The organism is Micromonospora sp. WMMA1949, from assembly GCF_027460145.1.
Classification (GTDB): domain Bacteria; phylum Actinomycetota; class Actinomycetes; order Mycobacteriales; family Micromonosporaceae; genus Micromonospora.
Genome location: NZ_JAPZBG010000001.1, coordinates 4,055,172 through 4,110,555 on the forward strand (window position 1 = coordinate 4,055,172; position 55,384 = coordinate 4,110,555).

Annotated in this window: 57 protein-coding genes and 1 riboswitch (2 of these 58 only partly in view); of the genes, 37 read left to right on the forward strand and 20 right to left on the reverse strand. The window is 73.0% G+C overall.

What is annotated here, in order from left to right; all coding sequences use genetic code 11:
- Together O7607_RS19185 and O7607_RS19190 are read left to right on the forward strand one after the other, a co-directional pair.
- Positions 1 to 741, forward strand: the 3' portion of a protein-coding gene (locus O7607_RS19185; RefSeq protein ID WP_269704580.1) for a carbohydrate ABC transporter permease. 246 nt of this gene lie to the left of the window's left edge; only the last 741 of its 987 coding nucleotides appear in the window; its start codon lies off the left edge, out of view; the stop codon is at positions 739 to 741.
- The gene (locus tag O7607_RS19190) at positions 738 to 1,571 is read left to right on the forward strand and encodes a carbohydrate ABC transporter permease (protein WP_128136489.1); all 834 of its coding nucleotides are present in this window, start codon (positions 738 to 740) and stop codon (positions 1,569 to 1,571) included. The genes O7607_RS19185 and O7607_RS19190 overlap by 4 nt, the downstream gene beginning before the upstream one ends.
- A gap of 12 nt (positions 1,572 to 1,583) precedes the next feature.
- Here O7607_RS19190 and O7607_RS19195 read toward each other — a convergent pair whose 3' ends face one another.
- Together O7607_RS19195 and O7607_RS19200 are read right to left on the reverse strand one after the other, a co-directional pair.
- Positions 1,584 to 2,444, reverse strand: a complete 861-nt coding sequence (locus O7607_RS19195; RefSeq protein WP_269704581.1) for a hypothetical protein — start codon at positions 2,442 to 2,444, stop codon at positions 1,584 to 1,586.
- A 111-nt stretch (positions 2,445 to 2,555) separates the two neighbouring features.
- Positions 2,556 to 3,341, reverse strand: a complete 786-nt coding sequence (locus O7607_RS19200) for an enoyl-CoA hydratase-related protein (RefSeq protein ID WP_269704582.1) — start codon at positions 3,339 to 3,341, stop codon at positions 2,556 to 2,558.
- Between the two features lie 19 nt (positions 3,342 to 3,360).
- Here O7607_RS19200 and hemW point away from each other — a divergent pair, with 19 nt between their 5' ends.
- Positions 3,361 to 4,584, forward strand: coding sequence for a radical SAM family heme chaperone HemW (gene hemW, locus O7607_RS19205; RefSeq protein WP_269704583.1), 1,224 nt, complete (start codon positions 3,361 to 3,363; stop codon positions 4,582 to 4,584).
- Positions 4,585 to 4,623: 39 nt separating this feature from the next.
- Here the strand turns inward: hemW and O7607_RS19210 are convergent, their stop codons facing one another.
- A complete protein-coding gene (locus tag O7607_RS19210) occupies positions 4,624 to 5,271 on the reverse strand; it encodes a DUF4870 domain-containing protein (protein ID WP_269704584.1) in 648 nt (215 codons plus the stop codon).
- A 232-nt stretch (positions 5,272 to 5,503) separates the two neighbouring features.
- Here O7607_RS19210 and hrcA point away from each other — a divergent pair, with 232 nt between their 5' ends.
- From hrcA to O7607_RS19225, 3 genes are all read left to right on the forward strand, one after another.
- Positions 5,504 to 6,526 carry a heat-inducible transcriptional repressor HrcA gene (hrcA, locus tag O7607_RS19215; RefSeq protein WP_135241584.1) on the forward strand — a complete coding sequence of 341 codons (1,023 nt, stop codon included), beginning with the start codon at positions 5,504 to 5,506 and terminating at the stop codon, positions 6,524 to 6,526.
- Between the two features lie 73 nt (positions 6,527 to 6,599).
- On the forward strand, positions 6,600 to 7,745 hold the full coding sequence (gene dnaJ, locus O7607_RS19220) for a molecular chaperone DnaJ (protein ID WP_269704585.1): 1,146 nt from the start codon (positions 6,600 to 6,602) through the stop codon (positions 7,743 to 7,745).
- A gap of 1 nt (position 7,746) precedes the next feature.
- Positions 7,747 to 8,481 carry a 16S rRNA (uracil(1498)-N(3))-methyltransferase gene (locus tag O7607_RS19225; protein ID WP_269704586.1) on the forward strand — a complete coding sequence of 245 codons (735 nt, stop codon included), beginning with the start codon at positions 7,747 to 7,749 and terminating at the stop codon, positions 8,479 to 8,481.
- A gap of 149 nt (positions 8,482 to 8,630) precedes the next feature.
- Here the strand turns inward: O7607_RS19225 and O7607_RS19230 are convergent, their stop codons facing one another.
- On the reverse strand, positions 8,631 to 9,392 hold the full coding sequence (locus O7607_RS19230) for an SDR family NAD(P)-dependent oxidoreductase (protein WP_269704587.1): 762 nt from the start codon (positions 9,390 to 9,392) through the stop codon (positions 8,631 to 8,633).
- Positions 9,393 to 9,485: 93 nt separating this feature from the next.
- Between O7607_RS19230 and O7607_RS19235 the strand changes: the two genes are divergently transcribed.
- The 8 genes from O7607_RS19235 (at position 9,486) to O7607_RS19270 (ending at position 16,886) form a co-directional block, all read left to right on the forward strand.
- Positions 9,486 to 9,830, forward strand: coding sequence for a histidine triad nucleotide-binding protein (locus O7607_RS19235; RefSeq protein ID WP_013475524.1), 345 nt, complete (start codon positions 9,486 to 9,488; stop codon positions 9,828 to 9,830).
- Positions 9,827 to 11,203 (forward strand): serine hydrolase domain-containing protein, encoded by a 1,377-nt coding sequence (locus O7607_RS19240; protein WP_269704588.1) that lies wholly within the window; start codon positions 9,827 to 9,829, stop codon positions 11,201 to 11,203. The genes O7607_RS19235 and O7607_RS19240 overlap by 4 nt, the downstream gene beginning before the upstream one ends.
- Positions 11,204 to 11,334: 131 nt before the next feature.
- The gene (locus O7607_RS19245; protein WP_269704589.1) at positions 11,335 to 12,393 is read left to right on the forward strand and encodes a PhoH family protein; all 1,059 of its coding nucleotides are present in this window, start codon (positions 11,335 to 11,337) and stop codon (positions 12,391 to 12,393) included.
- 39 nt (positions 12,394 to 12,432) lie between these two features.
- Positions 12,433 to 12,906, forward strand: coding sequence for an rRNA maturation RNase YbeY (ybeY, locus tag O7607_RS19250; protein WP_269704590.1), 474 nt, complete (start codon positions 12,433 to 12,435; stop codon positions 12,904 to 12,906).
- Positions 12,882 to 14,291 (forward strand): hemolysin family protein, encoded by a 1,410-nt coding sequence (locus O7607_RS19255; RefSeq protein ID WP_269707029.1) that lies wholly within the window; start codon positions 12,882 to 12,884, stop codon positions 14,289 to 14,291. The genes ybeY and O7607_RS19255 overlap by 25 nt, the downstream gene beginning before the upstream one ends.
- Positions 14,284 to 14,670 carry a cytidine deaminase gene (locus O7607_RS19260; RefSeq protein WP_194802347.1) on the forward strand — a complete coding sequence of 129 codons (387 nt, stop codon included), beginning with the start codon at positions 14,284 to 14,286 and terminating at the stop codon, positions 14,668 to 14,670. The genes O7607_RS19255 and O7607_RS19260 overlap by 8 nt, the downstream gene beginning before the upstream one ends.
- A complete protein-coding gene (gene era / locus O7607_RS19265; protein WP_216928739.1) occupies positions 14,667 to 15,563 on the forward strand; it encodes a GTPase Era in 897 nt (298 codons plus the stop codon). The genes O7607_RS19260 and era overlap by 4 nt, the downstream gene beginning before the upstream one ends.
- A 150-nt stretch (positions 15,564 to 15,713) precedes the next feature.
- Positions 15,714 to 16,886 carry an acyltransferase family protein gene (locus O7607_RS19270; protein ID WP_269704591.1) on the forward strand — a complete coding sequence of 391 codons (1,173 nt, stop codon included), beginning with the start codon at positions 15,714 to 15,716 and terminating at the stop codon, positions 16,884 to 16,886.
- Between the two features lie 42 nt (positions 16,887 to 16,928).
- Here O7607_RS19270 and O7607_RS19275 read toward each other — a convergent pair whose 3' ends face one another.
- On the reverse strand, positions 16,929 to 17,726 hold the full coding sequence (locus O7607_RS19275) for a DUF4097 family beta strand repeat-containing protein (protein WP_269704592.1): 798 nt from the start codon (positions 17,724 to 17,726) through the stop codon (positions 16,929 to 16,931).
- 102 nt (positions 17,727 to 17,828) lie between these two features.
- Between O7607_RS19275 and recO the strand changes: the two genes are divergently transcribed.
- From recO to O7607_RS19295, 4 genes are all read left to right on the forward strand, one after another.
- Positions 17,829 to 18,680 carry a DNA repair protein RecO gene (recO, locus tag O7607_RS19280; RefSeq protein WP_269704593.1) on the forward strand — a complete coding sequence of 284 codons (852 nt, stop codon included), beginning with the start codon at positions 17,829 to 17,831 and terminating at the stop codon, positions 18,678 to 18,680.
- A 52-nt stretch (positions 18,681 to 18,732) separates the two neighbouring features.
- The gene (locus O7607_RS19285; protein ID WP_269707030.1) at positions 18,733 to 19,509 is read left to right on the forward strand and encodes an isoprenyl transferase; all 777 of its coding nucleotides are present in this window, start codon (positions 18,733 to 18,735) and stop codon (positions 19,507 to 19,509) included.
- A 68-nt stretch (positions 19,510 to 19,577) separates the two neighbouring features.
- Positions 19,578 to 19,763 carry a hypothetical protein gene (locus O7607_RS19290; RefSeq protein WP_194802342.1) on the forward strand — a complete coding sequence of 62 codons (186 nt, stop codon included), beginning with the start codon at positions 19,578 to 19,580 and terminating at the stop codon, positions 19,761 to 19,763.
- Positions 19,764 to 19,911: 148 nt separating this feature from the next.
- Complete coding sequence (locus tag O7607_RS19295) at positions 19,912 to 20,136, forward strand: thioredoxin reductase (protein ID WP_269704594.1); 225 nt, start codon at positions 19,912 to 19,914, stop codon at positions 20,134 to 20,136.
- 15 nt (positions 20,137 to 20,151) lie between these two features.
- Here O7607_RS19295 and gndA read toward each other — a convergent pair whose 3' ends face one another.
- Positions 20,152 to 21,594 (reverse strand): NADP-dependent phosphogluconate dehydrogenase, encoded by a 1,443-nt coding sequence (gene gndA, locus O7607_RS19300; protein WP_269704595.1) that lies wholly within the window; start codon positions 21,592 to 21,594, stop codon positions 20,152 to 20,154.
- 376 nt (positions 21,595 to 21,970) lie between these two features.
- Here gndA and O7607_RS19305 point away from each other — a divergent pair, with 376 nt between their 5' ends.
- Positions 21,971 to 22,336 carry a hypothetical protein gene (locus O7607_RS19305; RefSeq protein WP_269704596.1) on the forward strand — a complete coding sequence of 122 codons (366 nt, stop codon included), beginning with the start codon at positions 21,971 to 21,973 and terminating at the stop codon, positions 22,334 to 22,336.
- A gap of 188 nt (positions 22,337 to 22,524) precedes the next feature.
- Here O7607_RS19305 and O7607_RS19310 read toward each other — a convergent pair whose 3' ends face one another.
- From O7607_RS19310 to O7607_RS19320, 3 genes are all read right to left on the reverse strand, one after another.
- On the reverse strand, positions 22,525 to 23,325 hold the full coding sequence (locus O7607_RS19310) for an energy-coupling factor transporter transmembrane component T family protein (RefSeq protein WP_269704597.1): 801 nt from the start codon (positions 23,323 to 23,325) through the stop codon (positions 22,525 to 22,527).
- The gene (locus O7607_RS19315; protein ID WP_269704598.1) at positions 23,322 to 24,755 is read right to left on the reverse strand and encodes an ABC transporter ATP-binding protein; all 1,434 of its coding nucleotides are present in this window, start codon (positions 24,753 to 24,755) and stop codon (positions 23,322 to 23,324) included. Before O7607_RS19315 ends, O7607_RS19310 begins: the two co-directional genes overlap by 4 nt.
- A 111-nt stretch (positions 24,756 to 24,866) precedes the next feature.
- Positions 24,867 to 25,457, reverse strand: coding sequence for an ECF transporter S component (locus O7607_RS19320; RefSeq protein ID WP_269704599.1), 591 nt, complete (start codon positions 25,455 to 25,457; stop codon positions 24,867 to 24,869).
- 75 nt (positions 25,458 to 25,532) lie between these two features.
- A riboswitch (TPP riboswitch) is annotated at positions 25,533 to 25,639 on the reverse strand.
- A 76-nt stretch (positions 25,640 to 25,715) separates the two neighbouring features.
- Here O7607_RS19320 and O7607_RS19325 point away from each other — a divergent pair.
- The 4 genes from O7607_RS19325 to O7607_RS19340 all read left to right on the forward strand — a co-directional run bounded on the left by O7607_RS19325 (position 25,716) and on the right by O7607_RS19340 (position 29,972).
- The gene (locus tag O7607_RS19325) at positions 25,716 to 26,552 is read left to right on the forward strand and encodes an alpha/beta fold hydrolase (protein WP_269704600.1); all 837 of its coding nucleotides are present in this window, start codon (positions 25,716 to 25,718) and stop codon (positions 26,550 to 26,552) included.
- A complete protein-coding gene (locus tag O7607_RS19330; protein WP_269704601.1) occupies positions 26,549 to 27,298 on the forward strand; it encodes an SIS domain-containing protein in 750 nt (249 codons plus the stop codon). Before O7607_RS19325 ends, O7607_RS19330 begins: the two co-directional genes overlap by 4 nt.
- A gap of 91 nt (positions 27,299 to 27,389) precedes the next feature.
- A complete protein-coding gene (locus O7607_RS19335; protein ID WP_269704602.1) occupies positions 27,390 to 27,890 on the forward strand; it encodes a DUF6328 family protein in 501 nt (166 codons plus the stop codon).
- Positions 27,891 to 27,998: 108 nt separating this feature from the next.
- Entirely contained in the window at positions 27,999 to 29,972 is a 1,974-nt protein-coding gene (locus tag O7607_RS19340; protein WP_269704603.1) for an acyl-CoA dehydrogenase family protein, read from the forward strand.
- A gap of 10 nt (positions 29,973 to 29,982) precedes the next feature.
- On the opposite strand, the gene O7607_RS19345 is transcribed toward O7607_RS19340, so the two are convergent.
- From O7607_RS19345 to O7607_RS19370, 6 genes are all read right to left on the reverse strand, one after another.
- Positions 29,983 to 30,588 (reverse strand): hypothetical protein, encoded by a 606-nt coding sequence (locus O7607_RS19345; protein ID WP_269704604.1) that lies wholly within the window; start codon positions 30,586 to 30,588, stop codon positions 29,983 to 29,985.
- Between the two features lie 52 nt (positions 30,589 to 30,640).
- Complete coding sequence (locus O7607_RS19350; protein WP_013287947.1) at positions 30,641 to 30,943, reverse strand: ArsR/SmtB family transcription factor; 303 nt, start codon at positions 30,941 to 30,943, stop codon at positions 30,641 to 30,643.
- A gap of 43 nt (positions 30,944 to 30,986) precedes the next feature.
- The gene (locus O7607_RS19355; protein ID WP_269704605.1) at positions 30,987 to 31,862 is read right to left on the reverse strand and encodes a metal ABC transporter permease; all 876 of its coding nucleotides are present in this window, start codon (positions 31,860 to 31,862) and stop codon (positions 30,987 to 30,989) included.
- Between the two features lies 1 nt (position 31,863).
- Positions 31,864 to 32,628, reverse strand: coding sequence for a metal ABC transporter ATP-binding protein (locus tag O7607_RS19360; protein ID WP_269704606.1), 765 nt, complete (start codon positions 32,626 to 32,628; stop codon positions 31,864 to 31,866).
- A complete protein-coding gene (locus O7607_RS19365) occupies positions 32,625 to 33,572 on the reverse strand; it encodes a metal ABC transporter substrate-binding protein (protein ID WP_269704607.1) in 948 nt (315 codons plus the stop codon). The genes O7607_RS19360 and O7607_RS19365 overlap by 4 nt, the downstream gene beginning before the upstream one ends.
- 88 nt (positions 33,573 to 33,660) lie before the next feature.
- On the reverse strand, positions 33,661 to 33,924 hold the full coding sequence (locus O7607_RS19370; protein ID WP_269704608.1) for a DUF6703 family protein: 264 nt from the start codon (positions 33,922 to 33,924) through the stop codon (positions 33,661 to 33,663).
- 27 nt (positions 33,925 to 33,951) lie between these two features.
- On the opposite strand from O7607_RS19370, the gene O7607_RS19375 reads away from it, so the two are divergent.
- The 3 genes from O7607_RS19375 (at position 33,952) to O7607_RS19385 (ending at position 36,354) form a co-directional block, all read left to right on the forward strand.
- Positions 33,952 to 34,293: an antibiotic biosynthesis monooxygenase family protein gene (locus O7607_RS19375; protein ID WP_269704609.1), complete on the forward strand. Its 342-nt coding sequence runs from the start codon at positions 33,952 to 33,954 to the stop codon at positions 34,291 to 34,293.
- 94 nt (positions 34,294 to 34,387) lie between these two features.
- Complete coding sequence (locus O7607_RS19380; RefSeq protein ID WP_269707031.1) at positions 34,388 to 34,861, forward strand: hypothetical protein; 474 nt, start codon at positions 34,388 to 34,390, stop codon at positions 34,859 to 34,861.
- Positions 34,862 to 34,974: 113 nt separating this feature from the next.
- Positions 34,975 to 36,354: a glycine--tRNA ligase gene (locus O7607_RS19385; protein WP_194802327.1), complete on the forward strand. Its 1,380-nt coding sequence runs from the start codon at positions 34,975 to 34,977 to the stop codon at positions 36,352 to 36,354.
- Positions 36,355 to 36,415: 61 nt separating this feature from the next.
- Here the strand turns inward: O7607_RS19385 and O7607_RS19390 are convergent, their stop codons facing one another.
- The gene (locus O7607_RS19390) at positions 36,416 to 37,378 is read right to left on the reverse strand and encodes a type IV toxin-antitoxin system AbiEi family antitoxin domain-containing protein (RefSeq protein ID WP_269704610.1); all 963 of its coding nucleotides are present in this window, start codon (positions 37,376 to 37,378) and stop codon (positions 36,416 to 36,418) included.
- A gap of 179 nt (positions 37,379 to 37,557) precedes the next feature.
- Here O7607_RS19390 and dusB point away from each other — a divergent pair, with 179 nt between their 5' ends.
- Entirely contained in the window at positions 37,558 to 38,721 is a 1,164-nt protein-coding gene (dusB, locus tag O7607_RS19395) for a tRNA dihydrouridine synthase DusB (protein WP_269704611.1), read from the forward strand.
- Positions 38,722 to 38,777: 56 nt separating this feature from the next.
- On the opposite strand, the gene O7607_RS19400 is transcribed toward dusB, so the two are convergent.
- Together O7607_RS19400 and O7607_RS19405 are read right to left on the reverse strand one after the other, a co-directional pair.
- The gene (locus O7607_RS19400; protein WP_269704612.1) at positions 38,778 to 39,434 is read right to left on the reverse strand and encodes a C39 family peptidase; all 657 of its coding nucleotides are present in this window, start codon (positions 39,432 to 39,434) and stop codon (positions 38,778 to 38,780) included.
- 985 nt (positions 39,435 to 40,419) lie between these two features.
- Positions 40,420 to 42,330 (reverse strand): family 20 glycosylhydrolase, encoded by a 1,911-nt coding sequence (locus O7607_RS19405; protein WP_442929532.1) that lies wholly within the window; start codon positions 42,328 to 42,330, stop codon positions 40,420 to 40,422.
- Between the two features lie 386 nt (positions 42,331 to 42,716).
- Between O7607_RS19405 and ppdK the strand changes: the two genes are divergently transcribed.
- From ppdK to O7607_RS19455, 10 genes are all read left to right on the forward strand, one after another.
- The gene (gene ppdK, locus O7607_RS19410) at positions 42,717 to 45,425 is read left to right on the forward strand and encodes a pyruvate, phosphate dikinase (RefSeq protein ID WP_269704614.1); all 2,709 of its coding nucleotides are present in this window, start codon (positions 42,717 to 42,719) and stop codon (positions 45,423 to 45,425) included.
- A gap of 116 nt (positions 45,426 to 45,541) precedes the next feature.
- Positions 45,542 to 45,895, forward strand: a complete 354-nt coding sequence (locus O7607_RS19415) for a VOC family protein (RefSeq protein WP_269704615.1) — start codon at positions 45,542 to 45,544, stop codon at positions 45,893 to 45,895.
- A gap of 49 nt (positions 45,896 to 45,944) precedes the next feature.
- Positions 45,945 to 47,174, forward strand: a complete 1,230-nt coding sequence (locus tag O7607_RS19420) for a deoxyguanosinetriphosphate triphosphohydrolase (RefSeq protein ID WP_269704616.1) — start codon at positions 45,945 to 45,947, stop codon at positions 47,172 to 47,174.
- Between the two features lie 39 nt (positions 47,175 to 47,213).
- A complete protein-coding gene (locus tag O7607_RS19425) occupies positions 47,214 to 48,050 on the forward strand; it encodes a siderophore-interacting protein (RefSeq protein WP_269704617.1) in 837 nt (278 codons plus the stop codon).
- 164 nt (positions 48,051 to 48,214) lie between these two features.
- On the forward strand, positions 48,215 to 49,834 hold the full coding sequence (locus tag O7607_RS19430; RefSeq protein WP_269704618.1) for a BCCT family transporter: 1,620 nt from the start codon (positions 48,215 to 48,217) through the stop codon (positions 49,832 to 49,834).
- Between the two features lie 44 nt (positions 49,835 to 49,878).
- On the forward strand, positions 49,879 to 50,853 hold the full coding sequence (locus O7607_RS19435) for an ABC transporter ATP-binding protein (RefSeq protein WP_269704619.1): 975 nt from the start codon (positions 49,879 to 49,881) through the stop codon (positions 50,851 to 50,853).
- Positions 50,850 to 51,701 (forward strand): ABC transporter permease, encoded by an 852-nt coding sequence (locus tag O7607_RS19440; RefSeq protein WP_269704620.1) that lies wholly within the window; start codon positions 50,850 to 50,852, stop codon positions 51,699 to 51,701. Before O7607_RS19435 ends, O7607_RS19440 begins: the two co-directional genes overlap by 4 nt.
- Before the next feature lie 10 nt (positions 51,702 to 51,711).
- A complete protein-coding gene (locus tag O7607_RS19445) occupies positions 51,712 to 51,957 on the forward strand; it encodes a helix-turn-helix transcriptional regulator (protein WP_018787373.1) in 246 nt (81 codons plus the stop codon).
- Positions 51,958 to 52,030: 73 nt separating this feature from the next.
- Entirely contained in the window at positions 52,031 to 53,926 is a 1,896-nt protein-coding gene (gene dnaG, locus O7607_RS19450; protein ID WP_269704621.1) for a DNA primase, read from the forward strand.
- Positions 53,926 to 54,468, forward strand: coding sequence for a hypothetical protein (locus O7607_RS19455; RefSeq protein WP_269704622.1), 543 nt, complete (start codon positions 53,926 to 53,928; stop codon positions 54,466 to 54,468). Before dnaG ends, O7607_RS19455 begins: the two co-directional genes overlap by 1 nt.
- A 29-nt stretch (positions 54,469 to 54,497) precedes the next feature.
- On the opposite strand, the gene O7607_RS19460 is transcribed toward O7607_RS19455, so the two are convergent.
- Both O7607_RS19460 and O7607_RS19465 read right to left on the reverse strand, forming a co-directional pair.
- Positions 54,498 to 55,055 (reverse strand): TetR/AcrR family transcriptional regulator, encoded by a 558-nt coding sequence (locus O7607_RS19460; protein ID WP_269704623.1) that lies wholly within the window; start codon positions 55,053 to 55,055, stop codon positions 54,498 to 54,500.
- Positions 55,052 to 55,384, reverse strand: partial view of an ABC transporter permease gene (locus O7607_RS19465; RefSeq protein WP_269704624.1) — the end only. The gene runs 459 nt beyond the window's last position; 333 of the gene's 792 nt are visible here — the last part of the coding sequence; its start codon lies beyond the right edge, outside the window; the stop codon is at positions 55,052 to 55,054. Before O7607_RS19465 ends, O7607_RS19460 begins: the two co-directional genes overlap by 4 nt.

Sequence of the window (55,384 nt, forward strand, 5' to 3'; positions counted from 1 at the left end):
CTCGGCGACCCGTTCTTCCGTACGGTGCTGCGCAACACCGTGCTGTTCGCGATCGCCAACGTGGCGCTCACGATGATCCTCGGCACCCTGGTCGGGCTGCTGCTCAACCGCCTGGGCAAGAAGATGGCCACGTTTGTGGCGAGCTGCGTGATGCTCGCCTGGGCCACCCCGGCGCTGACCGGCACGATCGTCTGGAAGTGGATCTTCGACGACACGAGCGGTCTGGTCACGTGGTTGTTCAACAAGCTCCCGGACGGGCTCTCCACGGCCCTGTTCGGGCGCAGCGACTGGACCGGCTACGGCTGGTTCAACGACCCGCTGCTGTTCTTCGCCGTCCTGACGCTCGTGGTGGTCTGGCACTCGTTCCCGTTCATCGCGGTGAGCGTGCTGGCCGGGCTCAAGAGCGTGCCGACCGAGCTGCAGGAGGCGGCCCGGGTCGACGGCGCCGGGCCGTGGAAGGTGTTCTGGTCGGTCACGTTCCCGGTCCTGCGGCCGGTCTTCGGCATCCTCGTGGTCCTCTCCACGATCTGGGACTTCAAGGTCTTCACCCAGCAGTTCGTGCTGGCCGGCGGCACCCAGGACCGGTCCACGTTCATGCTGTCCATCTACTCGTACGCGGAGGCGTTCTCGCCGCCGCCCAAGTACGGCCTCGGCTCCGCCATCGCGGTCATCCTCACCGTGATCCTGCTCGTGGTGACCGCCCTGTACGTCCGCATGGTGCTGCGGCAGGAGGACGAATGACGAAGAAGATCGCCCTCAACGGCGCGGGCCTGCTGGTCGCGCTCTTCGCCGCGTTCCCGGTCTACTGGATGGTGGCGACCTCGCTGAAGCCCAACCGGGAGATCTTCTCGTCCACGCCCCGGCCGGTGCCGGCGGAGCCGACGCTGGAGCACTACCGGGAGATCCTCACCGGCAACCTGATCCCGGGCGTGACGTTCGCCGACTTCTTCCTCAACAGCGCGCTGGTCGCGCTGGCGACGGTGCTGCTGAGCGGGCTGGTCGCGCTGCTCGCCGCGACCGCCGTGGCCCGGTTCCGGTTCAAGCTGCGCACCACGTTCCTGATCATGCTGCTGGTGGTGCAGATGATCCCGCTGGAGGCGCTGGTCATCCCGCTGTTCCTGATGATCCAGCGGCTCGGCCTCTACAACACGCTGCCCAGCCTGATCCTCACGTACCTCGGTTTCTCGCTGCCGTTCGCGGTCTGGATGCTGCGCGGCTTCGTCGCCGCGGTGCCCAAGGAACTGGAGGAGGCCGCCGCCATCGACGGCGCCAGCCGGGCCCAGACGTTCCGCAAGGTGCTGTTCCCGCTCGTCGCGCCCGGCCTGGTCGCCACCAGCATCTTCTCGTTCATCACCGCGTGGAACGAGCTGATCTTCGCGCTGACCTTCATCAACGACCAGCAGAAGTACACGCTGCCGGTGGCGATGACGTTCTTCTTCGGCCGGGACGACACCGCCTGGGGTTCGGTGATGGCGGCGTCCACGCTGTTCACCCTGCCGGTGATCGTCTTCTTCCTGCTGGTGCAGCGCCGGATGGTCTCCGGCCTGGTGGCGGGAGCGGTGAAGGGCTGACCCGGCGGGCCGTCAGGCCGCGGCGAACACCTCGGCCCGTACCTCGGTGGCCGGGTCGCCCTTCACCCGGGCCCAGGAGCCCTGCTCGGCGGTCCACTCCAGGTTGCCGAAGCGGACCTTCTTCACGCCGTGGTCGTCGGCGTGCGAGACCAGCCAGTGCGCGTACCGCCAGCCGTTGCGGTCGCCGCCGGCCGGCACGGTGAGCTCGGTCAGGTCGGTCGCGGTGGCCAGCCGGGGAAGCCCCCAGTCCAGGGACAGGCTCTCCAGCACGGCGCTGGCCGCGGCCGGGCCGCGCATCGTCGGCGGCGAGGAGACGGTGCAGGCCACCGCGCCGGTCGCGTGGCCGAGCAGCGCCCGGGTCAGGACCTCCGACTCGTCCGCCCACTTCTCGTACGCCTCGGGGAACGCCGACCGCTGCACCCGCTGGGCGGCGTCGGTGACCCGCATCCGCTCCCAGCCCTTGACCTTCTTCAGCGCGGCGTAGAACTTGTTCGCCGCGTACCGCGGGTCCTGGACCTGCTCCGGGGTGCCCCAGCCCTGGCTCGGGCGCTGCTGGAACAGGCCGAGCGAGTCGCGGTCGCCGTGGGCGATGTTGCGCAGGTGCGACTCCTGGTACGCGGTCGCCAGCGCCACCACCACCGCCCGCTCGGGCATCCGGCGCTGCATCCCGATGGCCGCGATGGTGGCCGCGTTCGCCATCTGGTCGGCACCGAGCACCACCTCGCCGTCGGCCTTCACCGTGCACGTCCGGCTGGACAGGGGGAGCCGCAGGTGCTCACCGAACTGCTTGGTCACGACGTAGACCGCGAGCAGTGCCAGCACGCACACCGCCACCCCAGATGCCACGATCGCCGCTCGCGTCCGCACCCGCACCCCCAGTCCCGACAGTCCGACAAGCGTACGTCCCACCCGCACCGGCGTGTCTCGGCCGACCGGCGGGCCCCACCACGGCCGCAATGGCTCCCGGGGGGCCCGCCGCGCACCTCAGTCCCCGGCGGGCACCCAGGCGGCGGGACGCTTCTCCCGGAACGCCATCACGCCCTCGCGCCCTTCGTCGGAGAGGAAGTACCCGGTCGACAGCGCGGCCAACTCGGCGATCTCGGCCCGCAGATCGGCCCCGGCCGGCCGGCGCAGCAGTTCCTTCGCCCCGGCCAGCGCCCCCGGCGCGCCCTTGACCAGCGAGTCGCAGTAGCGCCCGACGGCGGCGTCCAGCTCGTCGGCCGGCACCGCGGCGGTGACCAGGCCGATCTCGGCGGCGCGGCGGCCGTCGAACGTGTCGCCGGTCAGGTACAGCTCGGCGGCGGCCCGCTGGCCCAGCCGGGGCAGCACGGTCGCCGAGATCACCGCCGGGATCACCCCGATCCGCACCTCGGTGAACGCGAACGTCGCCTCCTGCGCGCAGACCGCCAGGTCGGCGGCGGCGATCAGGCCCAGCCCACCGGCCCGGGCCGGCCCGGCGACCTTCGCCACCACCGGCTTCGGGCACTCCCGCACCGCGACGAGCACGTCGCCGAGCATCCCGGCGGGCACGGTGCCGCTGGCGTACGCGGCGGCGGTTTCCTTCAGGTCGGCGCCGGAGCAGAAGACCGGGCCGGTGTGGTCGAGCACGATCGCGCGTACCGCGTCGTCGGCCACCGCGTCGGCCAGCCCGGCCAGCAGCTGGGTCATCAGGGGCGTGGAGAGCGCGTTGCGATTGTGCGGGCTGTCCAGGGTGAGGGTGGTCACCCCACGGGCCGTGGCGACTCGCACGAGAGCGTCCGGAGAGGTCATGCCGGGCACACTAGTGGCCATGCCCGGCGTCCTTCCAGAAGGCGAACCCGTCCCGCGCGACGGATCGCTGCCCGCCACCGCCCGCCGCGACGTCGGCGCGCGCGGTTTCGGCGTGTACGTCCACGTGCCGTTCTGTGCCAGCCGGTGCGGTTACTGCGACTTCAACACGTACACCGCCGCCGAGCTGGGCGGCGGGGCGAGCCGGGAGACGTACGCCGACTCGGTGCTGGCCGAGCTGGCGCTGGCCGCGCGGGTGCTGGGCGACTCGCCGCCGCCCCGGGTCGACACCGTCTTCGTCGGCGGCGGCACGCCCACCCTGCTGCCCGCCGACGACCTGGCCCGGATCCTCGACGGCATCGACCGCGTCTGGGGGCTGGCCGCCGACGCCGAGGTGACCACCGAGGCCAATCCCGAGTCGGTGAGCCCGGAGTCGCTCAAGACGCTGCGGGCCGCCGGGTACACCCGGATCTCGCTCGGCATGCAGTCCGCCGCGCCGGGGGTGCTGGCGGTGCTGGACCGGCGGCACAGCGCGGGCCGGGCCACCGCCGCCGCGCTGGAGGCGCGCGACGCGGGATTCGAGCACGTGAACCTGGACCTGATCTACGGCACGCCGGGCGAGACCGCCGACGACTTCGCCGCCTCGCTGGCCCAGGTGGTCGACGCCGGGGTCGACCACGTCAGCGCGTACGCCCTGATCGTGGAGGACGGCACCCGGCTGGCCGCGCGGATGCGGCGCGGCGAGCTGCCGTACCCCTCCGACGACGTGGCGGCGGACCGCTACCTGGCCGCGGAGGCCGCGCTCGGCGAGGCCGGATTCTCCTGGTACGAGGTGTCGAACTGGGCCCGCTCGTCGGCGGCGGCGTGCCGGCACAACCTGCTCTACTGGACCGGCGCCGACTGGTGGGGCCTGGGCCCGGGGGCGCACAGCCACGTCGGCGGCGTGCGCTGGTGGAACGTCAAGCACCCGAGCGCGTACGCGGCACGGCTGGCCGAGGGCGCCTCGCCCGCGCTGGCCCGGGAGCGGCTCACTCCGGACGAGCAGCACATGGAGGACGTGATGCTGCGGGTGCGGCTCGCCTCCGGGCTGCCGCTGGACGTGCTGGACGAGCCCGGCCGGGCGGGCGCCGAGCGGGCCCGGGACGCCGGGCTGCTCGACGCCGGGGCGTACGCGCGAGGGCTCGTGGTGCTGACGCTGCGCGGCCGGCTGCTGGCCGACGCGGTGGTACGCGACCTGCTGCCGTGACCGGCACCGGCCGGCCGCCCCCTCGGCCGGCCGGCGGTGTCACTTGATGAAGTTGTAGGTCATCGGGTAGCGGTAGAGCACACCCTCGTTGGCCTTGATCCCGCCGATGATCCCGAAGATCAGCGGCACCAGCCAGACCAGCATCGGGACGAAGAACAGGATCCCGCAGGAGATCACCGTGATCACCCAGGCGAGCACGCTGGCGATGGTCCAGGTGATCTGGAAGTTCAACGCCGCGACCGCGTGGGCGCGGACCGTCGGCGACTGCTGACCGCGGGTCATCATCGCGATCAGCGGGGCGACCCAGCCGAGCAGGCCGCCGCCGACGATGACACCCGCGGCGCCACCGAAGTGCGCCACCAGGGCCCACGTCTTCTCGTCGTTGTTGGCGTACGAGGCCGGGCCGTACCCGCCACCGGCGGGGTAACCGGCGCCGTAGCCGGGCGCTCCGCCCGGCGGGGGGTAACCACCGGGGGGCGGGTAGCCGCCCGGCGGAGGCTGGCCACCCGGCGGCGGGTAGCCGCCCGGAGGCGGATAGTCACCGGGCGGGGGATAGCCGCCGGCGCCCGGGGCCCCGGACAGTGGAGCGGTGGGCGGTTCGCTGCCCGGCGACGAGCCGTAGGGCGCCGACGGGTCGGGCTGGGGGCCGGAGTCCCCTGCCCCGGGTGGGCGAGGAGGTTCAGTCATGGTCGCCACGGTAGGGGCACCGGGCAACTGGCACCAGAGCGACACAGACCGACGATGACCGGCTGTTCGGCCCTGGTGGGCCGGGTTGTGTGGCGGGCCGCACCCCAGGTCCGTCAGGCGATCATCGCGTCGGCGGGGGTGCCGACGTAGACTGGCACTCGCTACAGTCGAGTGCCAGCCGCCCGGCGGATGTCGCGTGCCGGCCCGGCCGAGGTGCGTCAGGAGGTGGGGAATGGGTCTCGACGACCGCAAACTCGCCGTGCTGCGCGCGATCGTCGAGGACTACGTCGCCACGCAGGAGCCGGTCGGCAGCAAGGCTCTGGTCGAGCGGCACCAGCTCGGCGTCTCGCCGGCCACCGTTCGCAACGACATGGCGGTGCTGGAGGAGGAGGGCTACATCCGGCAGCCGCACACCAGTGCCGGCCGGGTGCCCACCGACCGCGGCTACCGCCTCTTCGTCGACCGCCTGTCCCGGGTCAAGCCGCTCAGCCCGGCCGAGCGCCGGGCGATCGAACGCTTCCTGGTCGGCGCCGTCGACCTGGACGACGTGGTGCACCGTACGGTCCGGCTGCTCGCCCAGCTCACCCGGCAGGTCGCCGTGGTGCAGTACCCGAGCCTGGCCCGCTCCAAGGTGCGCCACCTGGAGCTGGTGCCGATCTCCACCACCCGGCTGATGGTCGTCATGATCGCCGACACCGGCCGGGTCGAGCAGCGGCTGGTCGAGCTGCCCGCCCCGGTGCCCGCCGACGACGTGACCGACCTGCGCCGGCTGGTGAACGAGAAGCTCGTCGGCAGCCAGCTCGCCGAGACGCCACCGCTGGTGCAGGCGCTCGTCGACGAGTCGGCGCCGCACCTGCGCCCGGCCATGACCACGCTGTCCACCGTGCTGCTCGAGACGCTGGTGGAGCGGCACGAGGAGCGCCTCGCGCTGGCCGGCCAGGCCAACCTCACCCGGGGCGGCCTGCTCGACTTCCAGGGCTCGCTGCGTCCCATCCTGGAGGCGCTCGAAGAAGAGGTCGTGCTGCTCAAGCTGATCGGCGAGACCGAGCCGAGCACCACCCGGGTGCTCATCGGTGACGAGAACGAATTCGACAACCTGCGGGCCGCCTCGGTGGTCAGCACCGGCTACGGACCGGGCAGCACGATCGTCGGTGGACTCGGCGTGCTCGGGCCGACCCGGATGGACTACCCCGGCAATATCGCCATGGTGAGGGCCGTGGCACGCTACGTGGGCGAACTGCTGGCCCAGAACTGACCAGTCAGGGCCGACGGCCGGTTCCGGCCGACGACCGGAGCGACGCGAGACGAACATGAGGACACCTAACGCAGTGGCCAGGGACTACTACGGCATTCTCGGCGTGAGCCGGGACGCCTCCGACGACGAGATCAAGCGCGCCTACCGCAAGCTGGCGCGGCAGTTCCACCCGGACGTCAATCCGGACCCGGAGGCCCAGGAGAAGTTCAAGGACATCAACGCCGCGTACGAGGTCCTCTCGGACGACCGGAAGCGGCAGATCGTCGACCTGGGCGGCGACCCGCTCGCCCCGGGCGGCGGTGGCATGGGCGGCCCGGGCGGGCCCGGCGGCGCCGGTCCGTTCGTCGGCTTCCAGGACATCATGGACGCGTTCTTCGGCGGCGCCGCGGGCGGCAGCCGGGGCCCGCGGCCGCGTACCCGCCCCGGCGCGGACGCGATCCTGCGCCTGGAGCTGGACCTCAACGAGACCGCGTTCGGCGTCGAGGCGCCGATCACCGTCGACACCGCAGTGCTCTGCACCACCTGCTCCGGCGCCGGCACCGCCGCCGGCACCCACCTGGCCACCTGCGAGGCGTGCGGCGGCCGGGGCGAGGTGCAGTCGGTGCAGCGGACGTTCCTCGGTCAGGTCGTCTCCGCCCGGCCGTGCACCGTCTGCCAGGGCTACGGCACCACCATCCCGCACCCCTGCCCGACCTGCGCCGGTGACGGCCGGGTGCGCACCCGCCGCTCGCTCACCGTCAAGATCCCCGCCGGGGTCGAGGACGGCATGCGGATCCGCCTGGCCCAGCAGGGCGAGGTCGGCCCGGGTGGCGGCACCGCCGGTGACCTCTACGTGGAGATCCACGAGCGGCCGCATGACGTGTACTCCCGCAAGGGCGACGACCTGCACTGCCGGGTGACCGTGCCGATGACCGCCGCCGCGCTCGGCACCCGGCTGACCATCAAGACGCTGGACAGCGAGGAAGCTGTCGACGTCAAGCCCGGCACCCAGCCCGGCAGCACGCTGCGGCTGCGCGCCCGGGGCGTACCGCACCTGCGCGGCACCGGCCGGGGTGACCTCTATGTGCACCTGGACGTGCGTACCCCGACCAAGCTCGACGCCGACCAGGAGCGGATGCTGCGCGACTTCGCCAAGACCCGCGGCGAGGAGGTCGCCGAGCTGACCAAGCAGGGCGGCTTCTTCTCCCGGATGCGCGACGCGTTCAACGGGCACGCCTGAGGTGTCCGCGCCGCTGTTCCTGGTCGAGGCGCTGCCCACCGGTGACACGCTGACGCTGGACGGCCCGGAGGGCCACCACGCGGCCACCGTGCAGCGGTTGCGCGCCGGCGAGGAGCTGCTGCTCGCCGACGGCCGGGGCGGCACCGCCGCCGCGGTGGTCACCGCCGTCGGCCGTGGCACGCTCGACCTGCGGGTCACCAGCCGGGGGTACGCGGACGCGCCGGTACCCCGGCTCGTCGTGGTGCAGGGCATCGCCAAGGGCGACCGGGGTGAACTCGCCGTGCAGGCGATGACCGAGGTCGGGGTGGACGAGATCGTGCCCTGGGCGGCGTCCCGCTCGGTGGCGCAGTGGCGCGGCGAGCGGGGCGAACGGGCCCGGCAGAAGTGGGTCGCCACCGCCCGGGAGGCGGCCAAGCAGGCCCGCCGCCCGTGGCTGCCGGTGGTGGCCGGCGCCCCGGACGAGTCCACCGCGACGGTGGCCCGCCGGATCGCGGGCGCGGCCGGCGCGTACGTGCTGCACGAGGGCGCGCAGGACCGGCTGACCACAGTCGACCTGCCGGCCGCCGGGGAGATCGTGCTGGTGGTCGGCCCGGAGGGCGGCATCGCCGACCACGAGCTGGCCACCTTCGCCGAGGCGGGCGCCCGCACGGTCCGCCTGGGCCCGTCGGTCCTGCGCACGTCCACAGCAGGCGTGGCAGCCCTGACAGTCCTGGCCACCCGCCTGACCCACTGGTAACCCGCGCCCGCGTTCTCTCCCCGCGCGCCCTCCGCGCTCTCCCCGCGCTCTCCCCGCGTGCGTCGATCTTGCGGTTTCGGCCCGTGCTGCGCCCTTTTTGTGGTGCTTCGTCAGGGCCGAAAGCGCAAGATCGCGGGGGAGGGGCGGGGTCAGGAGCGGAGGTAGGAGGCGCCGTTCAGGTCGATGATTGTTCCCGCGGCCCACTCGGCCTCGGGGCTCGCCAGCCAGTGCACCGCCGCCGCGATCTCCTCCGGCCGGGCCACCCGGTGGAACGGGGACTGGGCGCGTACCGCCTCGCCCCGCTCGCTCTTGAGGTGCTCGTTCGTCATGTCGGTCTCGACGAAGCCGGGCGCCACGCAGGCCACCCCGATGCCGTACGGCGCCAGGGCCACCGCCAGCGACTGGGCCATCGCGTTCATCCCGGCCTTGCTCGCCCCGTACGCCGGGTTGGCCGGCTCGCCCCGGAACGCGCCCCGGGACGACACGTTCACGATCCGGCCCCCGCGTTCGCGCATGTGCTGCGCGGCGCACCAGGCCGCGTTCGCGGCGCCGACCAGGTTGGTGTCCAGCACCTCCCGCCACCGCGCCCGCCACTGCTCGTAGCTGCTCTCGAAGACCGGGTGCGGGGGATCGGCCGGCCCGAACACGCCCGCGTTGTTCACCAGCACGTCGAGGCCGCCGAGCCGCTGGGCCGCCTCGTCCACCATGGCGCGTACCGCGTCGGGGTCGGCCAGGTCGGCGCGTACCACCACGTGCCCGTCGCCGGGCAGTTCGGCGCGCAGCCGCTCGGCCAGGTCGGCCGAGTCCCGGTGATGGATCGCCACCCGGTCCCCACCCGCGGCGAACGCCCGCGCCACCGCCCGCCCGATGCCCCGCGAGGCCCCCGTCACCAGCACCGATCGTCCCGACATGGCGGCCATCCTGCCGCACCGGGCCGAGGCGTTAAGAAGGGACCCTTCCCCTACCGGAGGCGTTAAGAAGGGGCCCTTCCTTACACTGCTGCGATGGACTGCCTCTTCTGCCGGATCGTCGCCGGGGAGATTCCCGCCACCATCGTCCGCGAGACCGCCACCACCCTGGCCTTCCGGGATATCGACCCGAAGGCGCCCACCCACGTGCTGGTGATCCCGAAGGAGCACTACGCGGACGTGGCCACGCTGGCCCAGGGCGCGCCCGAACTGGCCGGCGAGGTGCTCCAGACCGCCGCCGTGGTCGCGGAGGAGGAGGGCCTGACCGTGGACGGGTTCCGGCTGATGTTCAACACCGGCCCGTACGGCGGCCAGGAGGTCTTCCACGTGCACGCGCACCTGCTCGGCGGCGCGCCGCTTGGCCCGATGCTCTGCCGATGACTGACGTCTCCGACCGGCTCGCCCGGATGGTGCGCCAGGCGCAGGCCACCGGGCGGATCCCGGCGGTGTCGGCCGCCCTGCACCGGGCCGACCGGCCGCTCTGGACCTGCACCGTGGGCGACACGGGCAACGACAGCCCGCTCGGGCCGGAGACGGTTTTCCGGATCGGCTCGGTCACCAAGACCTTCACCGCGGTGCTCGTCATGCAGTGCCGCGACGACGGCCTGCTCGACCTGGACGACCCGATCGGGCGGCACCTCGACCTGCCCGCGCACGGCGACGCGACGGTACGCCGGCTGCTGTCGCACACGGCCGGCATGCAGCGCGAGCCGCACGGCGACGTGTGGGACAGCCTGCGCGCCCCGGCCGTCGACGAGATGCTGGCGGACCTGGCCCGGGTCGAGCGGGTGCTGCCCACCGGCCGGCGCTTCCACTACTCCAACCTCGGTCTGGCGCTGCTCGGCGAGGCGGTCGCCCGGCTGCGCGGCGGCACCTGGGCCGAGGTGCTGGCCGACCGGGTGCTCGGCCCGCTCGGGCTGACCGCCACCGGCCCGCACCCGACCGAGCGCGCCGCGACCGGGTTCCTGGTCGACGCGTACTCCGACGAGGCCCACCCGGAACCGCCCGCCGACTTCGGCGCGGTGGCCCCCGCCGCGCAGCTCTGGAGCACCGCGACGGACATGGCCCGCTGGGCCGCGTTCCTGGCCGACCCGGCGGCGGTGGACCCGGACGGCGCGGTGCTCGCCGCGACGACGGTCGAGGAGATGCGCTGGCCGCTCACGCCCACCGACGAGTCGGTCTGGTCGGCGGGCTTCGGGCTGGGCCTGATCCTGATCCCGCAGCCGGAGCGGGTGACACACGTGGGCCACGACGGCGCGATGCCCGGCTTCCTCGCCGCCGTGTACGGGCGGCGCGGCGGGCAGGGCACCGCCGGGGCGACGGGCGCCGCCGTGCTCGGCTCGTCCGGCACCGGCGCGGAGGTGTTCGACCTGGTACACCGGCTGCTGGCCGCCGCCGCCGAGCACGACCCCGCGGAGATCGAGCCGTGGCGTCCCGGCCCGCCCGCGCCGGACCATCTGCGCGGCGTGCTGGGCCGCTGGTGGGGCGAGGGTTTCGAGTACGTCTTCTCCTGGCACGACGGGACGCTGCGGGCGCGTGGCGCGGACGACCCGGCCGGGAAGCCGCCCGCCGTTTTCGCGCCGCTGCCGGACCGGCCGGACGTGTTCCGCACGGTCTCCGGCCGCGAGGCGGGGGAGTTGCTGCGGCTGACCCGCGACGAGCGCGGCGTGGTGGTCCGGATGCACTGGGCGACCTACCGTTTCACCCGCACCCAGGAGACCTTCGACGGGTACGACTTCCGCGCCGGCGGCTGACCGCCGGCCACCCGAAATGGGCGCGGTGCGTACGGTGCCGACCCGATACGATGGAGGGGTACGCCGCGCCAGCAGGGCCCGGCGCCCGAGAAGCGGAGAGCAGGTGGCGCAGGGCCCGACGGGCCCGACCTATGACCGGCACCCCACCTCCCGGCACGCCGCGTGTGCAGACCAGGATCACGGTCGGAGACCAGAAGATCATGGTGAACCTGCTCGGCGCGGGCGACGAGATCCTGCGGCTCGTCGAGCGCTCGATCGACAGTGACGTCCACGTCCGCGGCAACGAGATCACCATCACCGGCGCCCCCGCCGACAACGCCCTCGCCGAGCGCCTCTTCAGCGAGCTGCTCGAACTGATCGAGAAAGGCGAGACCCTGACCACAGACGCGGTACGGCGTACCGTCGGCATGCTCGAGCAGGGCGGCAGCGAGCGGCCCGCCGAGGTGCTGACCCTCAACATCCTCTCCCGGCGCGGCCGCACCATCCGTCCCAAGACGCTGGGGCAGAAGAAGTACGTCGACGCGATCGACGCCCACACCATCGTCTTCGGCATCGGCCCGGCGGGTACCGGCAAGACGTACCTGGCGATGGCGAAGGCCGTCCAGGCGCTCCAGGCCAAGCAGGTCAACCGGATCATCCTGACCCGGCCGGCGGTCGAGGCGGGCGAGCGGCTGGGCTTCCTGCCCGGCACCCTGAACGAGAAGATCGACCCCTACCTGCGCCCGCTCTACGACGCGCTGCACGACATGCTCGACCCGGAGACCATCCCGAAGCTGATGGCCGCCGGGACGATCGAGGTCGCGCCGCTGGCATACATGCGCGGAAGAACCCTTAATGACGCGTTCATCATCCTGGACGAGGCGCAGAACACCACGCCCGAGCAGATGAAGATGTTCCTCACCCGGCTCGGCTTCGGCTCCAAGATCGTCGTCACCGGTGACGTCACCCAGGTGGACCTTCCCGGCGGGACGACGAGCGGCCTGCGAGTGGTCCGGGAGATCCTGAACAACGTCGAGGACGTGCACTTCGCCCAGCTCTCCAGCTCCGACGTGGTGCGTCACAAGCTGGTGGGCGAGATCGTCGACGCGTACGCCCGCTGGGACGCCGAGCGGGAGAACCAGCAGGCGCAGAGCGTGCACGCCGTACCGGGGCGGACCGCCCAGGGCGGCCGGGCCGGCCGGCGCCGCTGACCGGCCGGCGGAAGCCGTCACATCATCAGAGGAAGACAGTTGTCCATCGAGATCGCCAACGAGTCGGGTGTCGACGTCGACACCGACGCCGTGCTCGCCGTCGCGCGGCACGCTCTCGACGAGATGGGGGTCAACCCCCTCGCCGAGTTGTCAGTGCTGCTCGTCGACATCGAATACATGTCGGAGCTGAACCACCGCTGGATGGGTGGCGACGGCCCGACCGACGTGCTCGCCTTCCCCATGGACGAGGGCAGCGTCGACCACGGTCCGGGGGAGAGCGCCCCGGCCGGCGGTGAGCCGGCCCTGCTGGGCGACATCGTGCTCTGCCCGGAGGTGGCGTCCAAGCAGGCCGCCGCGGCCGGGCACTCGGCCGCCGACGAGCTGCACCTGCTCACCGTGCACGGCGTGCTGCACCTGCTGGGCTACGACCACGCGGAGCCCGAGGAGGAGCGGGAGATGTTCGGTCTCCAGGCCCGGCTGCTGGCCAGCTGGCGGTCGACGCGGTCGCGGTGATGGACATCGTGGCGGCGGTCCGCACCCCCGCCGGTCTGCCTGATCTTCAACTCCTGGTCTTCGCCGCCGGGCTGGTGGTGCTCGCCGGCCTGATCGCGATGACCGAGGCGGCGCTCGCAGCGGTCTCGCCGGCCCGCGCCGCGGAGCTGACCCGGGACGGGGCCCGCGGCGGGCGCGCCCTCCAGGTGGTCGCCGGTGACGTGGTCCGCCATCTGAACCTGCTGCTCCTGCTGCGCCTGCTGGCCGAGCTGACGGCCACCACGCTCGTCGCGCTGGTGGCTGTCGACACGTTCGGCGCGGGCTGGCGGGCGGCGCTGGTGACCGCGGGCGCGATGACTGTGGTGAGCTTCGTGGTGGTGGGCGTCGGCCCGCGCACGATCGGCCGCCAGCACGCGTACGCGGTCGGCCGTGCCGTCGCGCCGCTGGTGCGCTGGCTCGGCCGCGCGCTCAACCCGCTGGCGTCGCTGCTGATCCTGATCGGCAACGCGGTGACCCCCGGGAAGGGCTTCCGCGAGGGGCCGTTCGCGACCCAGGTGGAGCTGCGGGAACTGGTCGACCTGGCCGAGCAGCGCGGCGTGGTGGAGCACGGCGAGCGCCAGATGATCCACTCGGTCTTCGCACTCGGCGACACCATCGCCCGCGAGGTGATGGTGCCGCGTACCGAGATGGTGTGGATCGAGGAGCGCAAGACACTCGCGCAGGCGCTGGCGCTGTTCCTGCGCTCCGGGTTCTCCCGCATCCCGGTGATCGGCGAGAACGTCGACGACGTGCTCGGTGTGCTCTACCTCAAGGACCTGATCCGGCGGGTGCAGGGCGACCAGGCCGCCCGGCAGATGCCGGTGGCCGAGCTGATGCGCCCGGCCACGTTCGTGCCGGAGTCCAAGCCGGTGGACGACCTGCTCTCCGAGATGCAGGCGGCCCGTAACCACCTGGTCATCGTGGTCGACGAGTACGGCGGCACCGGCGGGCTGGTCACCATCGAGGACATCCTGGAGGAGATCGTCGGGGAGATCACCGACGAGTACGATGTCGAGCGCCCGCCGGTCGAGCACCTGCCCGACGGGGCCGTGCGGGTGACCGCGCGGCTGCCGGTGGAGAATCTGGGCGAGCTGTTCGACACCGAGCTGCCCACCGACGAGGTGGAGACGGTCGGTGGCCTGCTCGCCCAGGCGCTCGGCCGGGTGCCCATCCCGGGCGCCGAGGCCGAGGTGGCCGGCCTGCGGCTGATGGCCGAGGGCACCACCGGCCGGCGCAACCGGATCGACACGGTTCTGGTGAGCCGGGTCGACCGGGGCGACGCGCCGGAGGGCACGAACCGACACGACCCGCCCGATTCCCGTGGCGACAACAACCGTTCCGAGGAGAGGCAATCCGCCGATGCCTGAGTCACCCGCCGTACCGGCCGCCCTGCCCACCCCCGCCGACCCGGCCGAGCTGAGCGCGGAGGACGCCAAGCTCGTGATCCTGGCCCGGGGCGCGCGGAGCCGGGTGGCGGCAGTGGAGGGCGCCGCGGTCCGCGACCAGGACGGCCGGACGTACGCGGCGGCGAGCGTGGCGCTGCCGTCGCTGACCCTGACCGCGCTTCAGCTCGCGGTGGCCTCGGCGGTGGCGGCGGGCGCGAGCCGGCTGGAGGCCGCGGTGGTGGTGACCGAGGCGTCGACGCTGGACGGCTCCGGGCACGCCGCCGTGCGTGACCTGTCCGCCGACGCGCCGGTGCACGTGGCCGCGCCGGACGGCACCGTCCTCGGCACGGTGGTCGAGTGACCACGCCCGAGGCGCGTCCCTACCGGGCCGGGTTCGCCTGTTTCGTCGGTCGGCCGAACGCCGGCAAGTCGACGCTGACGAACGCGATCGTCGGCACGAAGATCGCGATCACCTCGAACAAGCCGCAGACCACACGGCACATCATCCGGGCGGTGCTGCACCGGCCGGACTCGCAACTCGTGCTGGTCGACACCCCGGGTCTGCACCGGCCCCGCACGCTGCTCGGCGAGCGCCTCAACGACCTGGTCCGGGAGACCTGGAGCGAGGTGGACGTGATCGGCCTGTGCGTACCGGCGAACGAGCCGATCGGCCGGGGCGACCGCTTCATCACCGGCGAGCTGGCCAGCCTCAAGGCAACGGTGCTGGCGGTGGTCACCAAGACCGACCTGGTCGACAAGAAGCGGCTGGCCGAGCAGTTGCTCGCGGTCAGCGAGCTGGGCGAGTTCGCCGACGTGGTGCCGGTCAGCGCGGTTTCCGGCCACCAGGTGGACACGCTCGTCGACGTGATGACCGGTTACCTGCCTGAGTCGCCGCAGCTCTACCCGGACGACATGCTCACCGACGACCCGGAGCAGGTGCTCGTGGCGGAGCTGGTCCGCGAGGCGGCGCTGGAGGGCGTACGCGACGAGCTGCCGCACTCGATCGCCGTGGTGGTCGAGGAGATGATCCCGGAGGGCAACCTCACCAAGATCTACGCCGACGTGTACGTGGAGCGGCCGAGCCAGAAGGCCATCGTCATCGGCCATCGGGGCAGCCGGCTCAAGCACGTGGGCACCACCGCGCGGCGGCAGATCGAGGAGCTGCTCGGTACCCGGGTCTACCTCGACCTGCACGTACGCGTGGCGAAGGACTGGCAGCGCGACCCGAAGCAGTTGCGCAAGCTCGGCTTCTGACCGGCGGCCGGGGCAGGCCCGGCGAGACGTGATCAGGATCAGCCAGACCTATGGGACATCTCACTTTCCATAGGTGTTCTTGGCTGTTTCACAGCGCCCCGGAGCAGGGTAGGGACCATTGTCTCTGCCCCCGGACCCCGCCGTGAGCTGATGCGAAACCGCTATCTGGACCTGCTCCGCTTCCTGGCCATCCTGCGCGTCGTCACCTACCACGTCACCGGTTACGCCACCCTCACGCTGGTGTTCCCGGCGATGTCGGTGATGTTCGCCCTGGCCGGGTCGCTGATGGCGGCATCGCTCGACCGCAGCGGGGTACGCGCGGTCGGGCGACGCCTGCGTCGCCTGCTGCCGTCGCTGTGGGTGCTCGCCGCGGTCTTCGTGCCGGCCATGCTGCTCACCGGGCTGGCGTTCGGCCCGAGGGTGCTGCTCTGGCTGTTCCCGATCAGCGACCCGCCGGCCAACTACTGGGGCGGGCTGGCGCTCAGCCCGATCTGGTACCTGCGGGACTACCTGTGGTTCGTGCTCGCGTCGCCGCTGGTGCTCTGGCTGTTCCGCCGGGCGCCGCTGCCCACGCTCGCCGCCCCGTACCTGCTGCTCGTCGCGATCGAGGTGGGCGTCCTGGCGAACCCGCCGACGGTGCTGCGGGAGTTCGGCCTCTACTTCGGCGCCTGGTTGCTCGGCTTCGCCCACCACGACGGGATGCTGCGCCGGATGCGCAACCGGGTGCTGCTGCCGGTGGCCGCTGTGGTCGGCGCCGCCGGGCTGGCCTGGATCGTCACCCACCCGGGCCCGCGCGGGTACGACATCAACGACATCCCGCTCGGCAACGCGCTCTGGTCGGCCGCGTTCATCCTGGTGGCGATCGGCCGGGCACCGGTCGGGGTGACCTGGGTCGACCGTGTGCCGGCGCTCGGCCGGGCGGTCACCGTGGTGAACCGGCGCGCGCTGACCGTCTACCTCTGGCACATGCCGTTCGTGGTGCTGCTCACTCCGCTCGTCGGCCTGGTCGGCTGGTCGCCGCGTGACCCGGTGGGCCTGTGGCTGCGGGTGGGGCTGGTCTTCGCGCTCGTCGGCGTGGTGACGCTGCTCGTGGGCTGGGTCGAGGACGTGGCCGCCCGGCGTACCCCGGAACTGGTCCCCGGCAGGCCGCGGCGGACCGTGGCCGACCGGGCGGCGGCCGTACCGGCCAGCCCGGCACCCGCCGGGGCGGAGGACGCGCTGGTGAGCGTCGGCGCCCGGGTGCCGGCGCCACGCCGCGGGACGGAGGACCCCGGCCGGGCCGGCGGCGTCCCGGCGGCCCGGCGGGGCGCGCCCGGCGACTGAGCCCCGGCGGAGCGCGGCGCGGCACGCCGGGGCGCGGCCCGCTCAGCGGGTGCTGACCGTGACGTTGCCGCTGGTGGCGGACGCCTCCAGCGTCACCGAAGCCGTCGGGTCGTCGTCGACACGCACGTCGGTGTCGCCGGAGGTCGCGGTGGCGCGTACCCGGTAGCGGCCCGCCGGTACGGCGAGGTCGACGTCTCCGCTGGTGGCGTGCACCCGGGCCGGTGCCGGCTGGTCCAGCTCGACGACGATGTTGCCGGAGGTGGTCTCCACGTCGACGGCGGAGGCGAGCCGGCGGGCCTCGATGTCGCCGGAGCGGGCCCGCAGCCGCACGGGGCCGGCCGCCTCGACGACCCGGATGTTGCCCGACGTGGTGGAGGCACGGACCTCGCCGGTGGTGCCCCTGACGGTCAGGTCGCCGGAGCTGAGCGTGAACTCGACGGCGCCCACGTCGGTGAGGTCGACGTTGCCCGAGCCGGTGCCACCGCGGACCACCACGCCGGGCGGCGCGGTCACCTCCCAGGAGATGCTGCACCGGTGCCCGCAGTCGGTGGGCAGGACGAGTTCGTCGCCCTTGATCTCGTACCGGCTGGTCGGCTCGTCGCCCTGGTAGCGGACCACGCGCTTGACGCGTACCTGGTCGGCGGGGCCGTTGGCCCGCACCACGACGTCGCCGGCGCCGTCGTCGTCCACGGTGATCTTCGTGATCTTCGTCCGTTCGGTGTGGTCGTAGTCGAGGCGGCGGAACGAGAGGGTGTCACACCCGGAGAGAACGATGAGCGCGGCGGCAGCGGCGGCGGCCACCACACCACGCAGCCGGGGAGCGGTGCGGAGCGAAGCCATGGCCAGCACATTAGGACCGGCCCGGCGCCCGGCACATCGGGGATCGCCCGCCGGTCCACCCCGAGCCGACCCTGAGATCGCACCCGGAGGGAGAATGGCCTGATGGCCGGGTACCGCCGACAGCTCTACCGCGACGACGCGGTGGTGCTGCGTGTGCAGAAGCTGGGCGAGTCGGACCGCATCATCACGCTGTTCACCCGCCGGCACGGCCGGCTGCGCGCGGTCGCCCGGGGCGTGCGGCGCACCATGAGCCGCTTCGGCGCGCGGCTGGAACCGTTCGGGCACGTCGACCTCCAGCTCGCCGGCGACCCCAAGGGCAACCAGGGCAGCTCGTTGCACACCGTCAGCCAGGTCGAGGCGATCGAGCTGTACGGCAAGCGGTTCCTCGGCGACTACCCCCGCTACACGGCGGCCAGCGCGATCGCCGAGACCGCCGAGCGGCTCACCCCGGTCGAGCGCGAGCCGTCGCTGCGGCTGTTCCAGCTCACCCTCGGCGCGATGAAGTCGCTGGCCCGCGGCGAGCACGCCACCACGCTGGTGCTCGACGCGTACCTGCTGCGCGGGATGGCGTTCGCCGGCTGGGCGCCGGCGCTCGCGGCCTGCGCGGTCTGCGGCGAGCCGGGCCGGCACCGCGCGTTCTCCGTACCGGCCGGCGGCGCGGTCTGCCCGGACTGCCGGCCTCCCGGCGCCGCCCACCCCGCGCCCGCCACGCTGGAGCTGATGTCCGCGCTGACCTCCGGCGACTGGGGGTACGCCGACGCGGCCGACACCGGCGTACGCCGGGAGTGCAGCGGACTGGTCGCGGCGCACCTCCAATGGCATCTGGAGCGCGCGCTACGCTCGCTGCCGCTGGTCGACCGGGGCGCCCCGGCGTCCGGCGCGGTCCCGCCGCCCGGCGGCGCGGGGCCGGATGTGGTCCCGCGCGCTCCGGCGCCGGGCCCGTCGCCGGAGTGAACAGGGAGATGACCGAGTGATCCGATCGACGAGGGCGACCCGCCGCGAGCCGGTGCCGCCGACCCCGCACCCCTCCGGCGCCCGCCCGCCGGCGCTGCCGCCCGCCGCGGTGCCCCGGCACGTCGCCATCGTGATGGACGGCAACGGCCGCTGGGCCAAGGAGCGCGGCCTGCCCCGCACCAAGGGGCACGAGCAGGGCGAGCACAGCCTGTTCGACACCGTCGAGGGCGCGATCGAGATGGGGATTCCCTACCTGTCGGCGTACGCGTTCTCCACCGAGAACTGGCGGCGCTCGCCGGACGAGGTCCGCTTCCTGATGGGCTTCAACCGCGACGTCATCCGCCGCCGCCGCGACCAGCTCGTCGACCTGGGCGTCCGGGTGGTCTGGTCGGGCCGCGCCGGCCGGCTCTGGAAGAGCGTCATCTCCGAGCTGCAGACCGCCGAGGAGATGTCCCGCGGCAACTCGACGCTCACGCTGCAGTTCTGCGTCAACTACGGTGGCCAGGCCGAGATCGCCGACGCCGCCGCCGGGATCGCCCGCGACGTCGCAGCGGGCAAGCTCGACCCGGCCAAGGTGAACGAGAAGACGATCGCGCGATACCTCTACCACCCCGAGGTGCCCGAGGTCGACCTGTTCCTGCGCCCCTCCGGGGAGCAGCGCATCTCCAACTTCCTGCTCTGGCAGACCGCGTACGCCGAGCTGGTCTACCTGGACACGCTCTGGCCCGACTTCGACCGCCGCCACCTCTGGTACGCCTGCGAGCTGTACGCCCAGCGCGACCGCCGCTTCGGCGGTGCCCTGCCCAACCCGGTCGCCCCGGGCGCCTGACGTCACGCTTACCAAGGCGCCGCGGTGGGTACCGATACCTCCAGACAGCAAACGCGGAGGTGAACCACATGATTCAGAAGCGGATCGCGCAGTGGGCGTTCATGGCGGTCGCCGTGCCGCTGGCGGCGGCCGGCGCGCGCCGGCTCAGCCACACCCTGGAGGCCCGTCGCGGCCCGTCCGGGGTGAGCCGTCTGCTGACCAAGGGCGCCGACCTGGTCCGGCCGCAGAAGGCCAAGCGTCGCCGGTTCTTCTGACCGCGACGTCCGGCCCTGATGGCCGCGGCCGGCACCCGACGTGAGCGTGACGCCCCGCATCCGGCTTTCCCGCCGGGCGCGGGGCGTTCCGCTCTACGATCGGCGCAGGGCGTGCCGCCGGGTGCGCGCCCGCCACGGGGGGTGGAGGATGCGCGATCTCCGGTACGAGATGACTGCTGCCCTGGCCGCCGCCGATCTGGTGGAGGCGACCCACCGGGACGCCGTAGCGGCTCTCTGCGCCGACGTGGCGCAGCGGTGGTGCGCCGACCTCGGGCACACCCCGGCGGTCCGCTCCGGCGAGATCGGCGAACTGGCGGCAGGCGAGCCGGCCGCCGGCTGGGCGCCCGACCCGCACGCCCCGCGAGCCTGGTGACCTGTCCGGCCGGGCTCACGCCTCCACTTCGGAGCGGTCACCCGCCCATAGCGTGTGGAACGAGCCGTCCCGGTCCACCCGGTGGTAGGTGTGCGCGCCGAAGTTGTCCCGCAGGCCCTGGATCAGCGCGGCCGGCAGCCGCTGCGCCCGCAGCGCGTCGAAGTAGGCCAGCGACGAACCGAAGGCCGGGGCCGGCACGCCCGCCCGGGCCGCGTCGGCCACCACTCGTCGCCAGGCCGGAACGCCGGCGCTGACCCGCTCGGCGAACCACGGCGCGACGAGCAGCGTCGACAGGTCCGGCTCCGCGTCGTACGCCTCCCGGATCCGGTCCAGGAAACCGGCCCGGATGATGCAGCCGCCCCGCCAGATCGTGGCCGTGCCGCCCAGGTCGATGTCCCAGTCGTACTCCCGGCTGCCGGCCCGGATGTGGTCGAACCCCTGCGCGTACGCGACGATCTTGCTGGCCAGCAGCGCACGGCGCACGTCCTCGACGAACGCCTCCCGGTCGTCCACCTGCCACTTGTCGCCCGCGTCCGCGAATACCCGGCGGGCGGCCTCGCGCTGGTCGGCGTGGCCGGACAGCGACCGGGCGAACGTGGCCTCGGCGATACCGGTGATCGGGATGCCCAGGTCGAGCGCGCTCTGCACGGTCCAGCGGCCGGTGCCCTTCTGCTCGGCCTGGTCGAGCACCACGTCCACGAACGCCTGACCGGTGGCCGCGTCGGTGTGGCCGAGCACGTCGGCGGTGATCTCGATGAGGAACGACCCCAGCTCGCCGCCGTTCCACTCCCGGAAGATCTCCGCGATCTCCGCCGGGCTCGCCGACAGACCGGCCCGCAACAGGTCGTACGCCTCGGCGATGAGCTGCATGTCGGCGTACTCGATGCCGTTGTGCACCATCTTCACGAAGTGGCCCGCGCCGTCCGGGCCGACGTGCCGGCAGCAGGGCTCGCCGTCCACGTGCGCGGCGATCTTGGAGAAGATCGGCCCCAGCTTCTGGTACGACTCCGCCGAACCGCCCGGCATGATGCTCGGGCCGAGCAGCGCGCCCTCCTCGCCGCCGGACACGCCGGTGCCGACGAAGTGCAGGCCGTGCTCGCGCAGCGCCTCCTCCCGGCGGCGGGTGTCGGCGAAGTGCGCGTTGCCGCAGTCGACGACGATGTCGCCCTCCTCCAGCAGCGGGACCAGTTCGTCGATCACCGCGTCGGTGGGCGCGCCGGCCTTCACCATCACGATCACCGCGCGGGGCCGCTCGAGCGAGCCGACGAAGTCCGCGAGGGACTCCGACGGCACGAACGTGCCCTCGTCGCCGTGCTCCGCGACGAGGCTGCGGGTACGTTCCGGCGACCGGTTGTGCACCGCCACGGCGAAGCCGTTGCGGGCCAGGTTCCGGGCCAGGTTGCGGCCCATCACCGCCAGACCGGTGACTCCGATCTGCGCCGTCGCCTGCTCTGCCATGCGTACCGCCACCTCTCGTTCGTGCTGCCGTGCTGCGACCGTATCGCGGTCGTCGGGGCAGTGGGCGGGGACGTCGACAGGGCGTGACCGGTGGGTGGCCGTGCGTCCGCGGCGCGTTCGCGCCTCGCCTCCCGGTGGTCCTTCTCCGTAATTCGGGTGCGGGAGGTCCGGGCGGCGGGATAGCGTTGCCGCATGCGTAAGTGACGCCCCACCTCCGAGCCCGGTCCACCGCCGAAGTGCCGTGGACCTGTCCTGCTCCGGGCGTCCGCATTCCTTCCCGCCGCCGTCGGTCGCGGTGTCTGTCGTGATCGGAACGCACCGGAGCCCTCGCTCGGAGCGTCCCGGTCGACGCGCCCGCACGACAGGAGGCCCGCGAATGCCCGCGAAGCGCAATCCGAAGAAGTCCCGCAAGCAGTCCGCGCCGCAGGTGGCCCCGCCGAAGCTCGACGCGCTCACCGTGGCGCCGCCCGCCGTGGTGCTCCCCACCGCGCCGGCGACGCCCACCGTGTCTGCGGTGGGGCTCCCCACCGAGGCGGCAGCGTCCACCGTGTCTGCGGTGGGGCTTCCCGCCGAGCCGGCGGCGTCCACCGTGTCGCCATCGGAGTCTCCGGAGTCCCCGGTCCTGCCCGGCGCATCCGCGACGCCGCCGAGATCGGGGCCACCGGCAGGGCGGCAGGCCCGGTTCACCGGACGTAGCCAGCGCGCCGGCCAGACCCGGTTCTACGCCTTCCGCCGCAGCTGACCGACAGCCCCGCCCGAGCGTCCCCGAAGATCTTGGAAGATTCCGGCCCCCATAGGGGCCATTCCCTACCAAGATCTCGCCCGATCCTGGTTGATCATGAGGTTGGCGGCGGCAAAACGGGCAACCGGTGCCGTCAACTTCATGATCAACGGGGCGGAAGGTGGAGGGGGAGGGGGAGGGGGAGGGGGTCAGCCGATCAAGGGGCGGAAGGTGCCCAGGGCGATGCTTGTCGCCAAGGCGGCGCCTGCCAGCAGGGCGGCGCCTGCGACGAGCAGGGCGTCGGCGCCGGTGAAGCGCTGGGGACGGGCCACTGTGCGCGGGGTGCCGGCGTCGAAGCCCCGGGCGTCCATCGCCACCGCCAGCCGGGTACCCCGCCGGATCGCGCCCACCAACAGCGTGAACGCGGTGGACGCGAAAAGCCGCAACCTGGCCACCGGGTTGCGGCCCGCGTCCACGCCGCGGGCCCGGCGGGCCATGCTGATCATCCGCCACTCCTGTTCCAGCAGCGGCACCATCCGGAACGCGGCGAGCGCCCCGATGGCGAACCGGGCGGGCGTCCTCGCGTTCTGGATCAACGCGTCGGCCAGGTCCGTCGGGTCGGTGGTGGCGAACACGACGATGCCGGGCAGCGCCACCGCGAACATGCGCAGCACCAGCCCGAGCGCGGTCATCAGCACGCCCTGGGTGACCAGGATCGGTCCGGCCTGGAGCAGCACCGGGCCGGAGCGGTCGGCCGCGAACAGCACCAGCGTGACGAGGATGCCGACGGCGCCGGCGAGCAGCGGCCAGGCCCGGCGGGCCAGCACCCGGTAGCGGACGCCGAACAGCGGCAGCACCGCGAGTTCGACGGCGATGGCGAGGGCCGGGGCCACCGGATCGAGCGTCGCCACCAGGATCAGCGTGAAGACCACCGCGGCGGCCAGCTTCGCCACCGGGTTGCGCCGGGCCAGCGGCGCGCCGGGCGCGGCGACCGGTTCGAGGTTGATCACGGGAGCACCCCGGCGGGCGGGCGGTCCAGGGCGAGCGTCCGGTCGGCGAGCGCGGCGACGAAGTCCTCGTCGTGGGTCACCGTGACCACGCCGTGCCCGGCGTCGCGCAGCTCGGCCAGCAGGTCGACCAGCTCCAGCCAGGTCCGCCGGTCCTGGCCGAACGTGGGCTCGTCGCAGATCAGCAGGCGGGGCGCGGTGGCCAGCGCCGTCGCCACGCTCAGCCGCCGCGCCTCGCCACCCGAGAGGGTGTACGGGTTGGCGCCCGCCAGCCGGTCCAGCCGCAGCCGGTGCAACAGCTCGTCCACGGTGGCGGTGACCGCCGGCTCGGGCCGGCCGATGCGGCGCGGGCCGAGCGCCAGCTCGTCGCGGACCGTGGCGGTGACGAACTGGTGCTCCGGGTCCTGGAACACCGAACCGATCCGGCGGACCAGCGCGGGTGCCCGCCAGCGGTGCGGGGGAGTGCGCGCGTCCCGCCCGGCGAGTTCGGCGGACGCGGTGACGGCCCCCGCTCCGGGTTTCAGCAGGCCGCCCAGGAGCAGCGCCAGTGTGGACTTGCCGGCCCCGTTGGGGCCGAGGACGGCGAGCGCCTCGCCGGCGCGTACCCGAAGATCGGTGGGGTTCAGCCGGGGCGGGAGGCCGAGCCGCTCCGCGGTGAGCAGCACGTCGCCGGGCGGCGTGGTGGCGTGCCGGGGTGGCGCGACGTGGCCGGGTACCCAGACCCCGGCGGCGGCCAGCGCGTCACCGTGCGCGGCGAAGACCGCGTCGGGCGGCCCGTCGGCGCGGACGCCGCCGCCGGGTTCCAGCACCACGACGCGGCCGACCAGCGGCAGCGCCTCGGTGACCCGGTGCTCGACCAGGATCATCGTGGTGTCCGGGTCGAGCGCGTTCGCGACGGCCCGGCGGATCAGGCCGGCGCCGGCCGGGTCGAGGTTGGCGGTGGGCTCGTCGAGCAGCAGCAGCCCGGGGCGCAGCGCGAGCGTGCCGGCCAGGGCCAGCCGCTGCTGCTCCCCGCCGCTGAGCGCGGCGGTCGGGCGGTCCCGGGGGTACGGGAAGCCGACCCGGTGCAGCGCCTCGTCGACGCGGGACCAGATCTCGCCGGCCGGTACGCCCCGGTTCTCCAGCCCGAACGCCACGTCGTCGCCGGAGCGGGCCATGACGAGCTGGGTCTGCGGGTCCTGGAACAGGATGCCGACGCGCTCACGCGCCTTGCGCGGGTCCAGCCCGTCGATCTCGACGGTGCCCTCCTGCTCGCCGGAGTCCTCCGGCAGCAGTCCGGCCAGCGCCGCCAGCAACGTGCTCTTACCGGCCCCGGAGGGCCCGAGCAGCAGCACCCGCTCGCCGCTCTCCACGCGCAGATCCACTCCGCGCAGAGCCCAGCGCTTGCGTCCTCCGTGCCGCCACCCGAACCCCCGCAGCACCACAGCGCTCACCGCCCACCACCCCCTCCCGGCCCAGCCTGCGTGATCAAGGAGTTCGCGTCCGGAGAACCGTCCCCGGCGGACGCGAACTCCTTGATCACCGGGCGGAAGTGGGGAGGGGGGCTAGACCAGGGCGCGGTCGCGGCCGGCGGGGAAGCGGTCCAGGACGCCGGTGTTCGCCAGCGCGCGGGTGAGGACGTGCGCGCCCAGACCGGCGACGATAGTGGCGCTGACGATAGTGATCAGCGCGTACGGGAGGCGGTAGGAGGCGAAGTCGTACGCCTTGTTCCAGTAGACGAAGTCGAAGATCGCAGCACCGAGGCCGGTCAGCGCACCGGCCAGCACCGCCACCGGCAGGCGGAACGAGCGGTACCGGAACGCCGCGAAGGCCAGCTCGGCGCCGATGCCCTGCATCAGGCCCTGGAGGATCACGATGCTCGCCCACTGGCTGCCCAGCAGGGCGGAGATGATGGCGGCCACCGTCTCGCAGTACAGCGCGGCGCCCGGCTTGCGGATGATCAGGCCGGCGAGCACCGCCGGGATCAGCCACACGCCGTAGAGCACTGCCTGCGCCGGCGGGAAGAACGCGAACGCCGCGTCGGTGGCGCTCCAGAGCAGGCCCCAGGCCCAGAAGACGACGCCGAAGGCGACGGCGATGACCGAGGCGACGACGATGTCGACGGTACGCCAGCGGTTGCTGTCGGTACGGTTCACGATTGGCTCCCAGTTCGTCGAGGTGAACCAGGAGAAGACGCACGCCGCGCCCGGTGGTCACCGGACGGCGACGCGGCTGGAGGTCGACCGAACTCCCTGCGCTGGCATTACCCAGATCAGGTTCGAGGGTCTGCGGGCACCGGCCCGCACTCTCAGCGCTGTGCGCTCCCCTGTCGGATGTGAAGTTGTCTCGTCGCAGACGCTAGCACCGACCACGGCCCGGGGCCCAGCAGGGCGAGTGTCGGTATGGTGGCGATCATGCTGGTGGATGCGCGGGGACTGACGTTCGAGGTACGCGCCGGCGGTCCCGAGGGCGGCGACCCGGTCCTGCTGCTGCACGGCTTCCCGCAGCACTCGGGCGAGTGGGACGCGGTCACGCCCGCGCTGCACGCCGCCGGGCTGCGCACGTACGCGCTCGACCAGCGCGGCTACTCGCCCGGCGCGCGTCCGGCCGACATCGGGGCGTACCGGATTCCGGAGCTGGTGGCCGACGCGGCGGCCGTGCTCGACGCGCTCGGGGTGACTCGCGCCCACGTGGTCGGCCACGACTGGGGCGCCATCGTGGCGTGGGGCCTGGCGGCGGCGCACCCGGACCGGGTGCGGACGCTGACCGCGGTGTCGGTGCCGCATCCGGCGGCGATGGGCCACGCGCTCGCCACCGACCCCCGGCAGAAGGTCAAGTCCGCCTACATCGCGTTGTTCCGCAAGCCCGGTACGGCGGAGAAGGTGCTGCTGGCGTGGAACGGCGCCACGCTGCGCAAGCTGCTGAGCGGCGTGGGCGACGCCGGTACGGTGGCGCGCTACGCCGAGCCGATGCGCGAGCCGGGCGCGTTGACGGCGGCGCTGAACTGGTATCGCGCGATGACCGGGGCGGACATGAAGGCGGTCGCCCCGGTCGGGGTGCCGACCACGTTCGTCTGGAGCGACAAGGACGTGGCGATCGGCCGGACGGCGGCGCAGGCGTGCGCCGCGCGCGTCACCGGTGACTACCGGTTCGTGGAACTGCCCGGGGTCAGCCACTGGATTCCGGACGAGGCGCCCGGCCCGCTGGCCGAGGCGATCCTCGCCCGTTGCACAGGAACGGAGGAGGCATGACGGTGAGCGCCGACGCGTACCTGGCGGTGGTGACCGAGACGATCGGCCGGGTGGCCGCCGCGCAGCGGCAGAACGTGGCCGACGCGGCCGACCTGATCGCGGCCGCGCTGCGCGCCGACGGTGTGGTGCACGCGTTCGGCACCGGGCACTCCGAGGCGCTGGCCATGGAGATCGCCGGGCGGGCCGGCGGCCTGGTGCCCACCAACCGGATCGCGCTGCGGGACCTGGTGCTGATCGGCGGCGACCCGGCCGACGTGCTCGGCCCGAAGCTGGAACGCGATCCGGCCGTGGCGCACCGCCTCTACGAGCTGGCGCCGATCCGGCCGCAGGACGTATTCGTGCTGGCCTCGAACTCGGGCGTGAACGGGGCGATGGTCGAGTTCGCGTCCATCGTGAAGGAACGCGGGCACGGCCTGGTGGCGATCACCTCGGCGCAGCACTCGGCCCGGATGACCTCGCGGCACCCGTCCGGCCGCAAGCTCGCCGACTTCGCCGACGTGGTGCTGGACAACGGAGCCCCGTACGGCGACGCGACGTTGCCGCTTCCGGGTGGCGGCGCGGTCGGCGCGGTCTCCTCGATCACCGCGGCGCTGCTCGCGCAGCAGATCGTCACCGAGGTGGTGGCCCGGCTGGTCGCGGCGGGGCAGCGCCCGCCGGTCTACCTGTCCGCGAACATCACCGGCGGCGACGAGCACAACGCCGAGCTGGAGGCACGGTACGCGGGCCGGATCCGCAGGGGTTCCTGAACCGGTTTCGTGATCGCCCGTACGGGGCACAGGCGGTGCTGCCGGTGGGCGTTCACCCGCCGGCCGTGCCGTCTCCCGGGGAGGTCCGCGAGTGTCCAAGGAATCCGAGAAGCAGCGCTGGCAGCGCAACTTCGCCGATCTGTTGCAGGAGCTGCGGGTCGCGCAGACAGGCGTGCAGATCCTCTTCGCCTTCCTGCTGACGCTGCCGTTCAGCAACGGGTTCGGCCGGACCACGGAGTTCCAGCGCGACGTCTACATCCTGGCGCTGCTGACCGCCGCCGCGTCCGCCGCGATGATCATCTCTCCGGTCGCGTTCCACCGGGCGTTGTTCCGGCAGGGCCGCAAGCCGGAGCTGGTCCGGTTCGCCCACCGGATGGCCACCGGCGGCCTGTTCTTCATGCTGATCGCGATGGTCAGCTCGGTCCTGCTGGTCACCGACTTCGTGCTGGACCGGCCGATCGCGTTCCTGCTCAGCGCGCTCACCGGCCTGTGGTTCCTGACCTTCTGGGCGATCCTGCCGTTCAGCCGGCGCAACTGGGGTGAGGACGACATCGACGACGAGGACGACAGCCCGCAGTCGCTGACCGACTGACGGTCCGCCAAATCGGACGTGCACGCAACGCTACCCCTGGGTAACACCCGGGGGTAGCGTCGTTTTCGTCGCACGCGTCGACGCAGCCGGACCGACGAGGAGGCAGCCGTGACCACGACACAGAACAGCCGGCCCGAGTCACCCGACGGTGCGGGGCCGCTTCCCACCGAGGCGGGCCAGGTCTCCGAGAAGGAGGCCCGCCAGGTCGCCGAGGCGGCCCGCGAGTCGGCCTGGGACCGGCCCAGCTTCGGCAAGGAACTGTTCCTCGGCCGCTTCCGGCTCGACCTGATCGACCCGTGGCCCCGCCCCGACCCGGCCGAGGTGGCCCGCGCGGACGAGTTCCTCGGCGCGCTGCGCGCGTATCTGACGTCCGAGGTGGACGGTGAGGCGATCGAGCGGGACGCGCGCATCCCCGACGAGGTGTTCCACGGCCTGGCCGGGCTCGGCACGTTCGGCATGAAGATCGACCGGAAGTACGGCGGGCTCGGCTTGAGCAACCTGCACTACTGCCGGGCGCTGATGCTCGTCGGCTCGGTGAACCCGGCGGTCAGCGCGCTGCTCTCCGCGCACCAGTCGATCGGCGTGCCGCAGCCGCTGAAGATGTTCGGCACACCCGAGCAGAAGGAACGGTTCCTGCCCCGGCTCGCGGCCGGTGAGGTCTCCGCGTTCCTGCTCACCGAACCGGACGTCGGCTCCGACCCGGCCCGGCTCGCCACCACCGCCGAGCCCACCGCCGACGGCACCGGCTACCGGCTCAACGGGGTGAAGCTCTGGGCCACGAACGGCACGCTCGCCACGCTGCTGGTGGTGATGGCCCGGGTACCGGCCGCCGAGGGGCGGCGCGGCGGCATCACCGCGTTCGTGGTGGAGGGCGACAGCGACGGCATCACCGTCGAGCGGCGCAACTCCTTCGTCGGGCTGCGCGGCCTGGAGAACAGCCTCACCCGGTTCCACGACGTGTTCGTGCCGAAGGAGAACGTGATCGGCGGCGAGGGCAAGGGCCTGAAGATCGCGCTGACCACGTTGAACACCGGGCGGCTCTCGCTGCCGGCCATGTGCGTCGGCGCCGGCAAGTGGGCGCTCAACGTGGCCCGGGAGTGGGCGGCGGACCGGGTCCAGTGGGGCCGTCCGGTGGGCGAGCACGAGGCGGTGGCGAAGAAGCTGTCCTTCATCGCCGCCACCACGTACGGCATGGAGTCGATGCTCGACCTGTCCTGCATGCTCGCCGACGACGACCGCAACGACATCCGGATCGAGGCGGCGCTGGTCAAGCTCTACGCCAGCGAGATGGCCTGGCGGATCGCCGACGAGCTGATCCAGATCCGCGGTGGCCGCGGCTACGAGACGGCCGACTCGCTCGCCGCCCGGGGAGAGCGACCGGCCGCCGTCGAGCAGCTCCTGCGCGACCTGCGGATCAACCGGATCTTCGAGGGCTCCACCGAGATCATGCACCTGCTGATCGCCCGCGAGGCGGTCGACGCGCACCTGTCCGTGGCGGGCGACATCATCGACCCCGACGCCGGTCTGGGCCGCAAGGCCAAGGCGGGCGCGCGGGCCGGCGCCTTCTACGCGAAGTGGCTGCCCACGCTCGCCGTCGGCAAGGGGCAGACGCCCGGGGCGTACCAGGAGTTTGGGCCGCTGGCCGGGCACCTGCGCCACGTCGAGCGGACCTCCCGCAAGCTGGCCCGGTCGACCTTCTACGCGATGTCGCGCTGGCAGGGGAAGATGGAGCGCAAGCAGGCGTTCCTCGGCCGGGTGGTGGACATCGGGGCGGAGCTGTTCGCGATGAGCGCGGTCTGCGTCCGGGCCTACGCCGAGCGGGACGCGCACCCGGAGAACGTCGAGTTGGCCGACCTGTTCTGCCGTCAGGCCCGGCTGCGCGTCGACGAGCTGTTCACCGGCCTGTGGTCGAACACCGACTCGGTCGACGTGGCCGCCGCCAAGCGGATCGTCGCCGGCCGGTACGCCGCACTGGAGGACGGCGTGGTCACGCCGCCGGCCGACCTGCCGTGGGTGGCCCGCTGGGAAGCCGGCCCGTCCACCGCCGAGGATGTGCGACGCCGCATCCCGCCCGCTGGCTGACCGGCGCGCCTCACCGGCCGCCGCGCAGCCCCAGTTCGCGCAGCTCCAGCGCGGCGAGCGCGTCGACTGTCGCGTCGTCGCCGCGCCGCCACGCCTCGGCGACGTCGGGCGCGATCCGGGTCAGCTTCGACAGCGGCTGACCGGCCAGCGCGCGCAGCGCCAGCAGGTCCCGGCCGGCCGGCGCACCGGCCAGCGCCTTCGCCGCGCCGGCCCGGCGCATCCAGCGCAGGCGCAGCGGCAGCCAGCCGAACAGCACCAGGCCGAGCGGGAACACCAGCACCGCGACGGTCAGCCCGAGCGCGAGCTGCCCGACCAGTTCCTGCTGGTCGCGGCCCGCGTCGGCGACCGCGCGGGCGGCGTCGGCGGCCCGGGTGAACGGCGCGGTCAGCTCGTCTCCGACGATCGGCACCCGGCCGACCTTGCCGCCGGCGTCGGCCAGGTTGTCGGCGAGACCACCGCCGGCACCTTCCAGCTTCTGCCCGGGTACGGCGAGCTTCTCGACCACGTCGTGCAGCCACAGCGCGAAGCGGATCGCCGCGTACACCCAGACGACCACGAGCAGGTCGGTGAGGAACTGGCGGACGGCGGTGGGAAAACGGTCGGCGTAGATCTTCACGCCGGACAGCGTCCCACGGCGCGGGCGCGTCGGCACCTGGCGGATTTCCCGCTCAGTGCGACCCTTCGCCGGCGTGACTGACCGCGTCCGCCACGATGTGCGCGACGTGGTCGTCGACCAGCGCGTACGCGATCTCCCGGCCGCGCCGCGACCCGCGTACCACCCCGGCGCCGCGCAGCACCCGCAGGTGCTGGGAGACGAGCGGCTGCGGCGCGCCGAGCTTCTCGACCAGCTCGTGCACGCAGCGCTCGCCCTCGGCCAGCTCGCTGACGATCGCGAGCCGGATCGGGGCCGAGAGCGCGCGCAGCAGGTCACCCGCACCCTCGAAGGCGTCGTACCCGTTCGTGCCGGTCACCCTGTAACGGTAACCAATCCCAGCTGCGCCGGCGGGTAGGGCCTCACCGCAGCAGCACCTCGTGCTCGGCCGGCTCGGGCGGTGGCGTCGCCCGGTCGGCCCGGGTCCGCCGCCGCAGCGCCCGCAGACCGGCCGCCGCGAGCGCGACCAGCAGGAACGAGCCGATCGCCACGAGCACCACCGACGCGCCGGGCGCGGTGTCCGCGGTGGCGGCCACCCACACCCCGGTGCCGGCGGCGAACAGGCCCAGCGCCATGGCCGCCGCCATGGTCGACCGGAAGCCCCGGGTCACCTGCTGCGCGGCGGCCACCGGCACCACCATCAGCGCGCTGATCAGCAGCACCCCGACCGCCCGCATGGCGATGGTCACCGTGACCGCGGTGCCGACCGCGATGACCAGGTTCAGCGTCCGCACCGGCAGGCCGGACACCCGGGCGTACTCCTCGTCGTGGCACACCGCGAACAGCGCCGGGCGCAGCACCAGCATGGTCACCAGCAGCACCGCGCCGAGCACGCCGATGGTGATCAGGTCGGTGCGGGAGGTGGTGGTCAGCGACCCGAACAGGTACGCGTTGAGCGACCCGCTGCTGGCGTCGGAGAGCCCGACCAGCATCACGCCACCGGCGATGCCGCCGTAGAACAGCAGCGCCAGCGCGAGGTCGCCGGAGGTTCGCCCGTACGCGCGGACCAGCTCGATCACGATCGCGCCGAGCGTCGCGGCGATCACCGCCACCAGCACGGGGGAACGGTTGAGCAGCAGTCCCGCGCCGACGCCGGTGAGCGCCACGTGCCCGAGCCCGTCGCCGATCAACGCCAGCCGGCGCTGCACCAGGTAGATGCCGAGCGCCGGGGCGGCCAGCCCGATGATCAGCGCGCCGACCAGGGCGCGGAGCATGAAGTCGTACTGGAAGAGGTCCATCTCAGATGCCTGTCCAGAGCCGGGCCGGCTCCTCGTCGCAGTGCGGGTGCACGTGCTCGTGGTCCGGGTCGGCGTGGTGGCCGGCCGGTTCGGGCACCGCGCCGTCGTGGGCGATCCCGCCCTGGTGCACCACCACGGCCCGGCTGATCAGCGGGCGCAGGGGGCCCAGCTCGTGCGCGACGAGCAGCACCGTGCCCCCGCCGTCGCGGAACGTGCGCAGCGCCCCGGCGAACGCCTCCTGGCTGGCCGCGTCCACCCCGGCGGTCGGCTCGTCGAGCACCAGCAGCTCCGGCCCGCCGGCGAGCGCGCGGGCGATCAGGGTGCGCTGCTGCTGGCCGCCGGAGAGCGTCGACACCGGGTCGCCGGCCCGGTCGGCGAGCCCGACCGCGTCCAGCGCCGCCGCCACCGCCTCCCGGTCCGCCCGCCCGGCGGGCCGCAGTACGCCCCGGCGGGCCAGCCGCCCGGACGCCACCACCTCGCCCACGGTGGCGGGCACTCCGCTGCCCGCGCCGAGCCGCTGCGGCACGTACCCGATGCGGTGCCACTGCCGGAAGCGGCGCTGCGGTGTGCCGAACAGGGCGACCGACCCGGCGCCGACCGGCACCAGGCCGAGCGCGGCGCGCACGAGCGTCGACTTGCCGGAGCCGTTGGCGCCGAGCACGGCGACCACCTCGGAAGCGGTCACTGTCAACGAGACGTCACGCAGCACCGGGCGGCCGTCGTAGCCGACGGTGGCGTGCGCGATCTCGATCACCGGTGGGGTCATGAACAGTCCAGAGCGGTTCGCAGGGTCTGCAGGTTGGTGCGCATCGCGGAGAGGTAGTCGCCGTCGGCGGGCGGGCCCTCCAGCGGGTCCAGGACGGCCGTCTTCGCGCCGACCTCACGCGCGATGGTCTCGGCGACCTTCGGGCTGACGAGCGTCTCGAAGAAGATCGTGCCGGCCTGGTGCTTCCGGGCCTCCTCGGCGACCTCGGCGAGCCGCTTCGGGGACGGCTCGGACTCCGGGGTGAGCCCGCTGATGCCGATCTGCTCCAGCTGGTAGCGCTCGGTCAGGTAGCCGAACGCGGTGTGGCTGGTGACGATCTCCCGGCGCTGGCAGGTACGCAGGCCGTCGGCGTACTCGGTGTCGAGCTTCGTCAGCTCGGTACGCAGCGCGCCGGCGCGGGCGGTGTAGTCGGCGGCGTGGTCCGGGTCGGCCTTGCCGAGCCGCTCGGCAAGCTTGTCGCCGATGGTGGCCAGCCGGGTCGGGTCGAGCCAGACGTGCGGGTCCTTGCCGCCGCCCTCCTCGGCGTGCCCGGCCTCGCCCTCGTGGTCGTGGTCGTGGCCACCGGCGGCGGCGTCCCGCAGCGGCGTGACGCCCGCCACGTCGAACGCGCGGGCGCCGCCGTTCTGCTCCACCGCCTCGTCCACCGCCGGCTGGAAGCCGCTGAGGTAGACGACCAGGTCGGCGTCGACCACCTGGCCGACCTGCCGCGGGTTGAGTTCCAGGTCGTGCGGCTCGGCGCCCGGCTTGGTGAGGTTGCTGACCGCTACCGTGTCGCCGCCGATCCGCTCGGCCAGGAACTGGAGCGGGTAGAACGCGGCCACCACGCCGACCTTGCCCGGCTCGCTCGCGGCGCCTGTGCCGTCCCCGCAGGCGGTCAGGCCGGCGGCGGCGAGCAGGGCGGTGGTTGCGGCGGTCAGGATGCGGCGAGGTGCGCGAACGGTCATGGGCTCAACTGTCCGCGACAACGAAAACTATTGTCAAAAACGCATGATTGCATGTCAGCGCAGGTCAGCTCGGCTCTGCTTCCCCGAGTCAGCCGACCATGACCTTCGCCAGCGCCACCGCGATCAACAAGGTGAGCATCACCAGCCGGAGCATCCGGGTCGCCGGGGCCTGCACCGGCCAGGTGACCGACATCAGCCAGACCAACCCGCCGGCCAGCACGAGCAGCAGGACGCCGCCCGCCGGGCCGGGCGCGAAGAGGCCGACAAGCACCACGGCCAGCGTGGCCAGGAACACCGCCGTCGGGTTGAGCCGTGCCAACCGGGACAGCACAGGACTCTGCGTACGCTGCATGCCACAAACTCTACGAGGAGGAACCCCGTGCTGGTCACCAACCGCTTCGTGGTGGAAGCCGAAACGGTGGACGAGTTCACCCGGGCGGCGCACGCCGCACTGGCCGCGCTCGCCGCCCGCCCCGGCTACCTGCGCGGTGAACTGCTGCGGGCGCTCGACGACCCGGCCCACTGGGTCCTGATCACCGAGTGGGAGTCGGTCGGGGCGTACCGGCGGGCACTCGGCGGATTCGACGTCAAGGTCACCGCCGTGCCGTTGCTCGCCCGATCGGTGGACGAGCCGTCCGCGTACGAGACGCTCGCCAGCGCCGCCCCCGACGGGGAGATCGTCGTCGTCGCCAGCGATCGTGCCGCAGGCCCGTACCGCTGAGTGCCGGGGCACTACCCTGGCGCGTATGACCGCTCCCGGACCGGCCGCGCCACCCCCGCCATCCGTTCCGCCCGCGCTGCCGGCGGACCCCGGGGTGCCCGCACCGCCGCAGGGGCCCGGCGCCGCGCCGCCGTTCGCCGCCCCGCCCACCGAGGGCGGGCGGACCCGGCTCTGGCTCGGCCTCGGCGCGGGCGCGCTCGCAGTGCTGATCTGCTGCGGCGGGGGCGGCGCGGCGGTGGTCGGCCTGGCGGTGAGCAACGCTCAGGCCGTCGGCGAGCAGGGCCGGGCCGTCACGAACGACTACTACCAGGCGCTCGTCGCCCGGGAGTGGTCCAAGGCGTACGACACGCTCTGCGACGACATCCGGCGACGCGAACCCCGGCGGGAGTTCGAACGGCGGGTGGCCACCGAGCCGCAGATCTCCGGCTTCCGGGTCGGCGAGGTCGACCTCGCCACGCTCACCGTGCCGGTGGACGTGACGCTGGCCGGCGGCCGGCGGGAGGCGCAGACCGTGACGCTGGCGCCGGACCAGCAGACGGGCGGCGTGGAGGTCTGCGGGGTGAGCTGACCGGCCCCCGGTATTCTGCTGGGCTCGGGACGGACACGGTCGTACCGTTGTCCCGAACAGCCCGGTTCCATCCATCTCAACCGCGCCGACCGCCAGCCGGCGTAGGAGGAAACATGCCAGCCGACCGTATCGACGCCGTCACCAGCCTCGCCAAGCGCCGGGGCTTCGTCTTTCCCTCCAGCGAGATCTACGGGGGCACCCGGTCGGCGTGGGACTACGGTCCGCTCGGCGTCGAGCTGAAGGAGAACGTCCGCCGGCAGTGGTGGCGGACCATGGTGCAGCAGCGCGACGACGTCGTCGGCCTCGACTCGGCGGTCATCCTGGCCCGCAAGGTCTGGGAGGCCAGCGGCCACATCGCCGAGTTCGTCGACCCGCTCACCGAGTGCCAGTCCTGCCACAAGCGGTTCCGGGCCGACCACCTGGAAGAGGCGTACGAGGCCAAGCACGGCAAGCCGCTGACCTCGCTGACGGAGCTGAACTGCCCCAACTGCGGCAACAAGGGCACCTTCACCGAGCCGAAGATGTTCAACGGCCTGATGAAGACCTACCTGGGCCCGGTGGAGAGCGACGAGGGCATGCACTACCTGCGCCCGGAGACCGCCCAGGGCATCTTCGTCAACTACAAGAACGTGGAGACGGTCGCCCGCAAGAAGCCGCCGTTCGGCATCGCGCAGACCGGCAAGTCGTTCCGCAACGAGATCACCCCCGGCAACTTCATCTTCCGGACCCGCGAGTTCGAGCAGATGGAGATGGAGTTCTTCGTCGAGCCCGGCACCGACGAGCAGTGGCACGAGTACTGGCTTCAGGAGCGCTGGAACTGGTACCTCGACCTGGGCCTGTCCGAGGAGAACCTGCGCTTCTACGAGCACCCCAAGGAGAAGCTCTCCCACTACTCGAAGCGCACCGTCGACATCGAGTACCGGTTCCGGTTCGGCGGCAGCGAGTTCGCCGAGCTGGAGGGCATCGCCAACCGCACCGACTTCGACCTGTCCACGCACAGCAAGCACTCCGGCGTCGACCTGTCGTACTTCGACCAGGGCAAGGGCGAGCGCTGGATGCCGTACGTGATCGAGCCCGCCGCCGGTCTCACCCGCGCGGTGCTGGCGTTCCTGCTCGAGGCGTACGACGAGGACGAGGCGCCGAACACCAAGGGCGGCGTGGACAAGCGCACCGTCATGCGCTTCGACCCGCGGCTGGCCCCGGTCAAGGTCGCCGTGCTGCCGCTGTCGCGCAACGAGGCGCTGTCGCCGAAGGCCAAGCAGCTCGCCACCGACCTGCGCAAGCGCTGGGTGGTCGAGTTCGACGACTCGCAGGCGATCGGCCGCCGCTACCGCCGGCAGGACGAGATCGGCACGCCGTTCTGCGTCACAGTCGACTTCGACACGCTCGACGACAACGCGGTGACGGTCCGGAACCGGGACACCATGGCCCAGGAGCGCGTCTCGCTGGACCAGGTCGAGCGCTACCTGATCGAGCGCCTCCCCGGCTGCTGAGTGTAAGGAAGGGCCCCTTCTTAACGCCTCGCGTAGAGAAGGGGCCCCTTCTTAACACCCGTCACCCGGGGGAGATCGACTCCACCCGTACGCCGGTCGCGGCGCCCAGCCCGCGCCGGGCCGCGTACGCGTCCTCCACCGTGCGCCGCACGCGGCCCGGCTCCCGGCGGATCTGTGCCGGCGTGAAGTGCAGGATGAGCACCCCGTGCCGGCTCAGCTCGTTGTGCCGGTCCAGCGTCCGCGCCCAGTCGTCCGGGCTGAGGTGGTACTCCCGCGAGTCGACCTCCAGCGCCACCGCGCAGTCGGCGAGGTAGCCGTCCGGCGTCGGCAGGCGGGTGCCGTCGGCCGCCGACAGCCGCGGATTCCACAGGATCTCGCCGAGCACGCCGCTGCCGCCCAGGCACTCCCGCAGCTCCGTCTCGGGCGCCGAGCGGACCCCGTCGGTGATCTCGGCGAACGCCTTCCGGATCAGGGCGGTGCGGCTTCGCCGGGCCCGGCGGATCTCCGCGTCCAGGCTGTCCAGGTCGGTGAAACCGCGCTGCACGGCCTCGGCCACCGTCGCCCGTACCGGCCGCAGCCGGCGCAGGTCGCGGGCGGCGTCCACGACCGCCCGGGCGGGCGAGCACACCGGGTACAGCGCGGTCCGCCGGGCCCGCGGATCAAGCTCCAGGGCCCGCGCGATCACCGCGTGACCGGCCGATCGGCGCCGCACGTGGTGCGGCAGGATCAGGTGTACGTCAGCGGTGCGCGGGCTGTACCGGAACCCGTACCAGGTCAGGGCGGCCAGGCCGGTGAGCTGCGCGTCGGCGCCCGCGTAGAGCGCCGCCGAGATGCGTCGCTGCTCGTCGGTGAGGGTGCCGGTGACGAGCGCGTACGTCGCCGGCAGGACCCGCTGCCACAGGCCGCGCCGGGTCTGCCGGTACAGGTACATGTCGTCGAATCCGACGCCGAGCAGCTGGGTCCGCGTTACGATCTGCTGCTGGCGTTCCGCCAGGTCGCTGAGCTCGCGTGGTTGTTCGGGCATGCCCGGCAGCGTGCGCGATCGACCGATCCACGTTCCGGCCCGTGCGCCCGGCCTGTGGACAGCCTCCCCGGTTGTGGAGAACGCCCGCCGGGCGGGCCGGCTGTGATATGTGCCCTGTTAAGAAGGGGCCCCTGCTCTACCGGAGACGTTAAGAAGGGGCCCTTCCTTACACTTGTGCGGTGACTGCCCCGACCCTGCCCGCGTTGACCATCGGCCCGCACCGGGTGTGGCCGCCGGTGGTGCTCGCGCCGATGGCCGGGATCACCAACGTCGGCTTCCGCCGGCTCTGCCGTGAGCAGGGCGGCGGCATCTACGTCTGCGAGATGATCACCACCCGTGCGCTCGTCGAGCGGAACCCGAAGACGCTGCGCATGATCGCCTTCGGCGCCGAGGAGCAGCCCCGCAGCCTCCAGCTCTACGGCACCGATCCGGAGATCACCGCCGCGGCCGTACGGATCGTGGTCGAGCGCGACCTTGCCGACCACATCGACCTCAACTTCGGCTGCCCCGTGCCCAAGGTGACCCGCAAGGGCGGCGGCTCGGCCCTGCCGTGGCGCCGTCGGCTGTTCGCCCGGCTGGTCAGGGCCGCGGTGGACGCCGCGTCACCCGCCGGGGTGCCGGTCACCGTGAAGATGCGCAAGGGCATCGACGACGACCACCTGACGTACGTCGAGGCGGGGCTGGCCGCCCAGGACGCGGGCGTCGCGGCGGTTGCCCTGCACGGGCGTACGGCCGCGCAGCGCTACTCCGGCACCGCCGACTGGGACGCGATCGCCACGCTCAAGGCGGCGCTCGACGTGCCGGTGCTCGGCAACGGCGACATCTGGGAGGCCGACGACGCGCTGCGGATGGTCGCGCACACCGGCGTCGACGGTGTGGTGATCGGGCGTGGCTGCCTGGGGCGGCCGTGGCTGTTCGCCGACCTGGAGGCTGCGTTCAACGGGAGCGCCGAGCGGCGGCTGCCGAGCCTCGGCGAGGTGGCGGTGACCATGCGCCGGCACGCCGAGCTGCTCGTGGAGCAGTTCGTGGCGGGCGCGCGCAACCCGGCCCGGGGCGAGCGGGACGGCTGCACCGACTTCCGCAAGCACGTCGCCTGGTATCTGAAGGGCTTCCCGATCGGCAGCGAGCTGCGCCGCTCACTCGCCATGATCGAGAGCCTGGCGCAGCTCGACGACCTGCTCGGCAAGCTCGACCCGGCCGTACCGTTCCCGGTGGAGAACCTCGGCCAGCCGCGCGGCCGCACCAACTCCCCGGGCAAGGTGTTCCTGCCCGACGGCTGGCTGGCCAGCCGCGACGACGACACCCCGCCGGACGGCGCCGAGCTGGACGACTCCGGCGGCTGACCCGGATACGACGAAGGGCCCGGCCCCCGTGGGGGGCCGGGCCCTTCGGTGTTCGGTCAGGAGCTGTAGCCGCGGCTGGCGATCCAGCGGGCGAGCTCGTCCACGTCCATCCGGTAGGAGGCCTGGTTCGGGTTCGCCGAGTCGGCGATCGTCACGACCTTCCCGCCGTCGCGGTAGCCGACCACGCTGATGTAGTGGCCACCTTCGAAGGAGTGGGTGGTGCCGTCGGTGTCGGTGGCGGTGCCGGCGATGTTGGCGACCACGGCGCGGCCGTCGTCCACGGTCTTGACCACGTCGGCGCGCAGCTTGTCGACCTTGTCGCGGTCGCGGGCCTTGTCCATGGGGATCTCGGTGGACTTGTAGACGTCCTTACCGGTCTCCTTGTTCAGAACGGGGGTGATGTCGTTGATGGAGTTGGTGCCGGCCTCGGTGGTGCCCATTTCCTCGGCCATGGCGTGCACGTCGATGTTCTTGCCCTGCACGCTCAGGGCGTTGCGCGCGGCGGCGGGGCCGCAGAAGTAGAAGTTGGGCTGGGCTTCGTAGCGCACGTCGAGTTCCCGCTCGCCGTGGCCCTTGCGGTCGGCGGTGACCTGGGCGGCGGCGCGCTCGGCCGGAGTGGCCTGGGCGGCGATGGCGGGGCCGGCGATGCCACCGGCGGTGGCGACGACACCAGCAGCGGTCAGAACGGTCTTGCGCAGCAGAGTGGTAGCCATGATCAGTTGCCTCTCTGTCGGGGGTACGCGGCGATGGGGGATGCCGCGAAGAAAGATCAGGTGGCCCGGTATGTGCGTCGGGCCGGTGGCTCGCTCGGGCGGCCAGGGGGACGGCCTGCTCCGGCGGCTCGGGGATGTAACGACCGGGGGTCCGGGGTCATTCCCGGGGTGCTGCCCGGCGGTGGGGCCCGCTCGACAGGCGCTGCCGGCCTGCTCGGCGGCCCGGGGGATGTAACGACCGGCTTCCCGGCCTGATTCCCGGCCCGAGGGGGCGGGTGGTCGGCGGGTGCGGCGCGGTCTGCCATGTACAACGCCCCGCAACCACCCCCGATTCCGCCCCACCGGTGACCCCGACCACCCGAAACCCGGACACCGACCCCACCCGCACCCGCCGCTGACGGACGACCCAGTCTGCCCAAGCCGACACCGAACCCGTCTGCCCTCGCCGCAGCTACCCCGGCCCGGGCCGCACCGGGTCCGGCCCGCCCTAGGCGGTGTTTCGAGCCAACCCACTTGGCGCGCGGCGACTCCGCTTCGACCTCACCGCCCAGGGACACCGTCCCCGCCCCCAGGGCCGCCCCCACCACCCCGTTGATCAAGGAGTTTGTGTCCGTCTGGGGCCGTCCGCCCGACACAAACTCCTTGATCACCGATGCGGTGGGAGGGGGTGGCGCCGAGCTTTGAGATCTTGGTAGATCGGCGCCCTTCCGGGGGCCGTTTCGTACCAAGATCTCGGCGATCGGAAGGGACCGCGCCCGACGAGGGGCGGCTGGACGCGCACCCGCCCCGGATATGGGCGTCGATCATGAAGTTGGCGGCGAAATGTATCCGGATTGTCGCCGTCAACTTCATGATCGACGCGGCACGGCGGCCTGCGCGGCACGGCGGCCTGCGCGGCACGGCGGCCTGCGCGGCGCGGCGGCCTGCGCGGCGCGGCGGGGTGCACGGGTCGGGTGGCCCAGCGCGGGTTGGCGTGGCCGTGCCGTCAGGGGGTCGTGGGGGTGGGGGTGGGCTGGGTGGGGATCTGGGCTGCGGTGGGGGGCCAGGGGATGTCGGGGGACGGGTGGAAGGTGATGCCGGCGGTGGCCCAGCGCGGGCCGTGGCCGGCGAGCCGGCTGCGGAACCGGGACCAGTCGTGCGTCTCGCGCGGTGACCAGCCCAGCTCGGCGACGGCGGGCAGGCGCGGGAAGAGCATGAACTCGACCTCGGCCACCGTGGTGACCGACTCGGTCCACAGCGGCGCCTCCACGCCCAGCACGGCCTCGGCCGGTACGCCCCGCACGTGAGTGGCCGGGTCCCACTCGTACGCCCGGCGGACGTCGATCAGGCCCGCCCAGTCGTGTCCGATCGGGGTGTCCGGGGCGTACTTCATGTCCAGGTACGCGTGGTTGCCGGGGGAGAGGATGAGCCGGGCGCCCCGGCGTACCGCGTCGGCGGTCTCCGGGTCGTCGCCGTTCGTGCCCCACCACTGCAGGACGCGCCCGTCGACGTGTTCGGCCGGGGCGAGCTGGTGCCAGCCGACGACGGTCTTGCCGGTGGCGGCGACCAGTCGCTGGGCCCGCGCCACGAACGCGCGGTAGCTGTCGGCCTGCACCTTGAACGCCTCGTCGCCGCCCAGGTGCAGCCACGGTCCGGGCGTCAGCGCGGCGACCTCACCGACGACGTCCGCGACGAAGGCGTACGTCCGCTCGTCGGTGGGGTCGACGTAGCTGAACCCGACCTCGGTGCCGGTGTACGGCGGCGGCGCGACCTTGCCGGGCGCCAGTTCGGGGTACGCGACCAGCGCCGCGTTGGTGTGGCCCGGCAGGTCGATCTCGGGCACCACCGTGACGTGGCGGCGGGCGGCGTACGTGACGATGCGGCGGTAGTCGTCGCGGGTGTACCAGCCGCCGGGGCCGCCGCCGACAGCTGTCGCACCGCCGACCTCGGCGAGCCGGGGCCAGGAGTCGACGGCGATCCGCCAGCCCTGGTCGTCGGTGAGGTGCAGGTGCAGGTGGTTGAGCTTGTAGCGGGCCAGGTGGTCGATCACCCGCAGCACGTCCCCGACCGGGAAGAAGTGGCGGGCGACGTCGAGCATGGCGCCCCGGTAGGGGAAGCGGGGCCGGTCGACGATCGTGCCGCCGGGCACCGCCCAGCGCACCGCGACAGCGGTCGGGTTCTCGATCGGCGCGGGTAGCAGCTGCCGCAGCGTCTGCGCGCCGTGGAACAGGCCGGCCGGGGTGGCCGCGGTGATCCGGACGCCGTCGGCGGTCACGTCGAGGCGGTAGCCCTCGTCCCCGAGCCCGGCGTCGTCCGGCGCAGCGGTGCGGGCCGTCGGGCCGGACGGCTCACCGCCCGCGACGTCCGCCGCCGCCCGGCCCGTGGACGCCGGCCCGCTCGCGACCGCGCTCGTGTCCGCCGCGGACAGCGGGAACGTCAGCAGGTCGCCCTCGCTGTCCGCCGGGGACAGCGTGAGCGTCAGCGGGTCGCCCTCGGGGGTGTCGGCGACCGGGAGCGGGAAGCCGGTGGCCGGGCGCAGCCAGCCGGCGAGCTGTTCGGCCACGTCCCGCCCGGCGGGGCTGACCCGCAGTACCGCGTCGGCGTTCAGCGTGAAGTCGCCGGCCGGGTCGGGGCGCACCTGTTCGGGCGCCGGCACCACGTCGCCGAGCCGGACCGGCGCCGGTCCGGCGAGCGCCCCGGCGGCCCGGCCCGCGGCGACCCGGGCCAGCTCGGCGGGGGACGTCGCCACACCCGGCAGGCCGTCGGCGGGCGTCGCACCGGGTGGGCCGTCGGCGGGCGTCGTCACACCGGGCAGACCGGCGGAGGAGGGTGCCGCCGCATCGGGCAGGCCGGCGGAGGGCGACGCCGCGGCGGCCGGGACGAGCGCGCCGGGCGAGGCCGCCCCCGATGGCGTCATGGCACCGGACGGGCTGGTGGGACGGGTGTCGGTCGGCTCCGGCCCGGTCTCCGGGGCGGCGGGGTTGGTCGGCACGGCGACGGCTCCGAGGGGTGTATTCGCGCGGGATATGGCAAAGGTCAGGTTCCGCGAGATGCAGTGACGTCAAGAGTACGAGGAGAAATGGAATTGCGTGATCGTGCTCGTGGAAGCGTTCCCAAAAACCCGTACGAACGCGGATTGTGGTGACCGTTGTGCCGAAAGTCACCGAACGCTCCCAGGTTTCTCCAAACTCGCCTAGCCTTCGCCCCACCGACGCTGACGAGCCGGGATTGCCGGTGGTCACTACCGGGGTATGTCCGAACTGAACCTTCGTTAAGTGTCAATGGCGCGCGTGGGAGGCTCTGGTGGCAGCGCACGATTCGGTCGAGCAGAAGTACGTCTACGACTTCGCCGAGGGCAACAAGGATCTCAAGGATCTGCTCGGCGGCAAGGGGGCCAACCTGGCCGAGATGACGAATCTCGGCCTGCCGGTTCCGCCCGGCTTCACGATCACCACGGAGGCCTGCAAGGCGTACCTCACGACCGGGCGCGAGCCGGACGGCCTGGCCGCGCAGATCGAGGCGCACCTGGAGTCGCTGGAACGCGAGATGGGCCGGCGCCTCGGCGACCCGGACGACCCGCTGCTGGTCTCGGTACGCTCCGGCGCCAAGTTCTCCATGCCGGGCATGATGGAGACCGTCCTCAACGTGGGTCTCAACGACCGCAGCGTGATCGGCCTGAGCAACCAGGCAGGTGGGAACGACAGGTTCGCCTGGGACTCCTACCGCCGGCTGATCCAGATGTTCGGCAAGACCGTGTGCGAGGTGCCGGGCGAGGAGTTCGAGCACGCGCTCGACGAGATCAAGAGCGCCAAGGGTACGCACAACGACCTCGACCTGGACGCCGACGACCTGCGCGGGCTGGTCGACGCGTACAAGAAGATCTTCGCCAAGCACACCGGCCGCGAGTTCCCGCAGGAGCCGCGCGAGCAGCTCGACCTCGCCATCCGCGCGGTCTTCGACTCGTGGAACGCGGAGCGGGCGATCCTCTACCGCCGGCAGGAGCGCATCCCGGCCGACCTGGGCACCGCCGTCAACGTGGTGACGATGGTCTTCGGCAACCTCGGCCCCGACTCGGGTACCGGCGTCGCGTTCACCCGCGACCCGGGCAGCGGCGCGCAGGGCATCTACGGCGACTACCTGGCGAACGCCCAGGGCGAGGACGTGGTGGCCGGCATCCGCAACACGGTGCCGCTGCAGGAGCTGGAGCAGCTCGACAAGACCTCCTACGACGAGCTGCTCGGCATCATGGCCCGGCTGGAGGAGCACTACAAGGACCTCTGCGACATCGAGTTCACCATCGAGCGCGGCAAGCTGTGGATGCTCCAGACCCGGGTCGGCAAGCGCACCGCCGCCGCCGCGTTCGTCATCGCCGGGCAGCTCGTCGACGAGGGCCTGATCGACCTGGACGAGGCGCTGCACCGGGTCAACGGCGCGCAGCTCGCCCAGCTGATGTTCCCGCGCTTCCAGCTCGACCACGAGTTCGAGGCGGTGGCCAAGGGCATCGGCGCCTCCCCGGGTGCCGCGTCCGGCAAGGTCGTCTTCACCTCGGCCCGCGCGGTCGAGCTGGCCGCCGAGGGGGAGTCGGTGATCCTGGTTCGCCGGGAGACCAACCCGGACGACCTCAACGGCATGATCGCCGCCAAGGGCATCCTCACCTCCCGGGGCGGCAAGACCAGCCACGCCGCAGTGGTGGCCCGTGGCATGGGCAAGACCTGCGTCTCCGGTGCCGACGAGCTGGACGTGAACGTGCCGGCGAAGAAGTTCACAGTCGGTGGGCACGTGGTGAACGAGGGCGACATCGTCTCGATCGACGGCACCACCGGAAAGGTCTACCTCGGCGAGGTGCCGGTCATGCCGTCCGAGGTGGTGCAGTACTTCGAGGGCGAACTCGACCCGGAGACCACCGACGACGCGCTGGTCCGCTCCGTACACCGGATCATGACGCACGCCGACGCCGCGCGGCGGCTGCGGGTCCGCACGAACGCCGACACCGGCACGGACGCGGCCCGGGCCCGGCGCTTCGGCGCCGAGGGCATCGGCCTGTGCCGCACCGAGCACATGTTCCTCGGCGACCGGCGCGAGCTGGTCGAGCGGCTCATCCTGGCCTCCGGGGAACGGGAGCGGGAGGACGCGCTCGCCGCGCTGCTGCCGCTGCAGCGGGCCGACTTCGTCGAGATCTTCCGCGAGATGGACGGCCTGCCGGTCACTGTGCGGCTGATCGACCCGCCGCTGCACGAGTTCCTGCCCCCGCTGGAGCAGCTCGCGGTGAACGTCGCGGTCGCTCAGGAGCGCGGCGAGGACGTCGCCAAGGAGGAGGCGCTGCTCGCCGCCGTGCGGCGGATGCACGAGGAGAACCCGATGCTGGGCCTGCGCGGTGTCCGGCTCGGCCTGGTCATCCCCGGCCTGTTCGCCATGCAGGTCCGCGCGATCGCGGAGGCCGCCGTCGCGGTCGTCCGCGACGGCGGCACGGCCTGCCCGGAGATCATGGTGCCGCTGGTCGGGGCCGTGCAGGAGCTGGAGACGGTACGCGCCGAGGCCGAGCGGATCATCGCCGAGGTGGTCGGAGACAGCGGCGTCGAGGTGCTGATCGGCACGATGATCGAGGTGCCCCGGGCGGCGCTGACCGCCGGGCAGATCGCCGAGGCGGCCGAGTTCTTCTCCTTCGGCACCAACGACCTGACCCAGATGGGCTGGGGCTTCTCCCGCGACGACGTGGAGGGCGCGTTCTTCTGGCGGTACCTGGAGCTGGGCATCTTCGGCATCTCGCCGTTCGAGTCGATCGACACCGACGGCGTCGGCCGGCTGATCCGCATCGCCGCCGAGGAGGGCCGGGCGGCCCGCCCCGGCCTGAAGCTCGGCGTCTGCGGCGAGCACGGCGGCGACCCGGACTCGGTGCACTTCTTCCACGAAGTCGGGCTGGACTACGTCTCCTGCTCGCCGTTCCGGGTGCCGGTGGCGCGGCTGGAGGCTGGACGGGCGGCGATCACCACCACCGGCTCCGACTCCCGCTGACGAGGACGCGGGGCCGCCGGTGTTCATCGACGGCCCCGCGTACGCCCGGCGCGCCTTTCCGGCTTCCTCGGCGTAACCTGAGCTTCCGCCGCGTGTCGATCAGGAGGGGTGTCCACATGACCGCCGTCTGGGAGAACCTGGTAGTCGACGCCCGGGACCCGTCCCGGCTCGCCAGCTGGTGGGCGGAGGCGCTGGGCTATCAGGTGATCACCGACAAGCCGGACGAGGTGGAGATCCGCCGGACCCCCGACACGCTGCCCGGTCTCGTCTTCGTCCCGGTCGCCGGGCCGAAGGAGGGAAAGAACCGGCTGCACATCGACCTGCGCCCGGCCGACATGGAGGCCGAGGTGGAGCGCCTTGTCGACATGGGCGCCCGGCACGTCGACATCGGCCAGGGAGACGTGGAGTGGACGGTGCTCGCCGACCCGGAGGGCAACGAGTTCTGCGTGCGTCGGGAGCGCGAGGAGTGAGCCGGTCTTGCGAGCCCCGCAGTCGCGACCTTCTGCGCGTCCGGGAGAAGTGAGCGGCGACGCGGCGCGGCTGGTCGACGAGGCGCCCAAGGACACCGGGTACGGCCGCTCGCCGTTCGAGCGGGACCGCGCCCGCGTACTGCACTCGGCGGCGTTCCGCCGGCTCGCCGCGAAGACCCAGGTGCACACCGCCGGCACGAACGACTTCCTGCGTACCCGGCTGACCCACTCGCTGGAGGTCGCGCAGATCGCCCGCGAGATGGGCGCCCGGCTGGGCTGCGACCCCGACGTGGTGGACACCGCCGGACTGGCCCACGACCTGGGCCACCCGCCGTTCGGGCACAACGGTGAGTACGCGCTGGACGAGCTGGCGGCCACCTGCGGCGGGTTCGAGGGCAACGCGCAGACACTGCGGGTGCTCACCCGGCTGGAGGCGAAGGTGCTCACCCCGGACGGGCGTTCGGCCGGGTTGAACCTGACTCGGGCCGCGCTGGACGCGGTGAGCAAGTACCCGTGGCCGCGCCGCCCCGGCGAGCGCAAGTTCGGCGTGTACGCCGACGACCGCCTGGTCTTCGACTGGCTGCGTGAGGGCGCCCCGCCCGGCGAGCGCCGTTGCCTGGAGGCCCAGGTGATGGACTGGGCCGACGACGTGGCGTACTCGGTGCACGACGTCGAGGACGGCATCCACGGCGGGTACGTGGACCTGCGCCCGCTGCTGGCCGACCCGGACGAGCGGCGGGCGCTCTGCGCCGACGTGGCCGCCACGTACTCCGGCGAGGCGCCGGAGGACCTGGGCGAGGTGCTGGCCGACCTGCTCGCCGATCCGGTGCTCGCCCCGCTGGCCGCGTACGACGGCAGCCACCGTGCCCTCGCCGCGTTGAAGACCACCACGAGTGTGCTCACCGGCCGGTTCGTCTCCCGCGTGGTGGACGCCACGCAGCAGCGCCACGGTCCCGGTCCGCACCGCCGCTACGCCGCCGACCTGGTGGTGCCGCGCCGGATCCGGGCGCAGTGTGCGCTGCTCAAGGGCATCGCGCTGCGGTACGTGATGCGCCGTCCCGGTGCCGAGGACCGCTACGCGCGGCAGCGTGACGTCCTGGCCGGGCTGGTCGCGGCGCTGCTGGACCGGGCGCCCGACGCGCTCGACCCGGTGTTCGCGCCGCTGTGGCGGGAGGCGGCGGACGACGCCGGGCGGCTGCGCGTGGTGGTCGACCAGGTCGCCTCGCTCACCGATCCGGCCGCGCTGGCCTGGCATGCTCGTCTGGTGTCGCCGAGCTGACCGGATCACCCCGCCGGAGCTTAGGCTAGCCTAAGCAGTATGACGGATCGCCCGAAGAAGCTCACCGCCGCCACGGTCGTCCGGACCACGCGGCCCACCCCGCACCTGATCCGCCTCGTGCTGGGGGGTCCGGAGCTGGCCGGGCTGCCGGTGGGCGCGTACACCGACCACTACGTGAAGTTCGTCTTCTCGCCGGCCGGGGTGACCTACCCGCACCCGGTGGACCTGGCGACGATCAAGCGGGAGCTTCCGGCGGAGCAGTGGCCGCGCCTGCGCGCGTACACGGTCAGGGCCTGGGACGCCGCGGCCGGTGAGATGACAGTGGACGTGGTGCACCACGGCGACGAGGGTCTGGCCGGGCCGTGGGCGGCGGCGCTGCGTCCCGGCGACCGGGTGTTGTTCACCGGGCCGGGCGGCGCGTACGCGCCGGACCCGGACGCCGACTGGCATCTGCTGGCGGGTGACGAGAGCGCGCTGCCGGCCATCGCCGCCGCACTGGAACGGCTGCCGGCGGGCGCGCGGGCGAAGGTGTACGTCGAGGTCGGCAGCCCGGCCGACGAGCTGCCCCTGGCCGGCGCGGGCGAGATCGAGGTGCGCTGGCTGCACCGCGACGGACGCCCGTTCGGTGAGCCGCTGGTCGAGGCGGTCCGGGCGCTGGAGTTCCCGCCCGGCCGGGTGCACGCGTTCGTGCACGGCGAGGCCGGCGCGATGAAGGAGCTGCGGCGGCTGCTGCGCGTCGAACGCGGCGTGCCCCGGGGTGACCTGTCCATCTCCGGCTACTGGCGGCAGGGCCTGGACGACGAGGGCTGGCGGTCCACCAAGCCGGCCTGGAACGCCGCCGTGGAGGCCGAGGAGGCCGCCGCCGTCGTGTCCTGACCCGCCCCGCACTCGCCGCCCCGCTCCCGGCGCCGATCTTGGAGTTGTGGCACCTCTGATACCGGCATGGAACCGGCATTCCGGGCGCCACTACTCCATGATCGACGGAGGCGGAGTGGGGCGTTTCGTCCTACCCGGGCGGCTGCGCTGCCCAGGATGGGGCCATGGGGGAAGACGTGGGGAAGCGGGTCGACCGGGTGGTGCTCGGGCTCGGCGTGGCCGGCGTGCTGGCCGTGGTGGCCTGGGGCGTGTTCGCCCGGGGCTCACTGGCGCGGTTCGGCGAGTCCGGCCTGGCCTGGACCGTGAGCACGTTCGGCTGGTTCTTCGTGGTCGCGGCGGACGCCTTCCTGGTGCTGGCGGTCGTCGTGGCCGCCTCCCGGTTCGGCCGGATCCGGCTGGGCGCCGACGACGACGAGCCGGAGTTCGACACGCTGGCCTGGGTCGCCATGATGTTCAGCGCCGGCATGGGCATCGGCCTGGTGTTCTTCGCCGTGGCCGAACCGATCCAGCACTACGCGACGCCGCCTCCCGCCTCCGGCGTCGCGCCGCAGACCGGGGCCGCCGCCGCGACCGCCATGCAGTACACGCTCTTCCACTGGACGCTGCATCCGTGGGGCATCTACGCGATCGCGGCGCTGGCCCTGGCGTACTCGACGTTCCGCAAGGGGCGCGGCAACCGGATCTCGTCCGCGTTCGCGCCGCTGCTCGGCGACCGGACCGACGGCCCGCTCGGTCGCGCGATCGACCTGCTCGCCGTCTTCGCCACCGTGTTCGGCTCCGCCACCAGCCTCGGTCTGGGCGCGCTCCAGGTGGCGGCCGGCCTGGACCTGGTGGCCGGCGTGCCGGACAGCCGGGCCGTCGAGCTGACGATCATCGGCGCGCTCACGCTCGCGTTCGTCGTCTCCGCCTTCTCCGGCCTGCACCGGGGCGTCAAGTGGCTGTCCACCACGAACGTGCTGATCGCGGTCGTGCTGATGCTGTTCGTGTTCGTGGTCGGCCCGACCGTCTACACGCTGGAGGTGCTGCCGGCCTCGGTCGGTGACTACCTGAGCGGCCTGGTGCGAATGTCGACGCGTACCGGGGCGTTCTCCGACCCGGCCTGGCTGGGCTCGTGGACCATCTTCTACTGGGCGTGGTGGATCTCCTGGGCGCCGTTCGTGGGCACGTTCATCGCCCGCATCTCGCGCGGCCGTACGGTCCGTCAGTTCCTGATCGGGGTGCTGCTGATACCCAGCGGCGCGAGCACCGTCTGGTTCGCGGTGATGGGCGGAAGCGCCCTGCGTACCCAGACCACCGGCACCCGGGACCTGGTGGCGGACGTGGAGGCCGGTTCCGAGCAGGCGCTGTTCGGGCTGCTCGACGCGCTGCCGCTGGCCACGCTGACGAGCGTGCTCGCCATGGTGCTTATCGCGCTCTACTTCGTCACCAGTGCGGACTCGGCGTCGCTGGTGCTCGGCTCGCTCAGCTCCCGCGGCGCGCTGCGGCCGCACCGCGGGGTGGTGGTGCTCTGGGGCGTGCTGATCGGCGCGGTCGCGGCGGCGTTGCTGCTGGCCGGCGGTTTGGCCGCGCTGCAACAGGCGACCATCCTGGTCGCGTTGCCGTTCGTCGTGGTGATGCTGGGCCTGGCCGTCGCGGTGCTCCGGGAGATGGCCGCCGATCCGATGCTGCGCGCCGGGCCCCGGCCCCGCCGCTCCGGCCTGGCCGCCGCGGTGAACGCGGCCCGGTCGTACGAGGAGGAGCAGCCGGCCCCCGTCACGCGCTGGTTCCACCGCCCTCGCTCCTGAGCGGGGGTACCTCTGTTTGTAGTATGAGTGCTACATTCCGAGGCATGACTGCGGTCGAACTCCCCGGGGCCGTCGCGTCCCCCCGACCTCCCGACGAGGACCTCGTCCTCGACGTGCGGGATCTGCGCATGCGCTACGGCGCCGTCGACGTGCTCCATGGCGTCGACCTGACCGCCCGGCGGGGCGAGGTGGTGGCGTTGCTCGGGCCCAACGGCGCGGGCAAGACCACCACCATCGAGATCCTCGAAGGCTTCCGGCTGGCCTCGGCCGGCACAGTGCGGGTGCTCGGCACCGACCCGGCGCGCGGTGACGAGCGGTGGCGGGCGCGGCTGGGCGTGGTGCTCCAGTCCTGGCGCGACCACGGCAAGTGGCGGGTACGGGAACTGCTCGCCCACCTCGGCGACTTCTACGCGCCGTACGCCACCGACCGGATCCCGCGCCCGTGGCCGGTCGACGAGTTGCTGGAGACGGTGGGCCTGACCGCGCACGCCGGCAGCCGGGTGTCCCGGCTCTCCGGTGGACAGCGCCGCCGGCTCGACGTCGCGGTCGGCATCGTCGGCCGCCCGGAGCTGCTGTTCCTGGACGAGCCGACGGTCGGCTTCGACCCTGCCGCCCGGCGCGAGTTCCACGAGCTGGTGCACCGCCTGGCCGACCTGGACGAGACCACGATCGTGCTGACCACGCACGACCTGGCCGAGGCGGAGAAGCTGGCCGACCGCATCCTCATCCTGGCCGGCGGCCGGATCATCGCCGAGGGGTCGCCCGACCAGCTCGCCCGGCGCGTCGCGGGGGACGCCGAGGTGCGCTGGACCCGGGACGGCGAGCGGTACGTGCACGCCACCGCCGACGCCACCGCCTTCCTGCGCGACCTGCTCCGCGAGCACGGCGACGGGGTGCGGGAGCTGGAGGTGCGCCGGGCCAGCCTGGAGGACGCGTACCTGGCGCTGGTGCACGAGGAGGAGACCGGCATCCGTACCGGCCGGGCCGAGCGGGTGTGGCAGCAGGAGGCGAACCGATGAACCCGACCACCAACGCGCTCCGGGCCGGGCTGCGGCGCGGCGCGATCGAGCTGCGCGCCACGTTCACCAACGGCCAGGATCTCTGGACCTACTTCTTCCCCACAGTGGTGCTGCTGGTCGCCGTGTTCTGGATGCGCGGCTCGACCGTGCCCGGCACCGACTTCTCGCTCGGCGCCCGCACGCTGCCCAGCGCGCTCGGCATGGGCCTGCTCTTCGGCGGCCTGCTCGGGCTGGCCAACCAGCTCGTCATCGACCGGGAGGACGGTACGCTGCTGCGCGCCAAGGCCATCCCGGACGGCATGCTCGGCTACCTGGTCGGCAAGATCGTGCTGGTCTCGGCGGTCGCACTGATCGGCGTGGTCATCCAGCTCACGCCCGGGCTGTTCTTCCTGGACGGGCTGCGGCTCGGCGACCCCGGCGCCTGGCTCACGCTGGCCTGGGTGGTGCCGCTCGGGCTGGTGGCGACGCTGCCGCTGGGCGCGGTGATCGGCTCGCTGATCGAGAACCCGCGCAACATGGGCCTGGTGGTGATGCCGATCTTCGGCCTGATCGCGCTGTCCGGCATCTTCTATCCGATCAACGGCCTGCCCGGCTGGCTCCAGGGCGTCGCCCAGGTCTTCCCGCTCTACTGGCTAGGCTTGGGCATGCGCTCGGCGCTGCTCCCGGGCGACCTGGCAGCAGTCGAACTCGGCGGCTCCTGGCGGCACCTGGAGACGGTCGGCGTGCTCGGCGCCTGGGCGGTGCTCGGGCTCGTGCTGGCCCCGGTGGTGCTGCGCCGGATGGCCCGCCGGGAGTCCGGCTCGCGGGTCGCGGCCCGGCGGGAGCGGGCCATGCAGCGGGTCGGATGAGAGGGCGTCGATGAGCGAGACCGTGCACAACCGCATCGCGGTGCTGCGCGCCGAACGGGGCATCTCCCGCCGGCAACTGGCCGACGCGCTCGGTGTGCACTACCAGACCGTCGGTTACCTGGAGCGCGGCGAGTTCCGGCCCAGCCTGCACCTGGCGCTGCGCATCGCCGCGTACTTCGAGGTGCCGGTCGAGGTGGTCTTCTCGATCGAGCCGTTCCCGCGCATCGGCGACCCCGCGACGGCCCGCTCGGCCTGAGCCGGCGGGGGCGGGCGTGGCCGGCCACACGCCCGTCCCCCCGGCCGCCGCAACGTCGGTCCGGCAGGGCAGGATGTACGCCGAGGGGGTGGCGGTCATGGCGGGGCGGATCCGGGACGAGGACATCGCGCTGGTCCGCGAGCGCACCGCCATCGCGGACGTCATCTCCGAGGTGGTGACGCTCAAGTCGGCCGGCGGCGGCAACCTCAAGGGGCTGTGCCCGTTCCACGACGAGAAGAGCCCGTCGTTCAACGTCTCGCCCGCCCGCAACGTGTTCTACTGCTTCGGCTGCGGGGTCGGCGGCGACGCGATCAAGTTCCTGATGGACGCGGAGCACCTCAGCTTCGTCGAGTCGGTCGAGCGGCTGGCCGCCCGCGCCGGCATCCAGTTGCGCTACGTCGAGGACGACAGGTCCGCGCCGCGTGCCCGCCCGCAGCAGGGGCAGCGGCAGCGCCTGGTGGCCGCGCACGCCGCCGCCGTCGAGTTCTACCGCGCCCAGCTCAGCACCGCCGGCGCCCGCCCGGCCCGCGAGTTCCTCGCCGGGCGCGGCTTCGACCGGGCCGCCGCCGAGCGGTACGGCTGCGGCTTCGCCCCCGACGGGTGGGACCTGCTCACCAAGCACCTGCGCCAGCAGGGCTTCACCCACGACGAGCTGGTCACCGCCGGCCTGTCCCGCCCGGCCCGCTCCGGTTCGCTGATCGACCGGTTCCGCCGCCGCCTGATGTGGCCGATCCGGGACATCACCGGCGACGTGATCGGCTTCGGCGCCCGCAAGCTCTTCGACGACGACGACGGCCCCAAATACCTGAACACCCCCGAGACGCCGATCTACAAGAAGTCGCACGTGCTCTACGGCATCGACCAGGCCAAGCGGGAGATCGCCAAGCAGGGCAAGGTGGTGGTGGTCGAGGGCTACACCGACGTGATGGCCTGCCACCTGGCCGACGTGCCGACGGCGGTGGCGACCTGCGGCACGGCGTTCGGCGGCGACCACATCTCGGTGCTGCGCCGGGTGCTGTTCGACAGCGACGAACGGGCCGGCGAGATCATCTTCACCTTCGACGGCGACGCGGCCGGTCAGAAGGCCGCGCTGCGCGCGTTCGAGGACGACCAACGCTTCGTCGGGCGTACCTTCATCGCGGTCAGCCCCGACAACATGGACCCGTGCGAGCTGCGGCTGGCCAAGGGCGACCTGGCCGTACGCGACCTGGTGGCCCGCCGCGAGCCGCTGGTCGACTTCGCCCTCCGGCACGTGATCAGCCGGTTCGACCTGGACACCGTCGACGGCCGGGTCGAGGCCATGCGCCGCGCCGCGCCTCTCGTGGCGAAGATCAAGGACCGGGAGAAGCGCCCGGAGTACGTCCGCAAGCTCGCCGGTGACCTCGGCATGGAGATCGAGCCGGTGCAGCGCGCGGTGCTCGGCGCGGCGAACGGGCAACCCGCGCCCGGTGCTCCCGCCGCACCCGCGCGCCCCGGCCGGCCCGCGCCCAGCGTGGACAGCCCTCGGTCCATGGTGGAGCGGGAGGCGCTGAAGCTGGCGTTGCAGGAGCCGGTCCTGGCCGGCCCGATGTTCGACGCGGTCGAGGTGACCGACTACCAGCACCCGGTGCACGTCTCGGTACGCGCCGCGGTGGCCGCGGCCGGCGGCGCGTCCGCCGCCACCGGCGGCGCGGTCTGGATCGAGCGGGTCCGCGACGCGTGCGACGACCTGGCCGGGCAGGCGCTGATCGGTGAGCTGGCGGTGGAGCCGCTGCGCATCGACGGCGAGCCGGACCCGAGGTACGTCTCGATCACCATGGCGCGGCTGCAGTGGAGTTCGGTCACCGGCCGCATCCGTGACCTGAAGTCGAAGATCCAGCGGATCAACCCGGTGAGCAACAAGGACGAGTACTTCGCCCTGTTCGGGGAACTGCTCTCGCTGGAACAGCACGCACGGGCACTGCGCGAGCAGGCCGCCGGAGGTTTGTGATGGGTCTGTTCAACCGCCGGCCGAAACTCCCGTCGGCCGACCGGCCGCCGCTGGCCGCCGACGAGCGGGTGCTCGCCTGGGCCGCCGCCGGCACCGGCGAGGGCGGCAACGACGGCGTGCTGGTCGCCAGCAACCGCGGGCTCTGGCTGCCCGGCCGGGTGGACCGCCTCGGCTGGCACGACATCCTCAAGGCGGTCTGGTCCGGCCGGGAACTCACTGTCACGCCGGCCGAGCCGGTCGCCGAGCGCGACGGCTACCTGGTGGTCGCGGACGGCCTCCCCGGGACGTACCTGCTCGTCGACCCGGGTGACCTGCCGCACCAGGTCCGGGCCCGGGTCACCGGCTCGGTGGCGTACACCTCGCACCACGAGGTGCCCGGCGGCTCCGGCCGGATCGCGGCCCGGCGGGTGCCCGGGGTCGACGGTCTGACCTGGACGGTCCGCTACGACCCGGGGACGCCGGCCGACGACGAGGCGGTGACCGACGAGACCGCCCGGCTGGTCGCGGCGGCGCGGGCCGCCACCGCCCCCGCCGACGCCTGAGGCCGCGCCACGCCCGGAGTCACACGGGGTCAGGCACGTGGGCGGGCGCCGTCGAGGAAGAGCGCGACGACCCGGGCGGGTCCGGTCTCGTCGGTGAGGTCGGCCGCGCGGGCCAGGTGCAGGAACGCGTTCATCAGGAACTCCGGTTCGCCGGTGACGGCGCCCTCGGCCCGGGCGTCGGCGAAGAACCGGGTCACCGGCGCCAGCATCAGGGCGACGTAGAGGCCCGAGACGTGCTCGCTGGTCTCGGCGGAGACGAGCGGCAGGGTGTCGTAGATGCGCTGCTCGAACGTGACCGCGTCGCCGTGCTGACCGGCGGCGACGGTGGCGAGCGCGAGCAGCCGCTGCGGCACGTCGCCGGGGCCGGCCAGCGCCGCCGCGATCCGACCACCGACGTCCCGGATGTACCGTTCCGCCACCGCGATGTAGAGATCCTCCTTCCCGCCGGGGAAGTGGTGGTAGATGGACGGCTTCTGGATGCCGACGCTGCGGCCCACGCCGACCAGGGAGATGCCCTGGTAGCCGGTCGCGCGGAGCTGCTCGGCGAAGGCGTCCATGATCTGGGTGCGGGTGTCGGCTGGGCTCATCGGTTCTTCCTCGCGTGGTGGAGGGCGAGGGCGCAGGCCGCGGTCCCGGCGACGGCGAGGGTGACGATCGCCGCGACGCCGATCGGGGCCGCGGTGAGCGCCGCGTCGCCGCCGAGCTGGCGGGCGGTGTCGACGATATAGGTGAGCGGGTTGGCGACGGCGATCACCCGCATCCAGCCGGCGAGTTCGTCGACCGGCGCGAACACGCCGGTGAAGAACGACAGGCCGAACACGACGAGCGTGACCAGGTTGGTGGCCGACGCCGAGCCCGACCGGAGCGCGAGCGCCATGCTCAGCAGCGCGACGCCGAGGCCCAGGGCCAGCATCAG

Bases quoted from the DNA above. Each gene is read 5' to 3' on its own strand.
- O7607_RS19190 (WP_128136489.1), top strand. From the start codon at position 738: ATGACGAAGAAGATCGCCCTCAACGGCGCGGGCCTGCTGGTCGCGCTC.
- O7607_RS19200 (WP_269704582.1), bottom strand. From the start codon at position 3,341: ATGACCTCTCCGGACGCTCTCGTGCGAGTCGCCACGGCCCGTGGGGTG.
- hemW (WP_269704583.1), top strand. From the start codon at position 3,361: ATGCCCGGCGTCCTTCCAGAAGGCGAACCCGTCCCGCGCGACGGATCG.
- O7607_RS19210 (WP_269704584.1), bottom strand. From the start codon at position 5,271: ATGACTGAACCTCCTCGCCCACCCGGGGCAGGGGACTCCGGCCCCCAG.
- hrcA (WP_135241584.1), top strand. From the start codon at position 5,504: ATGGGTCTCGACGACCGCAAACTCGCCGTGCTGCGCGCGATCGTCGAG.
- O7607_RS19230 (WP_269704587.1), bottom strand. From the start codon at position 9,392: ATGTCGGGACGATCGGTGCTGGTGACGGGGGCCTCGCGGGGCATCGGG.
- O7607_RS19235 (WP_013475524.1), top strand. From the start codon at position 9,486: ATGGACTGCCTCTTCTGCCGGATCGTCGCCGGGGAGATTCCCGCCACC.
- O7607_RS19240 (WP_269704588.1), top strand. From the start codon at position 9,827: ATGACTGACGTCTCCGACCGGCTCGCCCGGATGGTGCGCCAGGCGCAG.
- O7607_RS19245 (WP_269704589.1), top strand. From the start codon at position 11,335: ATGACCGGCACCCCACCTCCCGGCACGCCGCGTGTGCAGACCAGGATC.
- O7607_RS19260 (WP_194802347.1), top strand. From the start codon at position 14,284: ATGCCTGAGTCACCCGCCGTACCGGCCGCCCTGCCCACCCCCGCCGAC.
- O7607_RS19270 (WP_269704591.1), top strand. From the start codon at position 15,714: ATGCGAAACCGCTATCTGGACCTGCTCCGCTTCCTGGCCATCCTGCGC.
- O7607_RS19275 (WP_269704592.1), bottom strand. From the start codon at position 17,726: ATGGCTTCGCTCCGCACCGCTCCCCGGCTGCGTGGTGTGGTGGCCGCC.
- recO (WP_269704593.1), top strand. From the start codon at position 17,829: ATGGCCGGGTACCGCCGACAGCTCTACCGCGACGACGCGGTGGTGCTG.
- O7607_RS19290 (WP_194802342.1), top strand. From the start codon at position 19,578: ATGATTCAGAAGCGGATCGCGCAGTGGGCGTTCATGGCGGTCGCCGTG.
- O7607_RS19295 (WP_269704594.1), top strand. From the start codon at position 19,912: ATGCGCGATCTCCGGTACGAGATGACTGCTGCCCTGGCCGCCGCCGAT.
- gndA (WP_269704595.1), bottom strand. From the start codon at position 21,594: ATGGCAGAGCAGGCGACGGCGCAGATCGGAGTCACCGGTCTGGCGGTG.
- O7607_RS19305 (WP_269704596.1), top strand. From the start codon at position 21,971: ATGCCCGCGAAGCGCAATCCGAAGAAGTCCCGCAAGCAGTCCGCGCCG.
- O7607_RS19325 (WP_269704600.1), top strand. From the start codon at position 25,716: ATGCTGGTGGATGCGCGGGGACTGACGTTCGAGGTACGCGCCGGCGGT.
- O7607_RS19330 (WP_269704601.1), top strand. From the start codon at position 26,549: ATGACGGTGAGCGCCGACGCGTACCTGGCGGTGGTGACCGAGACGATC.
- O7607_RS19355 (WP_269704605.1), bottom strand. From the start codon at position 31,862: ATGGACCTCTTCCAGTACGACTTCATGCTCCGCGCCCTGGTCGGCGCG.
- O7607_RS19360 (WP_269704606.1), bottom strand. From the start codon at position 32,628: ATGACCCCACCGGTGATCGAGATCGCGCACGCCACCGTCGGCTACGAC.
- O7607_RS19365 (WP_269704607.1), bottom strand. From the start codon at position 33,572: ATGACCGTTCGCGCACCTCGCCGCATCCTGACCGCCGCAACCACCGCC.
- O7607_RS19370 (WP_269704608.1), bottom strand. From the start codon at position 33,924: ATGCAGCGTACGCAGAGTCCTGTGCTGTCCCGGTTGGCACGGCTCAAC.
- O7607_RS19385 (WP_194802327.1), top strand. From the start codon at position 34,975: ATGCCAGCCGACCGTATCGACGCCGTCACCAGCCTCGCCAAGCGCCGG.
- O7607_RS19390 (WP_269704610.1), bottom strand. From the start codon at position 37,378: ATGCCCGAACAACCACGCGAGCTCAGCGACCTGGCGGAACGCCAGCAG.
- O7607_RS19400 (WP_269704612.1), bottom strand. From the start codon at position 39,434: ATGGCTACCACTCTGCTGCGCAAGACCGTTCTGACCGCTGCTGGTGTC.
- O7607_RS19405 (WP_442929532.1), bottom strand. From the start codon at position 42,330: ATGACGCCATCGGGGGCGGCCTCGCCCGGCGCGCTCGTCCCGGCCGCC.
- O7607_RS19415 (WP_269704615.1), top strand. From the start codon at position 45,542: ATGACCGCCGTCTGGGAGAACCTGGTAGTCGACGCCCGGGACCCGTCC.
- O7607_RS19425 (WP_269704617.1), top strand. From the start codon at position 47,214: ATGACGGATCGCCCGAAGAAGCTCACCGCCGCCACGGTCGTCCGGACC.
- O7607_RS19430 (WP_269704618.1), top strand. From the start codon at position 48,215: ATGGGGGAAGACGTGGGGAAGCGGGTCGACCGGGTGGTGCTCGGGCTC.
- O7607_RS19435 (WP_269704619.1), top strand. From the start codon at position 49,879: ATGACTGCGGTCGAACTCCCCGGGGCCGTCGCGTCCCCCCGACCTCCC.
- O7607_RS19440 (WP_269704620.1), top strand. From the start codon at position 50,850: ATGAACCCGACCACCAACGCGCTCCGGGCCGGGCTGCGGCGCGGCGCG.
- O7607_RS19445 (WP_018787373.1), top strand. From the start codon at position 51,712: ATGAGCGAGACCGTGCACAACCGCATCGCGGTGCTGCGCGCCGAACGG.
- dnaG (WP_269704621.1), top strand. From the start codon at position 52,031: ATGTACGCCGAGGGGGTGGCGGTCATGGCGGGGCGGATCCGGGACGAG.
- O7607_RS19455 (WP_269704622.1), top strand. From the start codon at position 53,926: ATGGGTCTGTTCAACCGCCGGCCGAAACTCCCGTCGGCCGACCGGCCG.
- O7607_RS19460 (WP_269704623.1), bottom strand. From the start codon at position 55,055: ATGAGCCCAGCCGACACCCGCACCCAGATCATGGACGCCTTCGCCGAG.